Here is a 51,143-nt window from a genome sequence, read left to right on the forward strand (position 1 = left end):
CGCAGCACATCCCACACCGCGACACCGCGCGCACGCAGTGCGGCCGTGCGGGATTCGTAGGCGGCGGAGGCGTCGAACCCGAAGATCCCGCCGGTAATTCGCCAGAACGCGTTGCGTGGATTGGCGTAATACTGCTGCACGGAAAGCGACATCACGCTCGGCATGTTGCCGAGAATCAGCAGCCGGGCGCCGTCATCGATGATCGGTTGCAGCCCCTGCAACAGCGGTCTGGTCATCACCACAGGTATACGTTGAGGCGGTGGCCGATGACATCGATACTGGAGCTATCGAAGCCTCGGGACTGCTGGACGGTCTCGACGGGGTGGCACGGGCAGAGCGCGCCGAGCTGATCGACTGGCTGATCGGCGAGGGATTCACCGTCGAGCAGATCCGGGGCGAGTTCGCGCCGATGTTGTTGCCGGCGGGACGCGTCGTCGGAAACGATGGCGTATATGTGTCCGCACGACAGCTCTGCGAGGACACCGGCATCGATCTGGAGCTGCTGCAGGCCATGCAGCGGGCACTCGGGCTGCCCCGGGTCGACGACCCCGACGCACCGGTCCTGCTACGGGCCGACGCCGAGGCCGCTGCCCGCGCAAGGGTATTCGTCGACCTCGGTTTCACCCGCGAGCAGGTCATCGCGGTGTCGCGGGTACTGGGACAGGGCTTGGCCCAGACCGCCGAAGTGATGCGCCAGGTGGTGCTGGAGGCGGTGATCCAGCCCGGTGCCACTGAGCTGCAGATCGCCCAGGCCTACGGGGAAATGGTGCGAAAGGTGTCGCCGCTGCTCGGGCCGATGGCCGAGGACGTCCTCCTCCTGCAGCTCCGCCACACGCTGGAGACCGAGGCGGTCAGTGTCGCCGAGCGTGCCGCCGGCAGCCTGCCTGGCGCCCGCGAGGTAACCGTGTGTTTTGCCGACCTCGTCGGGTTCACCCGGCTGGGCGAGGCGGTGCCGCCCGAAGAATTGGAGGACCTCGCCAACCGGTTGTCCGGTCTGGCGCGAGACGTCGCGGTTCCACCCGTGCGCTTCATCAAGACAATCGGTGATGCGGTGATGTTCGTCAGCACCGACCCGGCGGCGTTGCTACGGGCCGCCCTCGAACTGGTGGCCGCCGCCGAGAAGGAGGACCTTCCACAGCTTCGCGTGGGGATTGCCGCCGGGAGTGCCGTCCGGCGAGCCGGCGACTGGTTCGGCAGCCCGGTGAACGTGGCCAGCCGGGTGACCGGGGTGGCCCGCCCGGGCTCGGTGTTGGTCGCCGAATCCGCGCACGACGCAATTGGCTCCGCCGAGGAGTTCAGCTGGTCATTTGCCGGTGCGCGGCACCTCAAGGGTGTCAAGGGTGAGGTCAAGCTGTTCCGGGCCCGCACGGCAGGCCCGGAATAGTACGTTGGCTGCTATGGCGGCGGACGTCGATTTTGAGGCGTTGGGGCTGCTCGACGGCCTGGAGGGCGACGCGCGAGAGGAACGCGCGGAGCTGATTGGCTGGCTGCTTGACCGAGGTTTCGACCTGGACCACATCCGCGCGTCGGTCGCGGCGCCGCTGATGCTGCCGGCTAATCGGGTATTCGGCGACGACGGCGACTATGTGTCGGCGCGCGAGGTATGCGAATCGACCGGCGTCGACCTGGAGCTGGTGCAACGGCTGCAGCGGGCGATCGGCCTGCCCGCGATCGAGGATCCCGACGCGGCGGTTCTGCTGCGGGCGGACGGCGAGGCCGCCGCGCACGCGAAGTCCTTTCTCGATCTGGGGTTCGATCCCGAGGACACGCTGGCCGTCATGCGGGTGGTGATGGAGAGCCTGGGTCACGCTGCGGCGATCATGCGTGAGGCCGCGCTCAAGGCGATGCTGAAACCCGGCGCGACCGAGATCGAGCTTGCCGAGGCATCGGAGGCGATGGCGCTGCGGGCCGCTCCCATGATCGGGCCGATGATGGAGGACTTGCTGCGCCTTGTGCTGCGGCATTCGTTTGAGACGGAGGCGGTGAATGCTGCCGAGCGTGCCGCCGGAACGCTTCCCGGCGCGCGTCAGGTCACCGTGTGTTTCGCCGACCTTGCCGGATTCACCCGGCTGGGTGAGGCACTTCCGGCCGAGGACCTCGAGCGGGTGGCCAACCGGCTCGCGGAACTCGCCCATGACGTGTCGCCAGCGCCGGTGCGGTTCGTCAAGTCGATCGGCGACGCGGTGATGCTGGTCTGCTTCGACCCGGCACCGTTGGTGGGCGCCGTGCTCGATCTGGTCGATGCGGCCGAGGCAAATGACTTGCCGCCGCTTCGGATTGGCGTGGCGTCCGGATGCGCCGTTACCCGTGCCGGCGACTGGTTCGGCAGCCCCGTCAATGTGGCAAGCAGGGTGACGGCCGCGGCTCGTCCCGGGACAGTGCTGATCGCGGAGTCCACCCGGGACGCGGTCGGCAACGGGGGCGGGTTCGAGTGGTCGTCGGCGGGAGCGCGACGTCTCAAGGGTGTCAGCGGTGAGGTGAAGCTTTTCCGCGCGCACCGCGCTTCTCTCTGACGCAGCAACTTGACGCTGCTACCGCGACGGTGTGAACCGTCGCAGCCGCAGGCTATTGCTGACCACGAACACGGAACTGAACGCCATGGCGGCGCCGGCAATGAGTGGATTCAGCAAGCCGACGGCGGCCAGCGGCAGCGCGGCGACGTTGTAGGCGAAGGCCCAGTACAGGTTGCCCTTGATGGTGCGCAATGTCGCACGGGACAACCGAATCGCGTCGGGCGCGGCCCGCAGATCGCCGCGCACCAGGGTCAGGTCGGAGGCGTCGATCGCGACGTCGGTGCCGGTGCCCATCGCCAGGCCGAGATCGGCCTGCGCGAGGGCGGCGGCGTCGTTCACCCCGTCCCCGACCATTGCGACCACCCTGCCCTGGCCCTGTAACCGTTTGATCTGGTCTACCTTTTCGGCGGGCAGGACTTCGGCGATCGCCTCGTCGATGTCGAGCTGACGAGCGACCGCCGACGTCGCGCCGCGGTTATCCCCGCTGAGCAGCACCGGGGTCAGCCCGAGCTCGCGGAGTTCGGCAATCGCCGCGCGTGACGTGTCTTTGATGGTGTCGGCGACGACGATGACCGCGCGGATCCGGCCATCGACGGCCAGCCACACCGGGGTGCTGCCGTCGGTTTCGGCCCGGTCCGCCGCCTCGCGAAGCTCGTCGGGAGCCGTCAACCCCAACTCGTCGCGCAGCCAGCCGTGGCGGCCGGCGGCGAGCGAGCGATTCTCGACCACGCCGGTAACGCCGCTGCCGCCGTGGTTCTCGAAGTCGGTTGCCGGTGGCAGCGGTCCGGCGTCGGCGGCACGGGCGGCAATCGCATGTGCGATGGGATGTTCCGATGCGTGTTCGAGAGCGCCTGCCAGCCGCAGCATTTCGGCATCGGATTCGCCATCGACGGCGTGCACCGACACCACCGACATCAGCCCCGTCGTCACCGTGCCCGTCTTTTCCAGCACGACGGTGTCGATGCGCCGCGTCGACTCCAGAATCTGCGGACCCTTGATCAGGATGCCCAATTGCGCGCCGCGGCCGGTTCCCACCAGCAGGGCGGTCGGAGTGGCCAGGCCCAGTGCGCACGGGCAGGCGATGATGAGTACCGCGACGGCGGCGGTGAAGGCCGCGCTTGCCGATCCGCCGATGAGCAGCCAGGTCGCCAGGGTCAACAACGACAGTCCGATGACGATCGGAACGAAGACCGCCGACACCCGATCCGCCAGCCGCTGCACCTCGGCCTTGCCGTTCTGGGCTTCGGTCACCAGCCGAGCCATCTGCGCGAGTTGCGTGTCGGCGCCGACCCGGGTGGCTCGTACGTGCAAGCGTCCACCGGCGTTGACGGTCGCGCCGACGACGCTGTCGCCGGGCCCCACTTCGACCGGCACCGGTTCGCCGGTCAGCATCGACGCGTCGACCGCCGATGTCCCTGACGTCACCACACCGTCTGTCGCGATCTTCTCACCGGGCCGCACCACGAGGACGTCACCGACCGCGAGTTGGCCTATGGGGATGCGTGTTTCGTTCGACCCGTCGCGCACAACAGAGACGTCCTTCGCCCCCATGTCGAGCAGGGCCTGCAGGGCCGCGCCGGACCGCCGCTTGGCGCGGGCCTCGAAATAGCGCCCGGCGAGGATGAATGTGGTGACGGCGGCGGCAACCTCGAGATAAAGGTGCGGCGCGCCGTCGCCCTTCGACAGCAGATCGAACGTCATCTTCATGCCCGGCATGCCGGCGTGGGTGAAGAACAGCGCCCAGACCGACCACAGGTAGGCCGCGAGCACGCCGACCGAGATCAGCGTGTCCATCGTGGCCGCACGGTGGCGCAGATTGGCCAGTGCTGCGCGGTGGAATGGCCAGGCGCCCCACGCCACGACGGGCGAGGCGAGTGCCAGCGCCAGCCATTGCCAGTTGTCGAACTGCAGCGCGGGAATCATCGACAGCCCTACCACCGGCACGCTCAGCGTCACCGAGACAAGAAGTCGTCGTCGCCACGACGCTGCCTCCTCGGGCTGCTCCGGCGCCTCGGACTCCTCGGCGCGGACGGGCAGCGTGGCGGTGTAGCCGGTATCTTCGACTGCGGCCACCAGCTCTGCCGGCGTGACGGCTTCGGGGAGATCGACCTGCGCCTGTTCGGTGGCGAAGTTGACGGTCGCAGTGACGCCGTCGATCCGGTTCAGCTTCTTCTCGATTCGAGCCGCACACGAAGCGCAGGTCATTCCACCTATTTCGAGGGTGATCGCGCTGCGGTCGTCGGTGTGGGCGGTGGACGTCATACTTGCACCTTATACCCGTAGGGGGTATAGGTAAAGGCGGTAGGATACGACGACGAAGGGATCACCAACGTGAAGTGGAAGCGATTAATTCTGATCAGTGCCGGCGCGGTCGCTGCCCTGGTCGTTGCGGCCGGCTGTGGCAACAACGACGCTGGTACCGAGCACCCGACGGGGCATACCGCATCGGCCACCGCGACGGACTCGCCGACGACGGCCGCGCCGAGCAGCCAGGACCACAACGACTCCGACGTCACGTTCGCCCGGCACATGATCCCGCATCACCAGCAGGCGATCGAGATGAGCGACATCGTGCTGGGCAAGCAGGCCATCGATGCCCGGGTGACCGATCTGGCCACCAAGATCAAGGCCGCTCAGGATCCCGAGATCAAGCAGATGCAGGATTGGCTGAACCAGTGGGGCAACCCACCCATGCCGCCGATGGCGCAGGAGAACATGCCGGGCCACGACATGCCGGGGATGTCCGACAGCTCGATGGGGATGATGTCCGAACAGCAGATCAACGCGCTGAGGAACGCCCAGGGTGTCGAGGCGAGCAGGCTGTTCCTGACCGACATGATCGCGCATCACGAGGGCGCAATTGCGATGGCGCAGACCGAAATCGAGGAAGGTCAGTTCCCGCCGGCGGTCGAACTGGCTCGGTCGATCGTGACGAGCCAGCAGCAGGAGATCGACACCATGAAGGACATCGTGGCGTCGCTGTAGCGTCAGGTCTTCCGTCCGGCGCCGACGAACACCATGCCCCCGAAATGATGCTCGATCCGGCCGGAGCCGTGTAGCCCGTGCCGAGCCAGTTCGGCGCCGAACTCCTCGGCGTCGAACCGGTTTTCGCGTGGATGCACCGTGAACGTGCGGAACGCCCAGGTGTCGAGCACGTGCCGCGGGATCTCTTCGAACAACACCAGTCCACCCGGCCGCAGCACCCGCGCGATCTCGGAGATCGCCTGCTGCCAGTCGGGGACGTGATGGATGATGCCGAAATCCACGACGGTGTCGACCGAGCCCGCCGGTTGTTCGATCGCGCAGACATCGCCGACCGACAACTCCACCCGACGCCCGTGCAGTCGTTTGCGCGCCAACTCGACCATCGACTCGTCCAGGTCGAACGCCGTCACCCGCGCAGCACCCAACCGGTCCAGGATGACCTCCGAGCCGACCCCGCGGCCGCAGCCGACTTCCAGCACATGCTGATCGGACAGCGTGCCGCCCGCCAACCGCCGGAACCACGCCGCCTCCCGACGGTGTTGGTGCGCGGCCCGCACCGGGTTGTTCATCGCCGCGCGTTCGATGGAGTTGAGCTTCATGGTCACTACGCTACCCCCGTAGGGTATATCCGGCTAGGGCTACGTATTAGCGTCGTCGCTATGCGCGTGCTGGTGCAACGGGTCTCGTCGGCATCGGTTTCGGTCGACGGCGAGGTGGTCGGGGCGATCCGGCCGGATGGTCAGGGGCTGGTCGCCCTCGTCGGTGTGACCCACGACGACGATGTCGACAAGGCGCGGCGGCTGGCCGAAAAGCTATGGCAGCTACGCATTCTCGACGATGAACAGTCCGCCGCCGACGTCGGTGCGCCGATCTTGGTGGTCAGTCAGTTCACGCTGTACGCCAATACCGCGAAGGGTCGGCGCCCAACATGGAACGCGGCCGCGGCCGGCGCGGTCGCCGAACCGCTGGTGACCGCGTTCGCCGACGCGCTGCGACACCTCGGCGCGCAGGTGGAGACCGGGGTCTTCGGTGAGCACATGCAGGTCGAGCTCGTCAACGACGGCCCGGTGACGGTGCTACTGGAGGTGTGAGCTACTGCGACGGCACCGGGGGGATGCCCTCCGAGGGCTGCACGATGACAAATCCCTGGCCGTAGAACGACACCTGGATCGCCTCGCCGGAACCGCGGCCGATCAGCGCTCCGGCCTTGAAGCTCGTCTTCAGCTGCGTCTGCAGGTTCGCCGACCACGCCACCACCGCGTTGGTGTCGGCGAAGGTCGGTGCCTCCGCAGCGTTGAGCACTACCGGCGGGCCGTCGGTAGTGAGCGCCACCCAGCCCGTGCCGCGCAACGTCGTGTTGAACAGGCCTCCGGTCGCGATGCCGCCGCCCTTCACCCGCTCGATGTTCCAGTCGAGGCTGGAGGAGAACGCGAGGACGTTCTTGCCGCTGATCGACAGGCCGGAGTTCGCCAGGTGCAGCAGGTGCACGTCGTAGCCCCGCTCGGCGAGGAACACGTCGCCCTGCCCTTGGCACCGCATCAACGGCAGTCCCTCGCCGGTCAGCGCCTTCTTGATGAACTTCGAGGCGCCGCCGCCCTCGAAGGCGAAGTCCACGTTGCCTTGATAGGCGACCATCGATCCCTGGCGGGCCATGAAGGGTTCGCCGAGGCGAACCCGCAGCAGCTTTGCGTTCTGGTTCGCAATCGGCTTCGCCTCTTTCTCGCTGAACCGCCCGTCGACCAGATCGCCGGTGATGCCGGCGAAACCGTCGCCGGGAGGCTGGCCGATCGCAGCCGCCTGCGCCGGACCGTCGCGCTGCTGCCCCTGCACCGGTGGCGCGCCGCCCATCGGAGCCCGGCCGACCTGCCCGCAATGAGAGATCTGATCGGTCCAGCGCCGCCCGTCCCACCACCGATACTCGTAGCGCCCTTCGGGATCCGGTTGCCAGCTGCCCGGTCCAGTTCCTGTCATGGCAACCAAACTAGGGCAACCGCTGGCATCCTGGTGGTATGGCTAAGGAAATCGACCGGGTGCGGGCGCAGAGCGCCCTCGCGGTCATCAAGGAGCACCCCGGAATGGTGCTGTTCGCCGCGTCGCCGGCGATCATCGCGCTGGTCGCGGTCGGGTGGTTGTTCGGTGCGGGCTGGGCCGTGCTGCTGTTGGTGGGAATGGTGGTCGGCGGTGGCGCCGCCCTGCTCATGAAGCGGAAGTAGGCGTTCACAAAACCGGACTGTTCGCTGCGGGTGAAAGCCGTCCCATCAGTCGTGTAACAGTGTAATCATGTAAGCATGAGGCACCATCACGCACATGGCCGACGGTCGGGCCGCCCCGGCGGCTGGCAACAGGCCCAACAGCCAGACGCCAGCGATGCCGCCGAGTGGTTCGCCGGACGCCTGCCGGAGGACTGGTTCGACGGCGACCCCACGGTCGTTGTCGACCGCGAAGAGATCACCGTCATCGGCCGGCTGCCCGAGCCGGAAGGTGAGCAGAGCGAGGCCCGTGCGTCGGGCCGCGTCTCCCGATTCCGGGAGGAGACCCGGCCGGAGCGCATGCGGATCGCCGACGAGGCGCAGGACACGTATGGCCGCAAGGTCTCCTGGGGCATAGAAATCGGGGCGGTCGGTGACGATAGCTTTGAGCGAATCCTGTTCACCCACATCGCCGTTCCGGTGATGACACGGCTGAAGCAACCGGAGCGTCAAGTCCTCGACACCCTGGTCGACGCTGGCGTGGCGCGGTCGCGTTCCGATGCGCTGGCCTGGTCGGTCAGGCTCGTTGGCGAGCACACCGAGGAGTGGCTGGCCAAACTGCGCGACGCGATGAGGAACGTCGACGATCTGCGCTCCGAGGGCCCACAGGTCTAAACGCGCGCGACGCCCACGTACGACGAGCTCAATGCCGCGGTCTGCGACAGCGGGTCGACGGGCCCGCCGTCGATGAGCAGATTGCGGTTGGCGCCGTAGGACTGCGGCTCCGAGCCGCCGCGCGGGTCGAAGATCCGTGAGCCCCAACCGTGGTCGATGATCACCACGCCGCGACGCGGTCGGTCACTGAGGGTCGCGTTGAGTTCGATTTGGCCGGTGGGGGAGAACACCCTTACCAAATCGCCATCACCGACACCGAGCGCTGCCGCGTCATCCGGATTGATCACCACTTCGTTCTTCTTGCCGGACGGATGCAGCCCGGGGAGTTCGTTCAGCCACGAGTTCATCGCGTGGCGGTTGCGCCGGTTAGCCAGCTGGAATGGGTAGCCCGCCGGTGCCTCCGGACGCGGCTCGGCGAGGAGTTCCCGTGTCCGCGCGACGAATTCGGGAGGCGCGGCGTGCACCCTCTTGTCGTCGGTTCTCAAAGCAGCCCTGAAGTGGCCGAACTCGCGCGGACCCAACACCCATCCGTGCGGGTGCGCCATGACGTCGCGCCATTTGATCCTGTGTCCGTTGAACTTTCGCGATGTGGCCACCAGCAGCCGGTCGATCCAGTGCGGCCCGAACTCCAGGCCCGGCCTCTGCGTGACGCGCGCGATTCGCCGAGTGGCCTTGATGAAAGCGTTGAGACCCTTGGCGCCGAACAACGGCTTGCGCATGGCGATCGCGAGGTCGACGAAGATCCGCCACTCCTGACGAGCCCCGGGCGGCGGCTCGACGGCCCTGACCCCGTACTGCACGTACGGCTCGTCGTGCATGTTGCTGGTGAACGCCAGCAGGTCGTCGCGCTCCAGCCAGTGCACGGCCGGCAACAGCCAGTGCGCATGCCGGTGGCTTTCCCGCTGCACGAAGTCGATGGCCACCAGCAGGTCCAGTTGTTCGAAGGCCTCGTCGAGCTTGCTTCCGTCGGGTCCGGATACCACCGGGTTGCCGCAATTGATCACCATCGCACGGATCTGACCCGGTCCCGGCGTGGTGATCTCGTCAGGCAGCTCGCTGAGCGCGTGTGCACCCGCGACCATGTCGCGCCCGAGGAGCCGGCTCTTGTGCGGGTTGGCCTTCGTCATTCCGGCGAGGCGCAGCGCATCGACATATCCGGGTTCGTACCTGCGGCCGCCGGGGCGGTCCATCCGTCCGGTGATCACGTTGAGCACGTGTCCGAGCCACTCGGCGACGGTGCCCGCGAGATGAAGGGAGACTCCGGTGCGAGTGACCGCCATTGCCCCACGGGCGCCGGCGAAATCGCGCGCGACGCGCTCGATCTGCGCGCGCGGGACATCGCATCGGGAAGCGAGATCGTCGAGATCGGCGTCGGCGACCAGCATGCGCAGTTCGGGTACGCCGGTGGCGAGTTCGGTGCAGTCCTGCTTGTGCTCGAGACCCTCATCGAGAATCACTTCTATCATGGCCAACAGCAGCGCCCAGTCTTGTCCAGGCCGAACCGCCAGATGCACATCGGCCTTCGCCACGGTTTCGGTCCGCAACGGGTCGACGACGACGATCGTCGCGCCACGCTTCTGTCGATCGAGTGCGCGCCGCCAACCGCCGGGGACGGTCTCCAGCCAATTCCACGCGCTGACAGCGGGATTGGTGCCGACGAGCAGGAAGTAGTCGCAATTGTCGATGTCGGACACCGGCGCCATCAACATCGAGCCGTACATCGCGTCGGCGACCACGTGCATCGCGTTCTGGTCGACCGAGCCGACGAAATACCGGTTGCGGGTGCCGACGGCGTCCAGCCAGCCGTTCATGAAGATGATGTTGGACGACGAGAAACCCGACGGGTTGCCGTAGTAGATGCCCACCGCATCGGGTCCGCCTTCGTCGATGAGCGCGTTCATCTTCGAAGCGATGTCGGCGATGGCTTCGTCCCAGGTGGCCTCCACGTAGGTGTCGCCCACCCGGCGCATCGGGTTCAGGATCCGGCGCGGATGCTCGACGAGCTGGTGGGCGGTCCGTCCCTTGGCGCAGAAGTCCTGCCAGGTGTGGGGGTTGTGCTTGTCGGCCGAGATCTTGGTGACGCGGTTGTCCTCGACCGTCACCTCGATGCCGCACGAGGCGAGGCAGTACCGGCAGAACGTGTGCACCGTCCTGGTGTCCACCGCGGCCATCTCTGGATCTTAAGCCTGGGCCATTGCCCAGTACTCGCCGCGGCGGGCCAGCAGCTCGGCGTGGCTGCCGCGCTCGACGATCCTGCCGGCCTCCATCACCAGGATCTGGTCGGCATCTCGGACCGTGGAAAGCCGGTGGGCGATGATGAAGCTGGTCCGGTCGCGGCGAAGCTCGACCATCGCGTGCTGGATCAGCAGCTCGGTACGGGTGTCCACCGAACTGGTCGCTTCGTCGAGGATCAGCAGCTGCGGCCGGGCCAGGAACGCCCGCGCGATGGTGATCAGCTGCTTCTCGCCCGCGCTGATGTTGCCGCCGTCATCGCTGACCCACGTCTGGTATCCGTCGGGCAGCGTGTGCACGAACCGATCCGCATAGGCGGCCTTGGCGGCCTCGATCACCTCGTCCTCGTCGGCGTCGGGCCTGCCGTAGGCGATGTTGTCGTAGACGGTGCCGCCGAACAGCCAGGTGTCCTGTAGCACCATCCCGATCCGCGACCGCAGCGACTCCCGGCTGACCGACGCGATGTCGACGCCGTCGACCAGGATTCGCCCCGAGTCCACGTCGTAAAACCGCATCAGCAGATTGACCAGCGTGGTTTTGCCCGCCCCGGTAGGCCCGACGATCGCGACCGTGCTGCCGGGCTCGGCCATCAGCGACAGGTCCTCGATGACCGGCGTGCCGGGTCGGTACGCGAAGTTGACCTGCTCGAACTCGACCCGGCCCCGTTGACCGTCCGGCGACGGCAGTCGCACCGGCTTGTCCGGCGGCTCTTCGTCCGCGTCGAGAAGATCGAAAACCCGCTCCGCGCTTGCCACGCCGGACTGCAGCGCGTTGTACATGCTGGCCACCTGGGACAGCGGCTGGTTGAACTGGCGCACGTACTGAATGAACGCCTGGATGCTGCCCAGCGTGATCTGACCGGTGGCCACCTGCAGGCCACCCACCACCGCGACCGCGACGTAGCTGAGGTTGCCGATGAAGGTGGTGGCTGGCCCCACCAACCCCGAAAAGAACTGCGCCCCGGAGCTGGCCTGGTAGACGTCGGCGTTGAACTCGCGGAACCGATCCTCCGCGTGCGCCCGGTGACCGAACGTCTTGACCAGCGTGAATCCGCTGTAGGTCTCCTCGATGTGGGCGTTGAGCCGCCCGGTGTTGGCCCACTGCGCCACGAACAGCCGCTGCGAACGCCGGGCGATCGCCTGGGTCACGAGCAACGACACCGGCACCGTCACCACCGTCAGCAAGGTGAGCAGCGGCGAGATCGTCAACATCATCACCAGCACCGCCACCACGGTCAGCACCGAGGTGAGCAGCTGACTGATGGTCATCGCCAGCGACGTGGAAACGTTGTCGATGTCGTTGGTGACCCGGCTCAACACCTCCCCGCGCTGCCGGGAGTCGAAATACGCCAGCGGCAGTCGGTGCACCTTGTCCTCGACGTCGGACCGCAGCGAGACCATGGTCCGCTGCACTATCACGTTGAGCAGCCGCCCCTGAAGCCAAATCAGCAGCGCGGCAACCAGATACAGTGCAAGCGCCAGCAACAGCGTCCGCCCGACGGCGCCGAAATCCACACCGCGACCGGGAACGACGTTCATGCCCGACAGCAGGTCGGCGAATGTGTTGTCGCCGCGGGCGCGCGCGGCCTCGATGGCCTGCTCCTTGGTGAGCCCGGCGGGCAGCTGCCGACCGATGACACCGTTGAACAGCAGGTCGGTGGCGTGCCCGAGTATCCGCGGACCGATCACGCCGATCGCGACGCCGCCGACGCCCAGCAGGATCACGGCGGCGGTGAACCGGCGCTGTGGCGTCAGCCGCTTGACCAGCCGGACGGCCGAGCCCTTGAAGTCGCGGGACCGTTCCGTCGGCGCTTGCACCATCCCGCGGATGGGACGCCCCATCGGCCCGGTCAATGCTGCCCCCCGACTCCGGCGCCGATCGCCTGCGAATCGGCGAACTCTGCGTAGGTCGGGCAGTCGGCAAACAGCGACTCGTGCGTCCCGGCGCCGACCAGCTTGCCGTCGTCGATGACGATGATCTGATCCGCGGCGGCCACCGTCGAAATGCGCTGGGCCACAATGACGACCGTGGAGTCGGCGGACACCTCGCGCAGCGCGGCGCGGACCCTGGCATCAGTGTGCACATCCAGCGCCGAGAACGCGTCGTCGAACAGGTAGATCGCGGGGCGGCGAATGACCGCCCGGGCGATTGCCAGCCGCTGCCGCTGACCGCCGGAGAAGTTGATGCCGCCCTGGGCGACCGGCATCTCCAGCCCGTCGGCGTGCACGCGGACGAAACCGTCCGCCGAAGCCAGCCGCAGCGCCTCCCACATCTCGTCATCGGTGGCGTCGGCCTTGCCGTAGCGCAGGTTGTCGGCCACCGTCCCGGAGAACAGATAGCCGCGCTGTGGCACCAGACCGATCGCCGACCACAGTTGCTCGATGTCGTAGTCACGAACGTCGACGTCGTCGACGCGCACGGACCCGCCCGTCACGTCGTACATCCGGCAGATCAGCGCCAGCAGTGTCGTCTTGCCCGACCCGGTGGAGCCGACGATCGCGGTCGTGGTGCCGGGCGACGCGGTCAGCGAGACATCCTGCAGCACAGGGCGATCGGCGCCCGGGTAGCAGAACATCGCCTCCTGCAGACTGATCACACCGTCGACACGAGGAGAGCGGACGGGATGTTGCGGGCTGGTGATCACCGGCTCGGTGGACAACACCTCGGTGATACGTTCGGCGCACACCGATGCCCGCGGCAACAGGACCAAGATGAACGTCGCCATCAGCACCGCCATCAGGATCTGCATGAAGTAGGACAGAAAGGCGATCAGCGAACCCACCTGCATCTGACCGTCGTCGATGCGCAGCCCGCCGAACCAGATCAGGGCAACGCTGGAGACGTTGATTATCAGTGTGGTCACCGGCAGCATCAGGACCTGCCAGCGACCCGCGGTCAGCGCGGTCTCCGACAGCGCCCGGTTTGCTTCCGCGAATCGATTGCGCTCGAAGGGTTCACGCGCGAACGCGCGGATGACCCGGATTCCGGACAGCTGGTCGCGCATCACCCGGTTGATGCCGTCGATGAGCCGCTGCATGTTGCGGAAGATCGGCAGCAGGTGTGACACCACCCAGTAGTTGGCGACCGCCAGCACCGGGACACTGACCAGCAGCAGCCACGACAGCCCGGCGTCCTGGTGCACCGCCATGAAGATTCCGCCGATGCACATGATCGGCGCGGTGATCAGCATGGTGCACGTCAACAGCACCAGCAGCTGGATCTGCTGGACATCGTTGGTGGTGCGAGTCAACAGCGACGGGGCGCCGAACCGCACGGTCTCCGCGGCCGAAAAGCCGGTCACGTGGTGAAAGATCGCCGACCGTAGGTCGCGGCCGAATCCCGTGCCGGCGCGCGACCCGAAGAAGACCGCCGCGATCGCACACAGCACCTGTAGAGCGGTGACGGCGAGCATCACCCCGCCGAGCTCGACGATGGTCTGGGTGTCCCCCTTCGCCACGCCGTCGTCGATGATCGCCGCGTTTACCGTCGGCAGGTACAGCGACGCCAGTGAGCTGATCACCTGAACCACCGCGACGATCGCCAGCAGCCCTCGATAAGGCCGCACGTACTGCCGCAGCAGTGCCAGGAGCATCCAGTTACTGTCGCATACCACCCGGTGCGATTGGTGTACGGCCGACACCGCCTCCCGCGCACGAAAAGCCCAGCTCAATCGGTGTCTCAGGCGTGCCTAAGGTGGCCGACGCTACAGTGCATGCCATGACCCCCAGCAACGCCAAGATGCTGGCCGTGGTGGCCGCGGTCATGATTCCGGTCATGGCGGCGTGCTCGAGCTCGGAGCCCGATTCGCCTGAGGTGCCGCAGACCACGACGGCCGCGCCGAACGTCGCGCACGGGCCCTTCTTCCCGCAATGCGGCGGTGTCAGCGACCAGACGATGGCCGAGCAGACCCGCGTTCCGGGACTGGTCAACACCGCGCGCACCTCGGTGGGATGCCAATGGCTGGCCGGCGGCGGCATCGTCGGCCCCCACTTCTCGTTCTCGTGGTACCGCGGCAGCCCGATCGGGCGCGAGCGCAAGACCGAAGAGCTGACCCGCGCTAGCGTGGAGGACATCAATATCGAGGGCCATGACGGATTCATCGCGCTGGGCGAGGACCCCACGATCGGCAACAACCTGTGCGAGATCGGAATCCAGTTCGAGGACGACTTCATCGAATGGTCCATCAGCTTCGCCGAAGAGCCGTTCCCCGATCCGTGTGACGTGGCCAAGGAGTTGACCCGTCAGTCGATTGTCAACGCGAAATGACCGGATCGCTGCACCGGGTCATCGCCGGAATCGTCGCCGTGCTGGCAGCGCTGACCATGCTGATGGGCTGCTCGCGCACGGTGGACGGCACGGCCGCCAAGGCCGGCGCCGGCGACGTGCCGCGCAACGAAGACTCGGAGAAGACCTATCCGAACCTGCTCAAGGAGTGCGATGTGCTCACCGAGGACATCCTCGCCGAGACCGTCGGCGCCGACCCGCTGGACATCCAGAGCACGTTCGTGGGCGCGATATGCCGTTGGCAGGCCGCCAATCCCGGCGGGTTGATCGACATCACCCGATTCTGGTTCGAGCAGGGCAGCCTGGAGAACGAGCGCAAGATTGCAGACGGGCTGGAGTACACGGTCGAGAGCCGGGCGGTGGCCGGCGTTCCGTCGATCGTCATGCGCACCAACGACGCGAACGGCTCATGCGGCGTGGCCAGCGACGCCAGCGGCGTGGTGGGCTGGTGGGTCAACCCGCAGACGCCGGGTATCGACGCCTGCGGGATGGCGATCAAGCTGATGGAACTGACGCTGGCCACCGCCTCCTAGCGGGGCGGGCATCCGTTCGCGCCCAGGCTGTAGTTAGCGCGGAAAAGTTCGAGTGGCGAACACGATAACAACAGTCTCGACGCCGTGAACTTAGCGGGGCACGTGAAATGTGACCAACGCGGCGCTACTGAGCGTCAGCTGGTCCCACGATTGTGCAGTGCGTAGCACGGCGATTGCCGACGTCGGGAACTTCGTCGAGATATGTTCGGCCGCAATCTTATTGCTGCCGTCGGCGGTGGCAAGCCCGAGCGCCACCTGTGACATGGCCGGCTCATGCCCGATCACCAGCAGGGTCTCCGCTTCCGGCTCGACACCGTTGATTTCATCGATCACCGCGCCGGGTGTCGCGTCGTACAACCGGTCGACGTAGGTCACCGGAGCCTCAATCTGAGTTCGCGCCAGCGTCTGCCGGGTGCGGGTCGCCGTGGAGCACAGCACCGCATTGACGGCGGGTACGTGGGCGCGCAGCCAATCGCCGGCCAGACCGGCCTCCCGAACCCCGCGCGGGGCCAGCGGCCGCTCATGGTCGGCCACTCCCGGCGGGTAGTCCGACTTGGCGTGCCGCAACAGGAGCAAGGTCCGGAATCGGTTGTCCACCGCACCCACGCTAGGGCATGCCGATGCACCTCCCAGGACTTGTCGGCGTCCGGTCCTACACTCGCCTTGCCTGTTCGAGCAAACGATCGAAATGCGCAGGAAGGAGGGGCCGAGATGCGATTCGTCCATACCGCCGACTGGCAGCTCGGCATGACCCGTCACTTCCTGAACGGCGAGGCGCAGCCGCGGTATTCGGCCGCCCGCCGCGACGTCGTCGCCGCCCTCGGACCGCTGGCCGCCGAGGCCGGAGCCGAGTTCGTGGTGGTGGCCGGCGATGTCTTCGAGCACAACCAGCTCGCGCCGCGCGACGTCAGCCAGTCTCTGGAGGCGGTGCGGGCCATCGGTATTCCGGTCTACTTGCTGCCGGGCAACCACGACCCGCTGGACGCGTCGGCGGTGTACACCAGCGCCCTCTTCACCACCGAATGCCCGGACAATGTAAGTGTCCTCGACCGCGCGGGCGTGCACGAGGTGCGGCCGGGGTTGGAGATCGTAGCGGCGCCGTGGACATCGAAGGCGCCGGCGACTGATCTGGTCGCCGACGTCATTGGCGATCTGCCAGCCGACGGTGTCACCCGCATCGTGGTCGGCCATGGCGCTGTGGACATCCTCGTTCCGGATAAGGACAGGCCGTCGCTGATCCGCCTCGCGGCGCTCGAGGCCGCCGTCGCCCGTGGCGCGGTGCACTATGTGGCGTTGGGCGACAAGCACTCTCGCATGCGGGTCGGCGGGTCCGACCGGATCTGGTACTCCGGGTCGCCCGAGGTCACCAATTACGACGACATCGAGCCCGACCCTGGTCACGTGTTGGTGGTCGACATCGACGAGAACGATCCCCAGCGAACGGTGCGCGTCGACGGGCGACGGGTGGGCCAGTGGCGGTTCGTGACGCTGCGCCGCTCGGTGGACGGCAGCCGCGACGTGGCCGACCTCGACATCAACCTGGACCTGATGCCGGACAAGGAACGCACCGTGGTCCGGCTGGCGCTCACCGGATCGCTGACGGTGACCGACAAGGCCGCCCTGGACACCTGCCTGGACAAGTACGCACGACTGTTCGCGGCAGTCGGGCAGTGGGAACCGCGGACCGAGATCACGGTGATCCCCGCCGACGGTGAGTTCGACGATCTCGGCATCGGCGGCTTCGCCGCCGCGGCGGTCGAGGAACTGGTCGTCACCGCGCGCTCCGACGGCGAGGACGCCGACGACGCCCGAGCGGCGCTGGCGCTGCTGTTGCGCCTCGTCGACAGGGGCGATGAGCCGCTTGCGCGAAGAGCAAAAGGCACCGTCGCATGAGGCTGCACCGGCTGGTCCTGACGAACTATCGCGGCATCACGCACCGCGAGATCGAGTTCCCGGACCACGGTGTGGTGGTGGTCAGCGGCGCCAACGAGATCGGCAAGTCGTCGATGATCGAGGCGCTGGACTTGCTGTTGGAGGCCAAGGACCGGTCCACCAAGAAGGAGGTCAAACAGGTCAAGCCGACGCACGCCGATGTGGGTGCCGAGATCACCGCCGAAATCAGCACGGGCCCTTACCGGTTCATCTATCACAAGCGATTCCACAAGCGCTGCGAAACTCAGCTGACGGTGCTGACCCCGCGTCGTGAACAGGTCACCGGTGACGAGGCGCACGACCGCGTCCGCGCGATCGTGAACGAGACCGTCGACCTGGATCTGTGGCAGGCGCAACGGGTGCTGCAGGCGGCGTCCACCGCGGCGGTCGACCTGTCGGGATGCGATGCGCTGTCGCGGGCGCTCGACGTCGCCGCCGGTGACGCGGTCCAGTTGTCCGGCGCCGAGCCGTTGCTCATCGACCGGATCGACGCTGAGTACCTGCGGTACTTCACGCCCACCGGCCGGCCGACCGGCGAGTGGGCCGCCGTGACGAATCGACTGCATGCCGCCGACGACGAGGTGGCACGATGCGCCGCCGCGGTCGCCGAGGTGGACGACGCGGTGCGCACGCACGCCACACTCAGTGACGAGCTCGACCGACTCGGCCGTGAGCGCGAGGAGGCGGCCGAGCTGTTGTCCACGGCGCGCGTCGCCGCCGAGGCCGTGGCCGCGCTCACCCAGCAGCTCAAGCAGGCGGAGGTGGTCGCGGCGGCCGCCGATGCGACGCACGCCGCCTCCGTCTCGGCGCTGACCGAGCGCCGGCGGCTGCGGGCCGACATCGATGAGCGGGTCGCGGCAGCCGCCGAATTGGAAGTCGCGGCGACCGACGCCCACGAGGCTGAGCTCACCGCCCAGGAGGTCCAGCAGGCGGCGGAGGCGGTGGCCGACGAAGCGCGTGCGGCGGTGCAGACGAGTCAAGAGCGGGTCGATGCCGCACGTCGCGCGGTGGAGCGGTGGTCCGACCGCGACGAGGCCGAGCGGTTGTCGGTCCGGCTGGACAAGATCGACGCCGCGCAACGCGAACTCGACCGGGTCCAACGCGAACTCGCGGAAATCGCGCTGACCGAAACGTCGGTGCGCGAGATCGAGGCTGCCGCCGCCGTGGTTGAGCGCGCCGCCGGTCAGGCGGAGTTGGCGTCGGCCCACATCGAGCTGGTCGCCAAGACCGACATCGAATTGCGGGTCGACGGCGAACCGGTCACGCTCCAAGCCGGCGGCACGTGGTCATCGAGCGCCACCACGCCGACCGATTTTGAGGTGCCGGGCGTGCTGAGTGCCCGGGTGGTTCCCGGCATGTCCGCTGCGGATACCCAGGCCAAACTCGATGCCGCGGAACAGGTTTTGGCCACCGCGCTTGCCGCGGCGCGCGTCGACGACCTCGCGGGCGCGCGTGCCCTCGATCAGCACCGCCGTGAACTGGCGATCGCCCGCGACAAGCTGACCGCTGCGGCCGATGCGCTGAAGGCCGACGACGATGTTGATGTGTTGCGCGCCCGGCTGACCGAGCTTCGCGAGCGGGAGCCCGCCGACGGCGGTCCGGCGGCGCCCGACACCGACGCAGCACGCGCCGAACTCGAAGCCGCCGTGACGGGACACCAGCGAGCGGTCGCAGACTGCGAGACGCATCGCAAGGTTGCCGAGGCGGCGGCAAAACAGCTGGGGGAGCGCGCAACCCGGGCCGGAGTGCTCCGGGAGAAGCTGATGTCCTCGCAATCCGAACTCAACGTTGCCCGTGACCGGTTGGCCGCCCAGCGCGCGACCGCAAACGACGACGAGCTTGCGGTGAAGTCCGAGGCCGACGGGGAGAAGGCGCGCCGTGCCACCGGGCTGGTGGCGGACCTGGGCGGCGAACTGGCCCGCAGCGCACCGGATACCGTCGCCGCCGCGTTGGACGACGCGGTACGTCGCGCCGACACGCTGGGCAGCCGTTACGGCGAGATCGACGAAGCGCTGCGCGAGGTCACCACCCGGCTGAAGGTGTACGGCACCGAAGGACGCAAGGGCCAACTCGACGCGGCCGAAACCGAACGCGAGCATGCCGAAGCCGAATACCTGCGGGTGCACCGGCGCGCCCGGGCGGCGCAGCTGTTGCGTTCCGTGATGGCACGGCACCGCGACGCCACCCGGCTGCGTTACGTCGACCCGTTCCGCAATCAGGTGGAGCGGCTGGGCCGCATCGTGTTCGGCGACACCTTCGAGGTCGAGATCGACAGTGAGCTGAGGATCGCTACCCGCACGCTGTCGGGCCGCACGGTGCCGTATGAGTCGCTGTCCGGGGGCGCCAAGGAGCAGCTGGGCATCGTGGCCAGGTTGGCGTCGGCTGCACTGGTCGCCAAGGACGACAGTGTCCCGGTTGTCATCGACGATGCGCTCGGCTTCACCGACGCCGACCGGCTGACCAGGATGGGCGCGGTGTTCGACGCCGTCGGCGGCGATGGCCAAGTCATCGTGTTGACCTGCAGCCCGCAGCGTTATGCCAGCGTCGGCGACGCGCACCACATCGAACTGACCGCCTAGCGCCGGCAAATCCGCAGTCATGGCCCGGGAACGGTGCCATAGTTGGGCAAGGAACCAAACCGTGGGGGCCAACGTGAGCGTGGGCGAAGTTCGTGGGGCTACCGGCAGGGCCGACATCTGGCTGCCGATAGCGCTGCTGATCCTCGCGGGCGTCGGATGGTGGTGGTCGGCCGTCAGCGCCGGTGACATGGGCGGCGGCGGCATGTCGATGGGCGGCATGTCGATGGAGCCGCAGCCCACGATGTCGTTCGTCGCGTTCCTGGTGGCGTGGGTGGCGATGATGGCCGCGATGATGTTCCCGGCGGTCCTGCCCGTCGTCCGGCTCTACGCCCGCGCGGCCGCCAACGGCCAGGCAGCACCGGTGGCGGTCTTCGTCGGCGGGTACATCGCACTGTGGAGCCTCGTGGGCGTCCCCGCATACCTTGCGTGGCGACGGCTGGAAGAGCCCCTCATGCACGGCGGCCCCTGGATCGGCCGCGTCGCCGGTGCCGTGGCGGTGGCCGCGGGCCTGTATCAACTCACGCCGCTGAAGTCGGTGTGCCTGCGGCACTGCCGCTCGCCGCTCTCGTTCTTCATGCGCCACGGCAAGCACCTCGACCGACCGACGGGAGCGCTCGTCGCCGGTGGGCGCCACGGGCTATTCTGTGTCGGCTGCTGCTGGATGCTGATGGCCGTGCTAATCGCTTTCGGCACAATGCAATTGGCGTGGATGCTGGTTTTCGCGGCGCTGATCTTGCTGGAGAAGGCCGCACCGTTCGGTGAACAGCTCGCGCGCGTGACGGGGGTGGGGCTGTTTGTTCTGGGTGTCGTGATGTTGGCGCACCCGGAGTTTGTTACTCGACTCGTCTAATCGAAAGGCACACCATGACAACGACCGAACAACGCACCCGGTGGCACCTCAAGGGTCGCGGGTATGAGTTCTGCAATTGTGCGCCCGGGTGTGGCTGCAATTTTCACGGGTTTCCAACTTCGCCGGACGGCAGCTGCAAGGCGATGGTTGGCAACCACATTCTCGACGGATCCTGCGGTGACGTCGACCTGTCTGGGGTGAAGGCGATCGCGGTGATCGACTGGCCCAAAGCGATTCACGACGGCGAGGGCAAGGCGGTGTTCATCGTCGCTCCTGAGACCACCGACGAGCAGATCCAATGCTTGTCGCAGATCTATACCGGCCAACTGGGCGGTGACCCCTGGGGGATTCTCGGCACAACGTACGAGGTGGTCGGGCTCGTGAAGGCACCCATCAGTTTCGAGGGCGCCGGCGTACAAGTCACGATGACGGCGGACGGTGTAGGGCGCGCCACGGGCGACACCTTCAAGAATCCGGTGACCGGCGAGCCGCACCAGGCCCATATCGTCCTGCCCGAGGGCTTCATCTGGAAGAAGGGCGAGTGCGGGATCGGGTCATTCCAGGTCGAGGCCGAGGGCGTTCGCCTCGACTTCACCGACACCAACTGGATCAATTACGAGTTCGACTGGTCGAACACCTGACTAAGCGGCCAGCAGCCCTGGGTCGGCCGATAGTCGGAACGCGGTTCGCATCGCGTCGACGGCGGCGCGGTCGCCGTCAAATCGCACCCGCTTGAGGGCGGCCTTGCGCTCGACGGCGGTCGCGCCGCGGCGTGCGGTGATGAGGTCGGCCGCTGCCGCGGTCACTGTGACGGTCGGGGAACCGTGCGCAGCGGTCAGGTTCCCTTCGCGCACGGCGAACTCGAAACGGCGGTCGTCGATGTCGAGCCGGTAGGACGCCTCCAGGTCGACGGCCAGTGTGGGTTCGAAGGCCAGCAGGATCCCGGCCAGAAATCCATTCAGCGGCGTCAGGGCGCTCTCTGTCGGCTCGACCATGTCAAGGCCGAACGTCGCGATGGCCTTCACCACCGGCGGCACCTTGCGCCAACCGGTCTCGCTGAGTGTGTACACCGTCCGCGCGACCGGCGGTGGAAGCTCGTCGCGATCGACCAGACCCACTTCCTCCAGCTCGCGAAGCCTGTCGGCCAGTAGGTTGGTGGCGATGCCGGGCAGCTCGGCCCGCAGGTCACCGTATCGGCGCGGACCGCCGATCAGCTCGCGCAGGATCAGCAACGTCCAGCGCTCGCCGAGGACGTCGAGGCCCTTGGCGATCGGGCAGTTCTGCTGGTAGCTCCGAGGCATGGAATAATTCTAGCACTCAGACAAGTATTAATTCTTATCACTTGAAAATCTTGTCTGAAAGGTTTACGGTCATGTCCATGGCTACCAACTCTCGTCTCCCGGTATTCCGCGATCGCCCGATCGCCGCGCTCGTCGTCATCTGTCTGAGCGTCTTCGTCATCAGCGTCGACGCCACCATCGTCAATGTCGCCCTGCCCACGTTCTCGCGCGAGCTCGACGCCGACACCGCGCAGCTGCAGTGGATCGTGGACGCGTACACCCTGGTCATGGCGGGCCTGCTGCTGTCGGCTGGCAGCCTGAGTGACCGCTACGGCCGACGGGGCTGGCTCAGCTCCGGCCTCGCCCTGTTCGCGATCACCTCCGCCATCGCTGCGCAGGTGAGCACGGCGGACGGGCTGATCGCGGCCCGCGCGGCGATGGGCGTCGGCGCGGCGGTGATCTTTCCGACCACCCTGTCGTTGATCACCAACATCTTCCCCGACCCCGTCAAGCGGGCGAAGGCCATCGGATTGTGGGCGGCCATGGTGGGCGTAGGTGTAGCCGCCGGTCCGATCACGGGTGGCTGGCTGCTCGAACACTTCTCCTGGGGCTCGGTATTCATGGTCAACGTGCCGATCGCCGCGGTGGCCATCATCGGCGGCGTTCTGTTCGTCCCGACGTCACGCGACCCGGCGGCACCACCCGTCGATGTCCCCGGCCTGATTCTGTCCTCGGTCGGCATCACCGCGCTGGTATTCACCGTCATCGAGGCACCGAATTGGGGCTGGGGCAGCGCTCACACCTCGGCGGGCTTCGCGGTGGCGGTTGTCGTCCTTGCGGCCTTCGCGTGGTGGGAGCGGCGCAGCTCGCACCCGATGCTCGATGTCTCGGTGTTCGGTAACCGCCGGTTCTCCGGCGGCAGCCTGGCGGTGACCGCAGGCTTTCTGACCTTGTTCGGGTTCATCTTCGTCATCACTCAGTACTTCCAATTCATCAAGGCCTACAGCGCGTTTGAAACCGGTGTGCGATTGCTGCCGGTCGCCATCTCGATCGCCGTCGCCAGCATCGTCGGGCCGCGCATTGTGGAACGAATCGGCACCACGGTGGTCGTTGTGGCGGGCCTGGCCATCTTCGCCGCGGGCTTGGGATGGGCTTCGACGATCGATGCGAGCACGTCCTACGCCGTGATCGCCACCCAGATGGCGCTGCTCGGCGGCGGCCTCGGCCTGACGACGTCGCCGGCCACCGAGTCGATCATGGGATCGCTGTCCGCCGACAAGGCGGGAGTCGGCTCGGCCATCAACGACACGACACGCGAGCTGGGTGGGACCCTCGGCGTCGCGATCGTCGGCAGTGTCTTCGCGTCTGTGTACACCGCCAGGCTGGCTGACAATGCGGCGATATCCGCTCTGCCGGAAGACATCCGCGCCACGATGGACAGCTCGATGGCGGCGGCGGGGGAGGTCATCGGTCAACTTCCGCAAAGTGTGATGCCCGATATTCGCGCAGCAGTCGACACGGCGTTCCTCGACGGAATGCAGGTCGGCTCCCTCGTTAGCGCCGCGATCGCCCTGGCCGGCGCGGTCATCGTCGCCTGGCTGCTGCCGGCCCGGGCGCGGCAATCTGGGCCTACCCCGACCGATCGCGAACAAAGGGAACCCGCGCCCGTGTGTCCGTGACAGACTCCGGCACGTGGACGCCGACTACATCGTCGTGGGAACGGGATCTGCCGGATCGGTGCTGGCCAACCGGCTCAGCGCCGATCCGACCGCCGCGGTGGTGGTGCTGGAGGCCGGTCCCCGGGACAAGAACAAGTTCATTCACATTCCCGCCGCCTTCTCCAAGTTGTTCCGCAGCGACATCGACTGGGACTACCGCACCGAGCCGCAGAAGCAGCTCGACGGCCGCGAGATCTACTGGCCTCGCGGCAAGACGCTGGGCGGCTCGTCGTCGATGAACGCAATGATGTGGGTGCGGGGCTTCGCCGCCGACTACGACGAATGGGGCAGCCTGGCCGGCGAAGACTGGGACTTCGCACACATCAAGAAGTACTTCGCGAGAATCGAGGATGGCCCGCTGGTCATCTCGCCCCAGCGCAGCCCGCGCAGCTCGACCGCGGCATTTCTGTCCGCCGTGCAGGAATGCGGTCACGGCGTCGAACCGCCCAATGTGGATGCGCCGGACGGTTTCTGCGAAACCCGCGTGACCCAACGCCGGGGTGCACGGTGGAGCACGGCGGATGCCTACCTCAAACCGGTTCTGCGCCGCAAGAACCTGACCCTTCTCACGGACGCCACCGCGACCCGAGTGGTCATCGACGGCAAACGCGCGATCGGCGTCGAGTTCATCCAGAACGGCCGGCGCAGTGTGGTGCACGCGCGTCGCGAGGTGGTGCTGGCCGCCGGCGCGGTGAACAGCCCGCAACTATTGATGCTGTCCGGCGTCGGTGATCGTGACCGGCTCTCCGCGCACGGCATCGATGCGGTGGCGCACGTGCCCGAGGTCGGCCAGAACCTGATGGACCATCTGGTGGTTCCGCTCGGCTTCGACGTTCCCAACGACACCTTGCTCACCGCCGAGAAGCCTTTGGAGCTCATCAATTACCTGGTTCGTCGGCGCGGCATGCTCACCTCGAATGTCGGCGAGGCGTACGGATTTGTCCGCAGCCGCCCGGACTTGGACCTGCCGGACCTGGAGCTGGTCTTCGCACCGGCGCCGTACTTCGACGAGGGCCTTGGCGACCCGTACGAAGGTCACGCGGTGGTGTTCGGACCGATCCTGCTGAAGCCGTACAGCCGCGGCAGCATCACGTTGCGGTCGTCTGACCCGATGGACAAGCCGATCATCGATCCGCAATACCTCAGTGACGATGCGGGGGCGGACCGGGCCGCGTTGCTGGAGGGTCTGCGGATATGCGCGCGGATCGCCCAATCACCGGCCCTGCGCGGCGTGATCGGCAAGATCGCCCGGCCGCTGGGGGCGACCAACCTCGACGACGAGACGTTGGCGACGGCACTCAACTCGTTGTCGCATACGCTCTACCACCCGGTCGCCACCTGCCGGATGGGCAGCGACGACGCCAGCGTGGTCGACCCGCAGCTGCGGGTTCGTGGCATCGACGGACTGCGGGTGGCCGACGCATCGGTGATGCCGGCGATCATCCGCGGGCACACCCACGCACCGAGCGTGCTCATCGGCGAGAAGGCCGCGGATCTGATTCGCGGCTGACGCGAGGCGGCGAATCTAGGAACCGGAATCCGGCTCCGGTCGGGCGGATTCGCGGGTAACGCGGCTGAGTACCTGTGGTCCGGTCGTCAGCGCCTTGCGCCACGGTGCAACACCGTCGACTTCGATCTCGATGGTGATGCTCAGCACCGTCCGAATGAGCACGATCACCCCGAGAACGGCCGCATCGGTCAGCGAGGGCGTCGACGTGACGGTCTTGACGATGTCCGCCGCAACGAGCAGTTCCAGGCCGAGCAGAATGGCCCCGCCCAGTGAACCCCTTAGCGTCTTGAACGCACGAGCGCCGTCACCGCTTCGCTTCCACGTGACCACGGAAAGAGCGAAGGCGTAGACGAATCCCACCACCATCGACGAAACGCCCAAGACTTCAAACGCTTGCGTCGACCGCTCAAAGAACACGTCCAAGTCCACATCGTCTCCGTCTTCGGCCCGTGCCGCGACTCTAGTACCCGAGAGGCAGAATGGTGGGCGATGACCATGAACGCCAAGCGTCGCCGCGCGCACGACAAGCTGGCCGCGCTGCCGGGTGTGCGTCCCGTACGTCGCCCGGTGTCCCCGGACAGCGACGAGGAGTTCGATCTCTATTACGTCCGCACCGGACGAAAGTCGGCGAACCCGCTGGTCGTCATTCCCGGCGGCCCGGGTGCCGCATCGATCGGGCTGTACCGGGGACTGCGTCGGCGCGCGGCCGCAAAGGGCCTGGACGTCATCATGATTGACCATCGTGGGGTCGGGATGTCGCGCCACGACGACCACGGCAACGATCTGCCGCCCGAAGCGCTGACCATCGACCAGGCCGTCAACGACGTCGCCGCCGTCCTCGACGACGCTCAGGTCGACAGGGCGGTCATCTATGGCACCTCCTACGGCACCTACCTGGCCGCCGGCGTCGGCGTGCGCCACCCTGATCGGGTGCACGCGATGATCCTCGATTCGCCGGTGCTGTCGGCTCACGACATCGACGCGGCGCGAGAGGCCACCCGCCGCGTGCTGTGGGACGGCGACGACGCCGAATCTGCGGAGTTGGCACCGAAGGTGCGAAAGCTGGTCGACGACGGTGTGCTGACCGCGGCGGCGGGGCAGCTGGCCGGGGCGGTGTACGGCTTCGCCGGGCCGGCCGTGCTGGGCCGTCAACTCGATCTGCTGCTGCAGGGCCGGCACGGGTTGTGGACGATGCTGGACCGAGGCTCCCGGCTTCTGTTCGAGCGCAAGACGCCCTATCGCCACGAGCCCGACCTGGTCGGACGGATCGGCTACCGCGAGCTCAACTACGGCGCCGTGCCCGACGGCAAGCCGCTGGATCCCGCTGTGGCATTTCGCGAGTTCGCCGTCGACACAACGGAGTTCGAGGCCGAACCGTACGACCTGGTGGCAGAGATGCCGAAGTTCAGCTGGCCGAGCGTTGTCATCTCCGGTGGACGCGATCTCATCACCCCGCCCGCGGTGGCCAACCAAATCGCGTCGCTGATCCCGGATGCGATGCTCGTCGATCTCGCAACCGCCGGCCACAGCGCGATCGACGTCCGCGAGCGCGCCGCGATGGACATCGTCGAAGCGGTGTATGCCGGCGAAGCCGGCCAGCTTCCGGCACGCGCCAAGGCGCTGAACGCCGAGCCGGCAGGGCCGGCTATCCGGGCGCTGGTGTGGACGATCGGTGCCGCCGCAGCGGTTGAATCCGCACTGCCGGCCGTGGTGCCGCGTGTCATGCAGCGGGCTACTTCATGAAGCCGATCGCGCTGTAGTTCAGGTCGCCGATGCCGGCCGGGCCGTAATTCGCCAGGGCGCTGCGCACCGCGACGTTGCCTGCCGACTGGAACAACGGCAGGCTGAATCCTTCGGCCCAGACCAGCTTGTCGAACTCGTTGGCCAGTACGCGCGCCTTCGCGGGGTCGAGTTCGTCGAAGGTTTGCTCGGCCTTCGCGTCGATCTCCGGACTGCTGATCTTGCCGAAGTTGCTCTCCGCGTTGGTCGTGTAGATCTGATTCAGGCAGCACAGCGAGAACGCGTCGCCCACCCAGGTGAACTGGGTGATGTCGAAGTCTCCGGGGATGATGTAATTCGTGAAGAAGCCGCCGCCCCCCTTCGCGTCGAGCTCGAGCTTCACACCGATCTGCGCGAGAGTGTTCTGCGCGATCTGGCCGATTTGTCGGGTCGTCTTCGAGTCGAAGAGCACGTCGCGGATCACCAACTGGCGGCCGTCCTTCTCCCGGAACTGGCCGTTGAGTCGCCAGCCGAGTGCGTCGAGTTCCTCTTTGGCCTTCTCGGGGTCGTAGGCCACCACGGCACTGTTGTCCTGGTAGCCCTCCTGGCCGGCGACGTAGATGTGATTGTTCAGCGGAACCGGGTTGTCGACCAGGCCGCGTTGGCTGACGTTGGCGATGGCCTGTCTGTCGATGCCCTTGGCAACCGCCAGCCGCAGCGCCTTATCGGCAAGGATCGAGCCCTCTGCCCCGTTGAACGTGAAGTGATACCAGCTAGGGCTGGGTGTGCGCCGGATCGAGATACCCGGGGTGTTTCGCGCGATTGTCAACTCTTCGATCGAGGCAACCCCGGTGGCGTCGATGGTGTTGTTCTGCAGGGCGGGAATGCGGGCGGCGTCATCGAGCACCAGATAGGTGATGCTGTCCAGCAGCGGGGGTGTGCCCCACCACTTCGGGTTGCGGGTCAGCGTGATGCGCTGCGCGGTTCGGTCCATCCCCGACACCATGAAGGGTCCGGCGGAGGGTCCGGGGCGGTCGAGTTGTCCCTTGTTGAACACCTCGGGATCCCCGGTCATGCTCTTTGGCAGCAGCATGGTGTTTCCGGCGAACATGCCTCGCCATTCCGAATAGGGCTCGGCGAACGTCATGACGGCCTGGCGGTCGTCCACGCCCCGGGTCACCGTTTCGACGCGGTCGCTTCCATTGGGACTGGCGATGGCGAAGGCCTTGTCCTTGCCGCTGGTTGCATAGATCTGAGCCGCGATGTCTTCCCAGGTGATGGGCGAGCCATCGCTCCAGACCGCTGTGGGGTTGATGGTGTAGGTGACGACCTGCGGGCTGGTGCCGGTGAGTTCGACGTCGGTGAAGTAGTCGGTGTTGACTGTCGTCGATCCGTCCGGTTCGACCCGAAACGCGCGCGGCATCGTCGCCCGCAGCATGGCGCTGGCGTCGGCCACGTTCCCGTCGATGTGCAGCGAGTTGAAGTTCTGTGGGAACGCGGTCAGCGCCAACCGCAGGTTGCCGCCCTGTCGGAGCGTGGCCGGATCCTGCCGATTGATGTCGCTCGTCCTTCCGACTTCCGCGCTGCCGGCCGACGGCGCTTCCTTGTCGCCGCTCGAGCATCCGGCAATCGTGAGTGCCGCCACCACTCCCATGGCGAGCAGACGCAAAAGTCCCGCGACACGCCGTGCGGGAGGGGCTTTTGCGTCTTCTCGCGCAAGATCAAGGCTCATAGAGACCGACTCTAGCTGCGGTCTGGGTTCGGTTGCGGCACTGCGGCCAGCAACCGCCGGGTGTATTCGTGGCGCGGGTTGGCGAACACCTGGTCGCCGTCGCCCTGCTCGACGATCGTGCCCTCGAACATCACCGCGACCCGGTGGGCCAGGTGCTTGACCACCGACAGGTCGTGGGAGACGAACAGATAGGACAGCCCGAACCGGTCCTGCAGGTCCAGCAGCAGGTTGATGATGCCGGCCTGGATCGAAACGTCGAGCGCCGACACCGGTTCGTCGAGGGCGAGGACCTTGGGCTGCAGCGCCAGGGCCCGGGCGATGCCGATGCGCTGCTTCTGCCCGCCGGAGAACTCGGCGGGGTAACGGCTGGCATCGGCGCGGCGCATCCCGACGATGTCCAACAGTTCGGCCACCCGATCGTCGATCCCCTGCTTGTCAAAACCGTTGGCGGCCAATGGCTCCGCGAGCACCTCGAACACCGGTAGCCGCGGGTCCAGCGAGGCGACGGGGTCCTGGAACACCACCTGCAGCTCGCCCCGCAAGCCCCGTCGTGCCCGCGCGTCGAGCGTCGCGACGTCGGCGCCGAGCACCTCGATCGACCCCGATTGCGGGGCGGTCAGCTCCAGGATCTGGTGCAGGGTCGTTGACTTCCCCGAACCGGACTCGCCGACGATGCCCAGCGTGCGGCCCTGCTGCAGCTCGAAGCTGACGCCGTCCACCGCGCGCACCTCGCCGATCGTGCGGCGCAGCACAACACCCTTGGTCAGCTTGTAGGTCTTGACCAGATCGCGGACCCGCAGCACCGCTGGGGTGTCGGCCGGCGTCTGGTCCACGGTTCTCGGCACGGTGGAGATGCCGTAGATGTCTGAGGCACTGCGCCCGGCGACGAGTTCCGTTCGGATGCAGGCGGCGTGATGGTTCGGGCCGACCGGGATCAACTCAGGCTCGGCGGCCCGGCAGTCGTCGATCGCCAACGGGCAGCGCGGTGCGAACGGGCATCCGGGCGGCAACGCGGCCAGCGACGGCGGCGCGCCGGGGATCGGCACCAGCCGTGCGCCCTGCGGAGCGTCGAGTCGGGGCACCGAACCGAGCAGCCCGGCGGTGTAGGGCATCCGGCGGTCGCGATAGAGCTCGCCGACCGCGGCCACTTCGACGGCGCGGCCGGCGTACATCACCAGCGCTCGGTCGGCGAACTCGGCGACCACCCCGAGGTCGTGGGTGATGATCAGCACGCCGGCGCCGGTGACGTCGCGGGCCGTCCTGAGCACCTCGAGGATCTGTGCCTGCACGGTGACGTCCAGCGCGGTGGTGGGTTCGTCGCAGATCAACAGGTCGGGGTCGTTGGCGATTGCGATCGCGATGACCACGCGTTGGCGTTCTCCGCCGGACAGCTCGTGCGGGAACGACCGAGCCCGCCGCTCCGGCTGGGCAATGCCGACCAGTTCGAGCAGTTCGACGGCCCGAGCCCGCGCCGCCCTCCGCGTGGATTCACGCTGGTGCACCTCGATGGCCTCGGCGATCTGGTCGCCGACGGTGTAGACGGGCGTGAGGGCCGACATCGGGTCCTGGAACACCGTGCCGATGCTCTTGCCGCGGATGCGGGACATCCGCTGGTCGGACAGCCCGAGCAGCTCGTCGCCGTGCAGCCGAACCGACCCGGTCACCTCGGCGTATTCGGGCAGCAGCCCGACGACGGCCATCGCACTGGCCGACTTGCCCGCGCCGGATTCACCGACCAGCCCGACGACCTCGCCCGGACGGACCTGGAAGTTCATGCCGCGCACCGCCGCAACCCGCTCGGTTTCGGTCGGGAAGACAACGGTGAGATCGCGTACCTCCAGGAGACTCACTTACGTCTCCCTCGCAACGGGCGGGCGCTCGGATCGAGCGCGTCACGCAGACCGTCGCCAACGAGATTGGCACACAAGACGATCAGCACGAGAACACCGGCCGGGAATAGGAACACCCAGGGGAACGTCGTGGCCGACGTTGTGCCGTTCGCGATCAGCGTACCCAGCGACACATCTGGCGGTTGGACGCCGAAACCCAAGAAACTCAAACCGGTTTCAGCCAGGATCGCGGTGCCGACGTTCAGCGTGGTATCGATGATGAGTAGAGAAGCGACGTTCGGCAGGATGTGCCGCACGATGATTCGCCAATTGCTTACGCCCATATACCGCGCCGCAACGACGAATTCGCGTTCCCGCAGACTCATTGTCATCCCGCGCACGATGCGCGAGCTGATCATCCAGCCGAATACGGAGAACAGCACGATCAACCAGAAGACGCGATCGGATGCGCCCAGGCGCGGAGTGACGATCGCGACCACGATGAAGCTCGGCACCACCAGTAGCAGGTCGACGATCCACATCAAGGTGCGGTCGCGCCCGCCGCCGAAGTATCCCGCGATCGACCCGACGGTGGCGGCGATGATGGTGGCGATGAACGCCACGCAGACACCGATCAGCATGGACTTCTGCATGCCGCGCAGCGTCTGCGCCAGCAGATCCTGGCCGATCGCGTTGGTGCCGAACCAGTGGTCGATGCTGGGCGGCTGTTGTAGCGCGTAGTAATCGAGATCGGTGTAGGAGTAGGGCAGCAGCGGCGGCAGCGCGTAGCAGCCGACGAACATCAGCAGTAGCAGTCCCAGCGCCACTACCGCGGGCTTGTTGCGTAAGAACCGGCGCAGCACCAAGTTTCGGCGCGAAGTGAACCGGGCGACATCGACACCGGACTTGGCCGTGGTCGCGGTTTCGGTGGTCACCGGCTCAGTCATGCGACGCGCACCCTCGGATCGAGCGCGGCGTAGATGACGTCGGAGAGCAGTCCCGCGAGCAGAACCGTCGCGCCGGAGAACACGGTGACGGCGGCGATGATGTTGGTGTCCTGCGTGGCGATGCCCTGCACCACCCACTCACCCATGCCGTGCCAACCGAAGATCTTCTCGGTGAAGACGGCGCCGGTGACCAAACCGCTCACGCCGTAGGCGAATAGCGTGGCCATCGGGATCAACGCGGTGCGCAGGCCGTGTTTGAACAGCGCCCGGCGCCGCGTCAAACCTTTTGCGCGCGCGGTGCGGATGAAGTCCTGACCGAGCACGTCCAACATCGCATTGCGTTGAAAGCGGCTGTATCCGGCGATGGCCATCAGCGCGAGGGTGAATGTGGGCAGGACCAGGTGCTGCAGCCGGTCGACGAACTGGTTCCATACCCCGCCGACGGCGGTCGGCGAGGTCTCGCCGATGTACTCGAACAATTGCACGCCCAGGATCGAATTGACCCGCAGCGCAGCAAGGATCAACAAGTTCGCGATGACGAACACCGGTGTGCTCAACAACAGCAGCGACAGCACGGTGATGACGCGATCGGACAGCCGGTACTGCCGAATTGCACCCCACGCGCCGACGACCACGCCGATCATGGTGCCCAGCAACGAACCGATGACCAGAAGCCGCAAGCTGACCCCGACGCGGCGGCCGAGTTCGTCGGAAATCGGTTGACCCGTGATCGTCGTGCCGAAGTCGCCGCGCACCGCCCCCGACGCCCAACGCACGTAGCGCACCGGGATCGGCCTGTCCAGGTTGAGCTCGACCTTCTTGGCGTCGATCGCGGCCTGCGGTGGCCGGGGATTTCGCTGCTCCAGGCTGTCCAGCGGCTTGAAGGAGAATGACGTCAGCGTGAAGGTCAAAAAGGACGCCAGTGCAAGCAGCACGACGTAGTTGAGCAGCCGACGCAACAGGAAGCGCGTCATCGGCGAGATCTGGCCGCAGGCATGCGCACAGGGTATGAGATGCCGGGCCGGACGGCGGCGAACTCGCAGGTCGGCGCGGCTAGCCAAGTCGTCCCGGCCGTCCAGGCTGGCGACAGGTTGCTCGGGTTCACTCGCCCCTATCTGCACATTCACGGTCCGCCGCGCCGAGGGGGCGAGCCGGCACACACCAGGACGGGGTGTTCAGCAGTGGATTCGCATATCCGGAACAACGTCAAACTGCTCGTCGCGGTGATTGGCGGCAGCGCCGTGGTGACCATGGGTGCGTTGACGATGGCCATCCATCAGCAACAGGTCGAACCCGGCGCGCTCTTCGCCAAGCCGTCGATGACCGTGGGGGCGACCAGTACCGTGACGAAGCCGCCAACCGTCGAACCGACGACCATGGCCGTACCGGCCATCAAGGGCCCCGCACCGCTGCCGCCCGAGCAGGAGGCGGCCGAGTAGGGCTGCGTTCACACAGCGTTCACTCCCGATGGACGTTTCACCTGCGACCTCTCTGGCTACCCAGTACTGCGGAGGGGTCATCGATGACCCCTTGAGCACTTGCCGCCGGAGACCGAAATGGGGTGGTCAGAGGTGAAATCGAATCAGGTCAAGCGGCTGTTGGCCGCTATCGGTGCAAGCGCCGTGGTCGCCATGGGTGCGTTCGCCGTGGCGCTGAGCGGCGACAACGGTACGCGCACCGTCGTTTCCGATCCCGAAGCCACGCTCGGTGAGACCAGCACAAGCTCCACCGCACCGGAAGAGCTCGAGATTTCCGTCGCGAGTCCTACGGTGACGGCCGAGCCGCCTGACGGCTTCGGCATCACGCCTCCGGGGTAATTCCGGGGCTAATGCGGCACCGGGTGGTTTCACAGCCCACGCATAGATGAGGCACAGCTTTCGCCCCATAATTGCGTCGATAATGGGCTCGTGGCCACCGCGAACGGCTCCGCCGTGAACGACAACGAGCCGGGGCGCGTCGTCATGCGCCGAGCCGACGGCAAGCCGATCAATGTGCTCGTCGTCGACGACGAGCCCGTCCTCGCCGAGCTGGTGTCGATGGCCCTGCGGTACGAGGGCTGGGAGATCGCGACCGCCGGCGACGGCACCACCGCGATTGCCCTGGCCCGCGACAAACCGCCCGATGTCGTGGTGCTGGACGTGATGCTGCCGGACATGAGCGGTCTCGACGTCCTGCACAAGCTGCGCGAGCAGATTCCCCGGCTGCCGCTGCTGCTGCTCACGGCGAAAGACTCGGTCGAGGACCGGATCGCCGGGCTGACCGCCGGCGGCGACGACTACGTGACCAAGCCGTTCAGTCTGGAAGAAGTGGTGCTGCGGCTGCGCGCCCTGCTGCGGCGCACGGGCGTAACGAGTGAGACCGGTGGCGCCAAGATCATCGTCGGTGACCTGGTGCTCGACGAGGACAGCCACGAAGTCACCCGGGGCGGCGACGTCATCTCTTTGACCGCAACGGAATTCGAGCTGCTGCGATTCATGATGCGGAACTCGAAGCGGGTGCTCAGCAAGGCGCAGATCCTCGACCGAGTGTGGAGCTACGACTTCGGTGGGCGGTCCAACATCGTCGAACTGTACGTGTCGTACCTTCGCAAGAAGATCGACAGCGGGCGGGAGCCGATGATCCACACCCTGCGCGGAGCCGGGTATGTCCTCAAGCCCGCGCGTTGAGCCACCCGGCGTGCTGACCCGAATCCGCTCACCGCGGACATGGTCGCTGCGCGCGCGACTGCTCGCCACGCAGGTCGCATTGCTTGCCCTGGTTTGCGGGGCCATCGGTATCGGGACCGAGCTTGCCCTGCAACGCTTCTTGTCCAACCAGCTTGACGATCAATTGGCCGAGGCCGGTCGCCGGTCGGCGGCGATATACGATTTCGGGCCGCCACATCCACCTGGACCCCCACCCATGCCGGGGTTTCCCCGGCGGGTCATCATCCGCCACGAATTCGGGCCCGGCCCCGCCTTCCTCGACGCTCCCGGGCAGGCCGCCCGCACGGTGGGAGCGGTCGTCAGGCACGGCCAACCCGTCGATGCGGGCGTCATCAACGCCGACGGGTCACGTGCGGCGGTCAGCCCCGCCGCGGCTGAACGGCTGGCGAGCATTCCGCCGACCGACAGCCCGGTCACGGTGACCCTGGACGGTCTCGGTCGGTACCGGGTGACAGCCCTGCATACCCGCGGCGGGCAGACCATCGTGACCGGGTTGCCGACCTCTGCGGTCGACGACACCATGCTGTGGGTCTTGGTGATGTTTTGTGTTGTCAGTGCCATCGCTCTGATCGCGGCGACGACGGCGGGCATCGTGGTCATTCGCCGTCAATTGGCCCCGCTGTCAAGGGTTTCCGCCGCAGCCAGGGAGGTCGCTGATCTAGAGCTGGACCGCGGTGAGGTGCGGTTACCGACGCCGATCGTGAAGGTGGACCCGGCCAGTGCCCACACCGAGGTCGGCCAGCTCGGCGCCGCGCTGAACCGGATGCTGGACCGCATTGCCGGTGCGCTGTCGGCCCGGCAGGCAAGCGAAACCCGGGTCCGTCAGTTCGTCGCCGACGCCAGCCATGAGCTCCGCACGCCGCTGGCCGCGATCCAGGGCTACACCGAACTCGCTCAGCGCAAGCGCGAAGACCTGCCCGACGACGTCGCCCACGCGATGGGCCGGGTCGAATCCGAGACGGCGCGGATGACACAACTCGTCGAAGACATGCTGCTGTTGGCGCGGCTGGATACCGGACGACCCCTGGTGCGCGAGACCGTCGATCTGTCCCGGCTCGTCGTCGATGCGGTCAGCGACGCGCACATCGCGGGCCCCGACCATCAATGGTCGCTGGACCTGCCCGACGAGCCGGTGTTGGTCGAGGGAGACGAGGCCCGGCTGCACCAAGTGGTGGGCAACCTGCTGGCCAACTCCCGCACCCACACGCCGGCCGGAACATCGGTGACCACGGCGTTGAACGTCGACGACGGCGCGGCGGTGCTGACCGTCATCGACGACGGTCCGGGGATTCCGCGCTGGCTGCGGCCGGAGATCTTCGAGCGGTTCGCGCGCGGTGACACGTCGCGCTCCCGGCGTGGCGGCAGCACCGGCCTCGGTCTGTCCATCGTCGCCGCGGTGGTGAAGGCTCATGGCGGCACGATCGACGTACACAGCGTTCCGGGCAGAACGGAGTTCACGGTGCGGCTTCCTCGATAGGGTCGGCGGGAACCGTTGTGTGCAGCAATCGAGGGGGTCCGAATGTCCGCGACCGACCAGTACCTGAAGAACAACGAGGAGTATGCAAGGAACTTCAGCGGTCCGCTGCCGCTGCCGCCTGCTAAGCACGTCGCGGTGGTCGCATGCATGGATGCCCGGCTCGACGTGTACCGAATCCTCGGCCTGGCCGATGGCGAGGCCCATGTCATCCGCAACGCCGGGGGAGTCGTCACCGACGACGAGATCCGCTCGCTGGCGATCAGTCAGCGACTGCTCGGCACCAAAGAGATCATCCTGATTCACCACACCGACTGCGGCATGCTGACTTTCACCGACGACGACTTCAAGCGGTCCATCCAGGAAGACACCGGCATCAAACCGGAATGGGCGGCCGAGGCGTTCCCCGATCTGGAAGAGGACGTCCGCCAGTCGATCCGCCGCATCGAGGCGAGTCCGTTTGTCACCAAACATGAGTCGTTGCGCGGCTTCGTGTTCGACGTCGCCACCGGCAAGCTCAACGAAGTAAAGCTTTAGCCCACCTTGTAGGTCGCGATTGCCTTTGCGACCGGCTCGCCGTCCGGCGTGACCACGTCGACGTCGCAGTTGACCAGGGTCTTGCCCCGCCGCAATACCCGGCCGACACCGATGAGATCGGTCGACCGCGCCGGCGCCAGAAACTGCATCGCCATCGACGTGGTGACACCGCGCAGCGAATCGGGTACCTCGGCGCCCGCCCATGCGGCGGCCATCACCGTCACGTCGGCCAGCGCGGCGATCGCGCCGCCGTGCCGAGTTTGGCGGCGAACGGTGACGTCGGGATGAACTGCGCCATCACGTCGGCGCCGGTCTGCGGTCGGGCAGGAGTGGACATGCCTCCAGTATCGAGGGCAGATCAATTACCTCCGGGGTCATCCCTCTCCCCTCGCCTTTCCCCGCGAGCGTGCGCGTCTGCGGCCGACACGCCGCGCTGCAACAGCATTTTGCGCACGCTCGCGGGGCGCTCAGCGTTTGACATCGCAGGCCGCGGCTGGTTTCATATCGGGTTAAGACTATAAATTAGGTCAAAACTACCAAATTAACGAGGAATCGATGACCGCGCCAGAGCTCGATCGAACATCCGGCCATTACGAGCTGAGCCATCTCCGCTCGTTGGAGGCCGAGGCGATCCACATCATCCGCGAGGTGGCTGCGGAGTTCGAACGGCCCGTGCTGCTGTTCTCCGGCGGCAAGGACTCCATCGTCATGCTGCACCTGGCGCTCAAGGCGTTCCGGCCGGGCCGGCTGCCCTTCCCGGTCATGCATGTCGACACCGGGCACAACTTCGACGAGGTCATCGAGACTCGCGATCAACTCGTCGAGGAGGCCGGGGTCCGGTTGATCGAAGCCAAGGTGCAGGACGATATCGACGCCGGCCGCGTGGTGGAGACCATCCCGTCGCGCAATCCGCTGCAGACCGTGACACTGCTGCGGGCGATCCGGGAGAACAAGTTCGACGCGGCATTCGGCGGTGCGCGGCGCGACGAAGAGAAGGCGCGTGCGAAGGAGCGGGTGTACAGCTTCCGCGACGAATTCGGGCAGTGGGACCCCAAAGCCCAGCGGCCCGAGCTGTGGAACCTCTACAACGGGCGCCATCACAAGGGCGAGCACATCCGGGTGTTCCCGCTGTCCAACTGGACCGAATTCGACATCTGGTCCTACATCGGCGCCGAGAAGATCACGCTGCCATCGATCTACTACGCGCACCGCCGCAACGTGTTTGAGCGCGACGGGATGCTGCTGGCCGTGCACAGGTACCTGCAGCCGCGCAAGGACGAGGAGGTAGTCGAGAAGACCGTCCGGTTCCGCACCGTCGGCGACGTCACCTGCACCGGTTGCGTCGAATCACTCGCGGGGACCGTGTCCGAGGTCATCGCCGAGACCGCGGTGTCCCGGCTCACCGAACGCGGCGCCACCCGTGCCGATGACCGGATCTCCGAGGCCGGCATGGAGGACCGCAAGCGGGAGGGCTACTTCTGATGACCACCCTGCTACGGCTGGCTACCGCCGGATCCGTCGATGACGGCAAGTCCACGCTGATCGGGCGGCTGCTGTACGACTCCAAGGCCGTCATGGAAGACCAGCTGGCCTCGGTCGAACGCACCTCCAAGGAACGCGGACACGACTACACCGACCTGGCCTTGGTGACCGATGGGCTGCGTGCCGAGCGCGAGCAGGGCATCACCATCGACGTCGCATACCGCTACTTCGCAACTCCCAAGCGGAAATTCATCATCGCCGACACCCCCGGCCACATTCAGTACACCCGCAACATGGTGACCGGGACCTCGACCGCGCAACTGGCGATCGTGCTCGTCGACGCCCGCTACGGGCTGCTCGAACAGTCGCGTAGGCACGCGTTCCTGGCGTCGCTGCTGGGCATTCGGCACATCGTGCTCGCGGTGAACAAGATGGACCTGATCGGCTGGGACCGGGAACAGTTCGAGAAGATCCGCGACGACTTCCATGCGTTCGCGGCGCGGCTGGACGTCCACGACGTGACGACGATTCCGCTGTCGGCGCTGCACGGCGACAACGTGGTGACCAAGTCCGACCAGACGCCGTGGTACGACGGGCCCGCGCTGCTGTCGCATCTGGAAGAGGTGTACATCGCCGGCGACCGGAACCTGGTCGACGTCCGGTTCCCGGTCCAGTACGTGATCCGACCGCAGACCCACGAGCATCAGGACCACCGCAGTTACGCAGGCACCGTGGCCAGTGGCGTCATGCGCGTCGGCGACGAAGTCGTGGTGTTGCCGACCGGAAAGTCCAGCCGGATCGCCAGCATCGAGGGGCCCAGCGGACCGGTGGATGAGGCGTTCCCGCCGATGGCGGTGTCGGTCAGCCTCGCAGACGACCTCGATATCTCGCGCGGCGACATGATCGCCCGGCCCAACAACCAGCCACGGGTGTCGCAGGATTTTGACGCGACGGTGTGCTGGATGGCGGATGAATCCGCCCTGGAGCCGGGCCGCGACTACATCATCAAGCAGACCAGCCGCAGCACCCGCGTGAGGGTGACCGCGCTGGATTACCGCCTCGACGTCAACACGCTGCATCGCGACAAGACGGCCACCGCGCTGAAACTCAATGAGCTGGGCCGCATCTCACTGCGCACCCAGGTGCCGCTGCTGCTCGACGAGTACAGCCGAAACTCGGCGACGGGATCGTTCATTCTGATCGACCCGAACACCAACGTCACCGTCGCCGCGGGGATGGTGCTGCCGTACGTGACGGCGCGCACATCGAGTCCCAACGCTGTCCGCCACGAGTCGCTGTGCACCGCCGAGGACCGGTTGTCGCGGGGCAGGACGGTGTGGTTTACCGGGCTGTCCGGTTCCGGCAAGTCGTCGGTGGCAATGCTGGTGGAACAGAAGCTCCTCGAAAAGGGAACCCCCGCTTACGTTCTCGACGGTGACAACCTGCGGCACGGGCTCAACGCGGATTTGGGATTTTCCATGGCCGATCGGGCCGAGAACCTGCGCCGGCTGGCGCATGTGGCGACACTGCTCGCCGATTCCGGTCAGGTCGTGCTGGTCCCCGCCATCAGCCCGTTGGAGGAGCACCGGGAGCTGGCGCGGCGGGTGGCCACCGAGGCGGGCCTGGATTTCTTCGAGGTGTTCTGCGATACCCCGCTCGAGGACTGCGAACGGCGAGATCCCAAGGGGCTGTATGCCAAAGCGCGGGCCGGTGAGATCACACATTTCACCGGTATCGACAGCCCATATCAGCGGCCGAAGAACCCCGACCTGCGGCTGACGCCGGACCAGACCACCGACGAGCTGGCGGGCATGGTCATCGAGCTGCTGGAAAGCCGACGGTGACCGACCACAGCGACCATGACGTGGCCGCGCGGCTCGCGACGCAGGCCGGCGAGTTGCTGCTGGCTGTGCGTGCCGAGCTCGCCCACGCTAGCGGAGCCGAGCGAAAGGCAGTGGGGGACAAGCGATCCCACGACTTTCTGATGGAGGCACTCGCCGCAGAGCGGCCGGACGACGCCGTGTTGTCCGAAGAGGGCGCCGACAACCCCGCCCGGCTCACCGCCGAACGGGTATGGATCGTCGACCCGCTGGACGGCACCCGGGAATTCTCCGAGCTCGGTCGCAACGACTGGGCCGTGCACGTCGCGCTGTGGCAGTCGGGAGTGGGGGCACCTCCCGCGCGAAGCGCAGGGGGACTCATCGCCGGCGCCGTCGCCCTTCCGGCGCAGGGCGTCACGCTCGCCATCCCGATAGTCGCCCCGCCGCCACCCGCGCCGGCCACACCGCGGATCGTGGTGTCACGCACCCGCCCGCCGGCCGTCGCACTCGCGGTCCGCGACGTCCTGCAGGGCACGCTGGTCGAGATGGGATCTGCGGGCGCCAAGGTCGCCGCCGTCGTTCAGGGCCGTGCCGACATCTACGTGCACGCCGGTGGTCAGTACGAATGGGATTCCGCGGCGCCCGTCGCGGTGGCGCGCGCGGCCGGTCTGCACACGTCGCGCATCGACGGTTCGCCGTTGGCCTACAACCAGCCCGACCCGCTGCTGCCCGACCTGGTGGTGTGCCGGCCGGAGTTCGCAGACGCGGTGCTCGCGGTCACCGGGTGACGAACGAGTCGATGGGAGAATTCGCAGCATGCGGATGTCGGCCAAGGCGGAGTACGCCGTCCGGGCCATGGTTCAGCTGGCCGCCGCCGCCGACGGCGTGGTGGTCAAGACCGACGCCCTGGCCAAGGCGCAGGGCATCCCGCCCCAGTTTCTCGTCGATATCCTCTCCGACCTGCGCACCGATCGGCTGGTCCGCAGTCACCGCGGCCGCGAGGGCGGCTACCAACTCGCCCGGCCGGCCGCCGAGATCAGCATTGCCGACGTGCTGCGATGCATCGACGGCCCGCTGGCCAGCGTGCGCGATATCGGGCTGGGTGACCTGCCGTATTCCGGTCCGACCACCGCATTGACCGATGTCTGGCGCGCGCTGCGGGCCAGCATGCGCTCGGTGCTGGAGGAGACCAGCCTGGCCGATGTGGCCGCCGGGTCGCTGCCATCCCACGTCGCCAAGCTCGCCGACGACTACCGCAAGCAGGAGCGGCAGAGAGGCCACCGAACCGTCGGCTAGCGGGGTCGCCGAGCCGGCCTCGAGAGTCAGCCTCCGGAACCGTATGGCCTAGTGAGGATTTCCAGGTAGTGGCCCGCCGGATCCTGGAAGTAGACACCGCGGCCACCGTCGTTGCGGTTGATCTCGCCTGGCCGGGCGCCGGCGGGATCGGCCCAATGGTCCAGGCCCCGGTCGCGGATGCGGCCGTAGATGGCGTCGAACTCATCCTCGGACACCAGGAATGCATAGTGCTGCGGGCGGATCTCCTCGCCTGCGGGCACGTCGGCGTAGTCGAGGGAGACGCCGTTGGCGACGTCCACCATCATGAAATGGGCCCATGCCGTCGGACTCGGCAGGTCGAACAGCTCGGTGAGAAAGCTCGCCGACTGCTTCTTGTCCTTGGCGGCGACGATGGTGTGGTTGAACGTGATGGTCATCAAAGACCCCCAATGTGCTTCGGCGCCTCCATGCCTGACGCTGCCCGCCACCGGCACGCGACGCTATTTCCAGTCAACCAGTTTCACAAAACTCGCGACAACGATGCAGGATGAGGGCATGGCCGACGTCGAGATCCTGACCGGAACGCGGGTCACGCTGCGCGCGCCGCGGCTCGACGACGCCGAGGCACTCTTCGATGCGATCGCCTCCGATCCCGAAGTGACGCGCTACCTGTCCTGGAAACCGCACCCGGATGTCGATGAGACCCGGCGGGTGATCACGGAGTTTTTCAACGTCGGCGACGAGCGGACCTGGCTGATCGAGCTGCAGGAGACCGGCCAAGTGATCGGCTTGTGCGGCTTTCGCCGCCCGCAGCCGCACACGGCCGAGCTCGGCTACTGTCTGGCCCGCCCATTCTGGAACCGCAAGATCATGTCCGAGGTGTTGCCGTTACTGCTCGACGTGCTGCAGCGTGACCCCGCCGTGTATCGGGTGTGGGCGGGATGCCATGTGCACAACCTCCCGTCGGCGCGGCTGTTGCAACGCTGCGGCCTGTCGCCGGAGGGCCGGTTGGCCCGGTATGGCATCTTTCCGAATATCAGCCTCGAGCCCGAGGACGTTCTGCTGTTCGCCAAGGCGCTCAGATGACAGCGAAAAGGAGCCGACGTGCCGACCGGCTTTGACCTGCGGGACCTAGCGGTTCCGATGATCGTCGCGCCGATGGCCGGCGGGCCGTCCACGCCCGAGTTAGCAGCCGCGGCAACGAATGCCGGCGGGCTGGGGTTCGTACCGGCCGGCTATCTGACTGCCGATGCGCTCGCTGAGCGCGTCGTCGCCGCGCGCAAGCTTTGCTCCGGTCCGCTTGGCGTCAACCTCTTCGTCCCGCAGGCCAGCGCGGCAACTCCCGACGCGATCGAAAAATACGCCGATGCGCTGGCCCCGGCAGCCGAGCGCTACGGCGCCAAGCTCGGCGACCCGGTCTACAACGACGACGCGTGGGCGGCGAAGCTTGATGTGGTTCTGGATCTGCGGCCGGACGTGGTGTCGTTCACGTTCGGGGTTCCGAGCACTGACGAGTGCAGTCGGCTGGGCGCCGCCGGGATCACCACCGTCGGCACGGTAACAACCGTCGGTGAAGCCGAAACCGCAGTGGCCCATGGCGTCGAAGCCCTTGTCGTGCAGGGCGCATCGGCGGGTGGACATCGCGGCACGTTCGACCCCGTCGCGCAGCCCAACGCACAGCCGCTACCCGAGCTGCTCGCCGATGTCCGCGCCCGCGTCGGCATTCCGGTCATCGCCGCCGGCGGCCTGATGACCGCGGCGGACGTCAACCGTGTCATCCGGGCCGGGGCGGTCGCGGCGCAACTGGGCACGGCGTTCCTGCTGGCCGATGAAGCCGGCAGCAATCCCGTCCACCGGGCGGCGCTACAGGACCCGCAATTCACCGAAACCGCTGTGACCAAGTCTTTTTCCGGGCGCTACGCCCGTGGATTGCGCAACCGCTTCTTCGACGATCACGAGGGCGAGGCGCCGTTCGGTTATCCCGAGATCCACTATCTCACCGGCCCGTTGCGAGCCGCGGCGGTGCGCACGGGTGACCCGCACGGCACCAGCCTGTGGGCAGGCACCGGTTTCAGGGCGGCCAAGGCCGCGCCGACGGCCGACATCATGCGGGACCTGGTTTAGCGATTTCGGCGCGCTCACCGGCGCTGAGAGCGCTTGGGAGCGCGCCGAAATCGCAATCTCGCTAGCGCAGGTCGTCGATCACCACGTCGCCGGATTCCGACCGTGCGGTGATCACCGCGGCCGCGCTGTTGCGGTTCGTCGTCTGCGGGACCCGGACCACCGTGGCCCCGCTCTGCTCTCCGGTGTTCGCGTTGACGACGTACGGGCCGCGCGGCGGCAGCCCGAGGCTGATGTCGCCGTCGCGGGTGGTCGCATCCAGCCTGCGCGGCGCGGCGTCGGAGAAGTCCGCCTTGATGTTCCCCTCGACGGTGGTGGCGCCGAAGGACTCGGTCACCGAGATCGCGGTGCGGGTTATCACGTCGCCGTGCTCACTGTGCACCTCGACGCGTCGTGCCGCCCCGCTGAGCAAGATTGGGCCGTTGGTCGTGCGCGCGATCAGTTGGTCGAGGTCGGCCTGGGCCATCAGCACACCGGTGTCCTGCTGGGTGGTGACCGTCAGCCGGCGGGCCAGTTCCGGTGGCAGCACAACGGTGATCTCACCGGCGCGTCCCCACTGCAGGTACGGCGACGGTTCGCCGCTGATCGCGACGCGGGTTCCGGTGGGCTCGTTGGTGACCGTCAGCGGGTGCGAACCGGCCCGCGTCGAGTTGATCATGCGCATGTCCGCACGCGGCTCGGTGGCCGCGCGGTCGGCGGTGATGCGGACGGCCACCGGCAGCTCCCCGGTGTCGACCATCAACGAGCGCATCGCCGACGGCAATGGCTTGGTGTCGGTGATGACGCGGAAGGTGGTCAGGCCCCACGCCGCCGTGCCGAGGGTGCCGATACTTCCCAGCACCAGCACCGCGGCCGCGGCGATGAGGAACACCCGGATTGCGGTGCGCCCGCCGGGTGACAGCGGCGGCGGTGTGGCCGGTGCGGCGGGTGGAGGGGCGATGGTGGTCACGGTGCACGCCTTTCGGTTGATTACGACTCGAGGTAGCGCAGCACCGCCAGCACGCGGCGGTTCTCGCTCTCGTCGGGAGCCAGGTCCAGCTTGGTGAAGATCGATGCGATGTGCTTCTCGGCGGAGCCGGTGGAGATGTGCAGGGCCGCGGCGATCGCGGAGTTCGTCTTGCCTTCCGCCATCAGCTGCAGAACCTCGTGTTCGCGCTGCGTCAGTGCGTCCAGCACAGCCCGTCGGTGCGAGCGCACCAGGATCTGCGACACCACTTCGGGATCGAGCACGGTGCCACCGCCGCCGACGACTTCGACGGCGTCAACAAAGGCGGGCACATCGGCTACCCGGTCCTTCAGCAGGTAGCCGAATCCCTTTGTGTCCGAAGCGATCAGGTCTGCGGCGTAACGCTCCTCGACGTAGTGGGACAGCACCAGCACCGGCGACTCGGGATTCTGGCTGCGCAACAGCGCCGCGGCCCGGATGCCTTCGTCGGTGAACGTCGGCGGCATCCGCACGTCGACGATCGCCAAGTCGGGCCGGGTGTCGTTGACCAGTCGCAGCAGGTTGGTCGCATCGGGGACACCCGCGACCACCTGGTGGCCGGCGTCGGTGAGGATGCGCTCGATGCCCGCGCGCAGCAGCGCGGAGTCCTCGGCGATCACGACGCGCATGGCAACACCGCCGTGACGATGGTGGGACCGGTCGCCGGGCTGGACACGGTGAAGGTTCCGCGGGCCGCCCGCACCCGCTCTTCGAGGCCACGCAGACCGGTGGCGTCGTCGGTGCTGGTGATGCCCGCGCCGCCACGACCGTCGTCGAACACCGAGACGTTCAGCAGGTTGGCCGACTCGTCGAGCCGCACGGTGACGATCGCCTGCGTTGCCTGTGCGTGCTTGGCGACGTTGGTCAGCGCCTCGGCGACGACGAAGTAGGCGACCGACTCCGCTTCGTCGGGCAGCCGGCGCGGCAGGTGGAGGTCCAGCGTGGTCGGCACCCCGAGGTTTTCGGTGCGTTGCACCACCGCGGACAGCGCGGCGTCGAGGCCGCGGTCGGCGAGGATGGTCGGCGCGATGCCCCGCACCACGTTGCGCAGCTCGACGAGGGCGCTCTTGGCGTCGTCGTGTGCCTCGCCAATCAGCTTCTTGGCCGTCGGCAGGTCGGTATCAAGCTTGGTTTGTGCCAAGCCGATGGTCATGGCGAGCGACACCAGCCGCGGTTGAACGCTGTCGTGCAGGTCCCGCTCGATGCGGTGCCGCTCGGTTTGCGCTGAGGACACCGCGCCCTGACGGGCTTCGGTGAGCGCGCTGACCTGGCTTTGCAGTGCGGCGGTCGACGATGGCCGCAGTAGCCAGTTGTCGATGGCCGCATCCAGCGCAGGCGCCACGACGAGGATCGCGATCGCCGCAATCACCGCCACGGCGGCCAGTAGCCAGGCGAGCGGCGGGGACAGGAACGACAGGCCCGCGTCGTCGTCGCTCTGCCGTATGGCAATCGCGGCGGCCGGGCCCAGAAACGCGAAGACCAGCAAGGCGAACGCGATACCCGTCGCCGCCATGTCGTAGATCATTCGCAGGTAGTGGTGCGCGGCACCCTTCCAGAACCGGGCGCTGCTGATGTCCAACCACAGTTGGTGCAGCCATTTCTGAAAGCCGGTGTAGCGGGAGATGGCGCGTTGCGGGACGGGGATGCCCATGCCGAACACGGCCTCGCTGCGGATCCGTTCCAACCACTCGACGCCGCGCATCAGGTAGATGAACACCACGCCGGCCAGCACGAACCCGATGCCGGACGGGATCGATGAAACGCCAATGATCAAGATGGTCAGAGGAATCCAGAACCACACCGTTGCCACCGCGGCGCCGGTGATCATCGACGCCGTCGGCACCACGCCGAGGTGCCGGTCGGGCGTGGTTGCGCTGTCGGTGGCGCCAGTCATGTCGACAGCGATTGCCGGTGTTTGATTGGAGGTGACTGCGACCATGTCTTCAACCTATGGATGTCTGCGCTCGGGCAACATGGCGTTTTCCCGAGACCCTCGCGGGGGAAAACCCCCATTTCCGGGTGATTTCGGCGTGATTCCTGGCGCTGAGCGCAGGAAATCACGCCGAAATCGCTTACTTGGGTGCGGTGAGTTCCAATGCGATGTTGTCCGGGTCGCGGAACTCCAGGATGTACATCACTCCGATGTCCTTTATCGGCTCATGGGCAATGCCGAGCCCGTCGAGATGCTTTGCCGCGTCGTCCAGTTCGGCCTTGCTGCCGACCCGGAATGCGAGGTGGTCGAGGCCGGTGCGATCCTCGTCGAACCTGTCGTTGGCCACGGGGCGCAGGGCGACCCGAGAGTCGCCGACGTTGTAGATGACGCCGCCGAACAGGAATGCGAGCCGTTCACGCATGGCGTCGTCGGCGTCCTCGGGCATCTCGAGGTTAATCGGCCAGCCGAAGACGCTCTCGTAGAACTCCCGCGATCGGGTGATGTCGGTGACGGTGAGCCGGATGTGCGCGACGGAGGTGTTGTTGATCGCCATGGGTTCATGCTGCCAGCTGGATCAACCCAGCGGCATGCCAGAATCGCCGTCGTGCGGGTAGGGATGACCATGCCGGTGATGGAGCCGGACCTGGATGCGGCCACGCTCCAAGCCTGGGCCGGGGCCATCGACGACGGACCGTTCTCGTCGCTGTGCTGGGGCGAACGGATTGCGTTCGACAACCCCGACGCCATCACGCTGCTCGGTGCGCTGGCGGCGTGGACCGATCGGGTGCGATTGGTGACGACGGTGCTGGTGCCGCAGCTGCACGATTCGGTGATGCTGGCCAAGGCGCTGGCCACCGGCGACATGCTCAGCGGCGGCCGGCTGACCGTCGGGCTCGGGGTCGGCGGGCGAGACGAGGACTACCGGGCGGTCGGCGCCGACCCCGCGACCCAGACCATGCGTGGCATGGCCGAGCGGGTGGCGGTGATGAAGCGAATTTGGTCCGGCGAGAAGGTGGCCGAGTCCGTCGTCCCGGTCGGTCCCTCGCCGCAGCCGGGTGGACCCGAACTGCTGGTCGGCACGATGGGGCCCAAGACGGTGCGCAGCGCCGCGGCGTGGGCCGACGGTCTGGCGGGCACGACGCTGGACCTCGACGTCGCCAAGCAGAACGAGCTGTTCGACGTCGCGCGCACGGCGTGGGCGGAGGCCGGCAAGCCCGAACCCCACCTGGCCACGTCGTTCTGGTTCGCCCTGGGCGACATCGACCACGCGCGAGCACAGATCCACCGCCACCTGCGCCGCTACATGAACTGGATCCCCGCTAAGTACGTCGACGCCATGGCACCCGGCACCGGCTGGGCGGGCAGCGAGGACGAATTGCTCCACCTGCTACGGAAATTCGAAGACATCGGCACCGACGAGATCCATCTGATCCCGACCAGTTCGGACGTCGGTCAGCTCCGCCGGGTCGCCGACGTGGTCAAGAATTTCGGCTGAGCGGGCGCGCTGGTGGCAAGCTGCGACTATGACCACAATCGCCACACCGATGCCGCCCATCGTGTCGCGTCCCGAATGGGAGAAGGCGCGCGTGGACCTGCTGGTCCGGGAGAAAGAGTTGACCCGGTTGAAGGATTCGGTCAGCGCCGCGCGGCGACGCCTACCGATGGTGGAAGTCAGCGAGTCCTACACATTCGACACCGAGAATGGCCCGGCATCGCTGCCCGACCTGTTCGACGGCCGCAAACAGCTCATCGTCCAGCACTTCATGTTCGGACCCGACTGGGATGAGGGTTGTTCGGGGTGCCCGATGATGGCCGACCACATCGGGCCACTGTCGCATCTACACGCGAAAGACACGTCGCTGGTGCTGGTTTCACGCGCACCGCTGGCCAAGCTGCTGCAATTTCGCGATCGGATGGGCTGGACGTTGCCCTGGGTGTCGTCGGAATCGAGCACGTTCAATCAGGACTTCCGTGCGACGGTTGACGGCGAGGAGCGCCACGCGATCAGTGTGTTCCTCCGCGACGGTGACCGCATATTTCACACCTGGTCGACCTACAACCGTGGTGAGGAGCCCTTCATGGTGGTGTGGGACCTTCTCGACCTGACGCCGTACGGCCGCCAGGAGTCCTGGGAGGACTCCCCGGACGGCTGGCCGCAGCAGCCGCCGTACGAGTGGATCCGGCTGCACGACGCCTACTGAGGCAAAGTTTGCTCATGGCGGTCGCCACGGGTGCATGCTTAATCGGTGGCCCGAGCCTATTTGCTGAGCCGCCGCAGCGTCGTACGCGAGTATCTGCACGGCGCGTACTGGGTGTTGCCGACACTCGGCATCGCGATCGGCCTTGGGGCCGGGGCCCTGCTGTCGATGATTCCGGTCGAACCGGGCTCGCTGATCGACAAGCTGATGTTTCAGGGCACCGCGGGCGACGCCCGAGGGGTGCTGATTGTCGTGTCCGCGACGATGATCACCACGACCGGCATCGTCTTCTCGCTGACAGTCCTGTCGCTACAAATCGCCTCAAGCCAGTTCTCGGTGCGGCTGCTGCGAACGTTCCTGCGCGATGTGCCCAACCAGGTGGTGCTCGCAATCTTCGTATGTACCTTCGCCTACAGCACCGGTGGTCTGCTCACCGTCGGGGAGCGTTCGGGCGGCGGCGAGTTCGTTCCCAAGGTCGCGGTCACCGGTTCCCTGGTGCTGGCGTTTGTCAGCATCGGCGCACTGATCTATTTCCTGCACCACCTCGTGCACTCGATTCAGATCGACACGATCGTGGAGGGCGTTCAGCAACGCACGCTGGTGCTGGTCGATGAGCTCTTCCCAGATCCGGACACGCCCGAAGCGGAGCCCTTTGCCTGGCCGGAACCACCGGCCGGGGCTGTTCCGTTGCTGGCTCCGAAATCCGGATACGTGCAGACGGTGGACGTCGACGACCTCGCTGATCTCGCCGTCGCCACAGCGCATTCCGTGCAGCTCGTCACCTTCGTTGGCGACTACGTCACCGCTGGCGGACTTCTTGGTTCGTGCTGGCGCAGGACGGCCGACGGGTCAGCGCCGGATCCGGACGTGATGCAGCGCTGCCTGCGGCACGTGCACATCGGATTCGAGCGCACACTCCAGCAGGACATCAGATTCGGACTGCGACAGATGGTGGACATCGCGCTGAGGGCGTTGTCAGCTGCTATCAACGACCCATACACGGCAATCCAAGTGGTGCACCATGTTTCGGCGGTCGAGGCAGTCCTGGCGTCGCGCGTAATCCAGGATGACGTTCGGCGCAATGGCACGGGGAATTTTCTGGTGTGGCTGCCCTATCCCGGGTTCCCCACCTACCTGCACTTGGGTTGTTCCCAGATTCGCCGCTACGGCACCCGTGAACCGCTGGTCCTGGCCGCGCTACTCCAGATGCTCAGCGCCGTGGCGCAGAACTGCGTGGACCCATCGCGCCGGGCAGCTGTGCGGGCGCAGATTGATCTCGTGGTGCGGGTGGCAGAGCGCGAACTCGTCGAGGAGTCCGACCGCGCGATGGTGCTCGGTGCTGCCGCCTGCGCGATTGAGGTGGTCGACCGGCCGGGGATGCTGGCGCCGCCAGCGTCCGCGTTCGGCCAGGTGGCCGCGGCAGCAGCTGCCTGCGGAACCGACGAAGTTCGCGGATCTGCGACGGATCGATGACGACGCGGAGAAGGGCACCATAGATCGTTGGTGATCACGCCTATGTGGGGTTGCTTCTCGGCTGGGAATGCTCGCTGAGCAAAGAGAACGCACTTCTCGAGCGCACTGCGGTACGCCGCATTCCACGTCCGTCAAAGGACACTCGTTCGGCGGTGCAATCCGCCATTTCTTGGACAACGGATGTGGCACCTGAACCCAAGCACTCTTGGATACGGGGCGGTGCCGGGCTTCGCCTAGTACGTTTGTCTTCCGAAAGAACCTCGGGGACCACGGCCGCGACGTACCGAACGCGTTGCCGCGCAGCGTGTCAAATGGTTGTTCGGGCGCACCGCGAAGATCGTCCGGATGCTCCAGCCGCCGGTTAGGACTCGTTGACTGCCAAACCCGTGCCAGGCGTCGGCTCGATGTCGAATTCCTCGTCTGTCTCGAAATCGTCGTCTTCGTCGAAATCCTCCTCGATCTCGTCGACGTATGGGGTGTTCAGCCCTGGCAAGTGGTCGGGCGCCGCGATGACCTGGTCCCACTTCGCGGGAGGGTGGAACTCGGACCACTTCGTATCGTCGTCGAAGTGGAGGGCGAGCACACCACCCTCCAGGAACTCGAATCCGTCGTCGTCGCCGTAGTCTTCGGGCTGGCCGCGGCCGCTGAAACGCACCTTGAACGCCATGCCGGCAAGTCTTGCACGACAAGAAATATGGCTTCTTGGCGTGGGTCAGATTGGCGCTAGCTCTCCAGCGCCTTCGCGCACCCAGCGAGGACCGCGGCGAAGCTTGAGCGGATCAGCGGAGAGCTGATCGCCTCCGTTACCTTGCCGCCAGCGCGAGCCGGATGGGTGTAGGTGGACACCCAGTCGACATGCGTGCCGTCGCCTGACGGAGTGAACGTCAACGTACCGCCCTCGTGGTCGACCGGTGGGAACGAGCGAACGATGCGGTAGGAGTAGCTCCGCGGCGCATCGTAGGCCGTGATCTCTTCGCGAAACCAGGTGCCAACCCCGGTCACCTTCCGCAGCGCGCCCACGACGGGACCCGAGGAGCCCTTCGCCCAACCCGCCTTGAGAACAAAAGGAGCGGCGGTCAGGTTGGCCGGGTCGGCCAGCCAGTCGAAGACCCGTTCCGGCGATGCTGCGATCGTCCGCTCGACGTGAAGCCGGACCATGAGATCTCCCGCCTTGCAGTGGCCTGTTTCCGGGAAATGCTAATCGTCAACCGGCACACCCACTGACCTGGCGCATAAATGGCAAGATTGGCTCCGACGATGCGGCATCCGATCGAAGGTGCAATCCGGCTTCAAGTCTCGCTCCCGCGTGCCTGCGAAGCCTAAAAGAGATCCGGCGTCGCCGGCGGCGCATCATCGAGAAACGCACTCACCATCGGCACCAGCACCGTTGACTCCCCAGAGATGCCAATGTGCGACGTCGCCGGCAGAATCACCAAGCGCGCGGCCGGAACCTTCTGCAGCATCCCTGACGCTGCCGCTTCCTCATCGCCGCCACCGCGCAGCTTGAACATCGACAGCGCATGCTCCGGCTTCACGCCATCCGCATCACCGACGATGACCATTGTCTTCGCGGAAATCGAACGCATCTGCGCGTCGCTGATGTTCTGGTCATCGATGTTTAAGACCTTCATCT

50 protein-coding genes and 2 pseudogenes are annotated in these 51,143 nt (G+C 66.8%); 29 read left to right on the forward strand and 23 right to left on the reverse strand.

Features of this window, described 5'->3' with window-relative positions; translation table 11 throughout:
- The coding region (locus tag ACRDU5_RS09720) for a DNA-deoxyinosine glycosylase (protein WP_526614274.1) at positions 1-236 on the reverse strand (236 nt) is incomplete at its 3' end.
- Between the two features lie 23 nt (positions 237-259).
- On the opposite strand from ACRDU5_RS09720, the gene ACRDU5_RS09725 reads away from it, so the two are divergent.
- Together ACRDU5_RS09725 and ACRDU5_RS09730 are read left to right on the forward strand one after the other, a co-directional pair.
- The gene (locus tag ACRDU5_RS09725; RefSeq protein WP_526614275.1) at positions 260-1,384 is read left to right on the forward strand and encodes an adenylate/guanylate cyclase domain-containing protein; all 1,125 of its coding nucleotides are present in this window, start codon (positions 260-262) and stop codon (positions 1,382-1,384) included.
- 13 nt (positions 1,385-1,397) lie between these two features.
- The gene (locus ACRDU5_RS09730; RefSeq protein ID WP_526614276.1) at positions 1,398-2,513 is read left to right on the forward strand and encodes an adenylate/guanylate cyclase domain-containing protein; all 1,116 of its coding nucleotides are present in this window, start codon (positions 1,398-1,400) and stop codon (positions 2,511-2,513) included.
- Positions 2,514-2,531: 18 nt separating this feature from the next.
- Here the strand turns inward: ACRDU5_RS09730 and ACRDU5_RS09735 are convergent, their stop codons facing one another.
- Positions 2,532-4,775, reverse strand: a complete 2,244-nt coding sequence (locus ACRDU5_RS09735; RefSeq protein WP_526614277.1) for a heavy metal translocating P-type ATPase — start codon at positions 4,773-4,775, stop codon at positions 2,532-2,534.
- Positions 4,776-4,844: 69 nt separating this feature from the next.
- Here ACRDU5_RS09735 and ACRDU5_RS09740 point away from each other — a divergent pair, with 69 nt between their 5' ends.
- Positions 4,845-5,498: a DUF305 domain-containing protein gene (locus ACRDU5_RS09740; protein WP_526614278.1), complete on the forward strand. Its 654-nt coding sequence runs from the start codon at positions 4,845-4,847 to the stop codon at positions 5,496-5,498.
- 2 nt (positions 5,499-5,500) lie between these two features.
- Here the strand turns inward: ACRDU5_RS09740 and ACRDU5_RS09745 are convergent, their stop codons facing one another.
- Positions 5,501-6,097 carry a class I SAM-dependent methyltransferase gene (locus ACRDU5_RS09745; RefSeq protein ID WP_526614279.1) on the reverse strand — a complete coding sequence of 199 codons (597 nt, stop codon included), beginning with the start codon at positions 6,095-6,097 and terminating at the stop codon, positions 5,501-5,503.
- Between the two features lie 60 nt (positions 6,098-6,157).
- On the opposite strand from ACRDU5_RS09745, the gene dtd reads away from it, so the two are divergent.
- On the forward strand, positions 6,158-6,589 hold the full coding sequence (gene dtd / locus ACRDU5_RS09750) for a D-aminoacyl-tRNA deacylase (RefSeq protein ID WP_526614280.1): 432 nt from the start codon (positions 6,158-6,160) through the stop codon (positions 6,587-6,589).
- A 1-nt stretch (position 6,590) separates the two neighbouring features.
- Here dtd and ACRDU5_RS09755 read toward each other — a convergent pair whose 3' ends face one another.
- Positions 6,591-7,469 (reverse strand): AIM24 family protein, encoded by an 879-nt coding sequence (locus ACRDU5_RS09755; RefSeq protein WP_526614281.1) that lies wholly within the window; start codon positions 7,467-7,469, stop codon positions 6,591-6,593.
- A 38-nt stretch (positions 7,470-7,507) separates the two neighbouring features.
- Between ACRDU5_RS09755 and ACRDU5_RS09760 the strand changes: the two genes are divergently transcribed.
- Positions 7,508-7,711 (forward strand): hypothetical protein, encoded by a 204-nt coding sequence (locus ACRDU5_RS09760; protein WP_526614282.1) that lies wholly within the window; start codon positions 7,508-7,510, stop codon positions 7,709-7,711.
- 75 nt (positions 7,712-7,786) lie between these two features.
- A complete protein-coding gene (gene abmR / locus ACRDU5_RS09765) occupies positions 7,787-8,362 on the forward strand; it encodes an ATP-binding transcription factor AbmR (protein ID WP_526614283.1) in 576 nt (191 codons plus the stop codon).
- Here abmR and ACRDU5_RS09770 read toward each other — a convergent pair.
- The 3 genes from ACRDU5_RS09770 to ACRDU5_RS09780 are packed head-to-tail and all read right to left on the reverse strand — an operon-like array spanning position 8,359 to position 14,186.
- On the reverse strand, positions 8,359-10,533 hold the full coding sequence (locus ACRDU5_RS09770; protein ID WP_526614284.1) for a molybdopterin-containing oxidoreductase family protein: 2,175 nt from the start codon (positions 10,531-10,533) through the stop codon (positions 8,359-8,361). The genes abmR and ACRDU5_RS09770 overlap by 4 nt on opposite strands.
- A 9-nt stretch (positions 10,534-10,542) precedes the next feature.
- Positions 10,543-12,435, reverse strand: coding sequence for an ABC transporter ATP-binding protein (locus ACRDU5_RS09775; protein WP_526614285.1), 1,893 nt, complete (start codon positions 12,433-12,435; stop codon positions 10,543-10,545).
- 8 nt (positions 12,436-12,443) lie between these two features.
- Positions 12,444-14,186, reverse strand: coding sequence for an ABC transporter ATP-binding protein (locus tag ACRDU5_RS09780; protein ID WP_526614286.1), 1,743 nt, complete (start codon positions 14,184-14,186; stop codon positions 12,444-12,446).
- 125 nt (positions 14,187-14,311) lie between these two features.
- On the opposite strand from ACRDU5_RS09780, the gene ACRDU5_RS09785 reads away from it, so the two are divergent.
- Positions 14,312-14,860: a DUF3558 family protein gene (locus ACRDU5_RS09785; protein ID WP_526614287.1), complete on the forward strand. Its 549-nt coding sequence runs from the start codon at positions 14,312-14,314 to the stop codon at positions 14,858-14,860.
- 8 nt (positions 14,861-14,868) lie between these two features.
- Positions 14,869-15,411 carry a DUF3558 family protein gene (locus ACRDU5_RS09790; RefSeq protein WP_526614319.1) on the forward strand — a complete coding sequence of 181 codons (543 nt, stop codon included), beginning with the start codon at positions 14,869-14,871 and terminating at the stop codon, positions 15,409-15,411.
- Between the two features lie 90 nt (positions 15,412-15,501).
- On the opposite strand, the gene ACRDU5_RS09795 is transcribed toward ACRDU5_RS09790, so the two are convergent.
- The gene (locus ACRDU5_RS09795) at positions 15,502-16,008 is read right to left on the reverse strand and encodes a SixA phosphatase family protein (protein WP_526614288.1); all 507 of its coding nucleotides are present in this window, start codon (positions 16,006-16,008) and stop codon (positions 15,502-15,504) included.
- A 114-nt stretch (positions 16,009-16,122) separates the two neighbouring features.
- Between ACRDU5_RS09795 and ACRDU5_RS09800 the strand changes: the two genes are divergently transcribed.
- The 4 genes from ACRDU5_RS09800 to ACRDU5_RS09815 all read left to right on the forward strand — a co-directional run bounded on the left by ACRDU5_RS09800 (position 16,123) and on the right by ACRDU5_RS09815 (position 21,413).
- On the forward strand, positions 16,123-17,304 hold the full coding sequence (locus tag ACRDU5_RS09800) for a metallophosphoesterase family protein (protein WP_526614289.1): 1,182 nt from the start codon (positions 16,123-16,125) through the stop codon (positions 17,302-17,304).
- Positions 17,301-19,922, forward strand: a complete 2,622-nt coding sequence (locus ACRDU5_RS09805) for an AAA family ATPase (RefSeq protein WP_526614290.1) — start codon at positions 17,301-17,303, stop codon at positions 19,920-19,922. Before ACRDU5_RS09800 ends, ACRDU5_RS09805 begins: the two co-directional genes overlap by 4 nt.
- 61 nt (positions 19,923-19,983) lie before the next feature.
- Positions 19,984-20,772 (forward strand): DUF2182 domain-containing protein, encoded by a 789-nt coding sequence (locus ACRDU5_RS09810; protein WP_526614291.1) that lies wholly within the window; start codon positions 19,984-19,986, stop codon positions 20,770-20,772.
- 14 nt (positions 20,773-20,786) lie between these two features.
- Positions 20,787-21,413: a DUF1326 domain-containing protein gene (locus ACRDU5_RS09815; protein ID WP_526614292.1), complete on the forward strand. Its 627-nt coding sequence runs from the start codon at positions 20,787-20,789 to the stop codon at positions 21,411-21,413.
- Here the strand turns inward: ACRDU5_RS09815 and ACRDU5_RS09820 are convergent, their stop codons facing one another.
- Positions 21,414-22,073 carry a winged helix-turn-helix transcriptional regulator gene (locus ACRDU5_RS09820; protein ID WP_526614293.1) on the reverse strand — a complete coding sequence of 220 codons (660 nt, stop codon included), beginning with the start codon at positions 22,071-22,073 and terminating at the stop codon, positions 21,414-21,416.
- Between the two features lie 77 nt (positions 22,074-22,150).
- Here ACRDU5_RS09820 and ACRDU5_RS09825 point away from each other — a divergent pair, with 77 nt between their 5' ends.
- Together ACRDU5_RS09825 and ACRDU5_RS09830 are read left to right on the forward strand one after the other, a co-directional pair.
- Complete coding sequence (locus tag ACRDU5_RS09825) at positions 22,151-23,731, forward strand: MFS transporter (protein ID WP_526614294.1); 1,581 nt, start codon at positions 22,151-22,153, stop codon at positions 23,729-23,731.
- 13 nt (positions 23,732-23,744) lie between these two features.
- Complete coding sequence (locus tag ACRDU5_RS09830; RefSeq protein ID WP_526614295.1) at positions 23,745-25,280, forward strand: GMC family oxidoreductase; 1,536 nt, start codon at positions 23,745-23,747, stop codon at positions 25,278-25,280.
- A gap of 15 nt (positions 25,281-25,295) precedes the next feature.
- Here the strand turns inward: ACRDU5_RS09830 and ACRDU5_RS09835 are convergent, their stop codons facing one another.
- The gene (locus tag ACRDU5_RS09835; protein ID WP_526614321.1) at positions 25,296-25,709 is read right to left on the reverse strand and encodes a DUF1622 domain-containing protein; all 414 of its coding nucleotides are present in this window, start codon (positions 25,707-25,709) and stop codon (positions 25,296-25,298) included.
- 60 nt (positions 25,710-25,769) lie between these two features.
- Between ACRDU5_RS09835 and ACRDU5_RS09840 the strand changes: the two genes are divergently transcribed.
- The gene (locus tag ACRDU5_RS09840) at positions 25,770-27,023 is read left to right on the forward strand and encodes an alpha/beta hydrolase (protein ID WP_526614296.1); all 1,254 of its coding nucleotides are present in this window, start codon (positions 25,770-25,772) and stop codon (positions 27,021-27,023) included.
- Here ACRDU5_RS09840 and oppA read toward each other — a convergent pair.
- The 4 genes from oppA to oppB all read right to left on the reverse strand — a co-directional run bounded on the left by oppA (position 27,013) and on the right by oppB (position 32,481).
- Entirely contained in the window at positions 27,013-28,653 is a 1,641-nt protein-coding gene (gene oppA / locus ACRDU5_RS09845; protein ID WP_526614322.1) for an oligopeptide ABC transporter substrate-binding protein OppA, read from the reverse strand. The two genes, ACRDU5_RS09840 and oppA, sit on opposite strands and share 11 nt — an antisense overlap.
- Positions 28,654-28,742: 89 nt before the next feature.
- Positions 28,743-30,581 carry an oligopeptide ABC transporter ATP-binding protein OppD gene (gene oppD / locus ACRDU5_RS09850; RefSeq protein WP_526614297.1) on the reverse strand — a complete coding sequence of 613 codons (1,839 nt, stop codon included), beginning with the start codon at positions 30,579-30,581 and terminating at the stop codon, positions 28,743-28,745.
- Positions 30,578-31,507 carry an oligopeptide ABC transporter permease OppC gene (oppC, locus tag ACRDU5_RS09855; protein ID WP_526614298.1) on the reverse strand — a complete coding sequence of 310 codons (930 nt, stop codon included), beginning with the start codon at positions 31,505-31,507 and terminating at the stop codon, positions 30,578-30,580. The genes oppD and oppC overlap by 4 nt, the downstream gene beginning before the upstream one ends.
- Positions 31,504-32,481, reverse strand: coding sequence for an oligopeptide ABC transporter permease OppB (gene oppB, locus ACRDU5_RS09860; protein WP_526614299.1), 978 nt, complete (start codon positions 32,479-32,481; stop codon positions 31,504-31,506). The genes oppC and oppB overlap by 4 nt, the downstream gene beginning before the upstream one ends.
- A 207-nt stretch (positions 32,482-32,688) precedes the next feature.
- Between oppB and ACRDU5_RS09865 the strand changes: the two genes are divergently transcribed.
- The 5 genes from ACRDU5_RS09865 to ACRDU5_RS09885 all read left to right on the forward strand — a co-directional run bounded on the left by ACRDU5_RS09865 (position 32,689) and on the right by ACRDU5_RS09885 (position 36,223).
- The gene (locus ACRDU5_RS09865; RefSeq protein ID WP_526614300.1) at positions 32,689-32,946 is read left to right on the forward strand and encodes a hypothetical protein; all 258 of its coding nucleotides are present in this window, start codon (positions 32,689-32,691) and stop codon (positions 32,944-32,946) included.
- A gap of 132 nt (positions 32,947-33,078) precedes the next feature.
- Positions 33,079-33,324, forward strand: coding sequence for a hypothetical protein (locus ACRDU5_RS09870; RefSeq protein WP_526614301.1), 246 nt, complete (start codon positions 33,079-33,081; stop codon positions 33,322-33,324).
- Between the two features lie 144 nt (positions 33,325-33,468).
- Positions 33,469-34,173 (forward strand): response regulator transcription factor, encoded by a 705-nt coding sequence (locus tag ACRDU5_RS09875; protein ID WP_526614323.1) that lies wholly within the window; start codon positions 33,469-33,471, stop codon positions 34,171-34,173.
- Positions 34,151-35,689, forward strand: a complete 1,539-nt coding sequence (locus tag ACRDU5_RS09880) for a sensor histidine kinase (protein WP_526614302.1) — start codon at positions 34,151-34,153, stop codon at positions 35,687-35,689. The genes ACRDU5_RS09875 and ACRDU5_RS09880 overlap by 23 nt, the downstream gene beginning before the upstream one ends.
- 42 nt (positions 35,690-35,731) lie before the next feature.
- Entirely contained in the window at positions 35,732-36,223 is a 492-nt protein-coding gene (locus tag ACRDU5_RS09885) for a beta-class carbonic anhydrase (protein ID WP_526614303.1), read from the forward strand.
- Here ACRDU5_RS09885 and ACRDU5_RS09890 read toward each other — a convergent pair.
- Positions 36,220-36,521, reverse strand: a pseudogene (locus ACRDU5_RS09890) (PaaI family thioesterase). The gene ACRDU5_RS09885 and the pseudogene ACRDU5_RS09890 overlap by 4 nt on opposite strands.
- A gap of 257 nt (positions 36,522-36,778) precedes the next feature.
- Between ACRDU5_RS09890 and cysD the strand changes: the two are divergent.
- The 4 genes from cysD to ACRDU5_RS09910 are packed head-to-tail and all read left to right on the forward strand — an operon-like array spanning position 36,779 to position 40,821.
- Complete coding sequence (gene cysD / locus ACRDU5_RS09895; protein ID WP_526614304.1) at positions 36,779-37,705, forward strand: sulfate adenylyltransferase subunit CysD; 927 nt, start codon at positions 36,779-36,781, stop codon at positions 37,703-37,705.
- Positions 37,705-39,549 (forward strand): sulfate adenylyltransferase subunit CysN, encoded by a 1,845-nt coding sequence (cysN, locus tag ACRDU5_RS09900; protein ID WP_526614305.1) that lies wholly within the window; start codon positions 37,705-37,707, stop codon positions 39,547-39,549. Before cysD ends, cysN begins: the two co-directional genes overlap by 1 nt.
- Positions 39,546-40,313 (forward strand): 3'(2'),5'-bisphosphate nucleotidase CysQ, encoded by a 768-nt coding sequence (locus ACRDU5_RS09905; RefSeq protein WP_526614306.1) that lies wholly within the window; start codon positions 39,546-39,548, stop codon positions 40,311-40,313. Before cysN ends, ACRDU5_RS09905 begins: the two co-directional genes overlap by 4 nt.
- 28 nt (positions 40,314-40,341) lie before the next feature.
- Positions 40,342-40,821 (forward strand): Rrf2 family transcriptional regulator, encoded by a 480-nt coding sequence (locus ACRDU5_RS09910; protein ID WP_526614307.1) that lies wholly within the window; start codon positions 40,342-40,344, stop codon positions 40,819-40,821.
- Positions 40,822-40,847: 26 nt separating this feature from the next.
- On the opposite strand, the gene ACRDU5_RS09915 is transcribed toward ACRDU5_RS09910, so the two are convergent.
- A complete protein-coding gene (locus ACRDU5_RS09915) occupies positions 40,848-41,237 on the reverse strand; it encodes a VOC family protein (RefSeq protein ID WP_526614308.1) in 390 nt (129 codons plus the stop codon).
- A gap of 118 nt (positions 41,238-41,355) precedes the next feature.
- On the opposite strand from ACRDU5_RS09915, the gene ACRDU5_RS09920 reads away from it, so the two are divergent.
- Complete coding sequence (locus ACRDU5_RS09920; RefSeq protein ID WP_526614309.1) at positions 41,356-41,886, forward strand: GNAT family N-acetyltransferase; 531 nt, start codon at positions 41,356-41,358, stop codon at positions 41,884-41,886.
- A 57-nt stretch (positions 41,887-41,943) separates the two neighbouring features.
- On the forward strand, positions 41,944-42,924 hold the full coding sequence (locus tag ACRDU5_RS09925) for a nitronate monooxygenase (protein WP_526614324.1): 981 nt from the start codon (positions 41,944-41,946) through the stop codon (positions 42,922-42,924).
- Between the two features lie 61 nt (positions 42,925-42,985).
- Here the strand turns inward: ACRDU5_RS09925 and ACRDU5_RS09930 are convergent, their stop codons facing one another.
- From ACRDU5_RS09930 to ACRDU5_RS09945, 4 genes are all read right to left on the reverse strand, one after another.
- Positions 42,986-43,870 carry a DUF4097 family beta strand repeat-containing protein gene (locus ACRDU5_RS09930; protein ID WP_526614310.1) on the reverse strand — a complete coding sequence of 295 codons (885 nt, stop codon included), beginning with the start codon at positions 43,868-43,870 and terminating at the stop codon, positions 42,986-42,988.
- 20 nt (positions 43,871-43,890) lie between these two features.
- The gene (locus ACRDU5_RS09935; RefSeq protein ID WP_526614311.1) at positions 43,891-44,535 is read right to left on the reverse strand and encodes a response regulator transcription factor; all 645 of its coding nucleotides are present in this window, start codon (positions 44,533-44,535) and stop codon (positions 43,891-43,893) included.
- Positions 44,523-45,845 carry a sensor histidine kinase gene (locus ACRDU5_RS09940; RefSeq protein ID WP_526614312.1) on the reverse strand — a complete coding sequence of 441 codons (1,323 nt, stop codon included), beginning with the start codon at positions 45,843-45,845 and terminating at the stop codon, positions 44,523-44,525. The genes ACRDU5_RS09935 and ACRDU5_RS09940 overlap by 13 nt, the downstream gene beginning before the upstream one ends.
- Before the next feature lie 133 nt (positions 45,846-45,978).
- A complete protein-coding gene (locus ACRDU5_RS09945; RefSeq protein WP_526614314.1) occupies positions 45,979-46,392 on the reverse strand; it encodes a VOC family protein in 414 nt (137 codons plus the stop codon).
- Between the two features lie 63 nt (positions 46,393-46,455).
- Between ACRDU5_RS09945 and ACRDU5_RS09950 the strand changes: the two genes are divergently transcribed.
- From ACRDU5_RS09950 to ACRDU5_RS09960, 3 genes are read left to right on the forward strand one after another with little or no spacing between them, the layout of a single operon-like run.
- On the forward strand, positions 46,456-47,334 hold the full coding sequence (locus ACRDU5_RS09950; RefSeq protein ID WP_526614325.1) for an LLM class flavin-dependent oxidoreductase: 879 nt from the start codon (positions 46,456-46,458) through the stop codon (positions 47,332-47,334).
- A 28-nt stretch (positions 47,335-47,362) separates the two neighbouring features.
- Positions 47,363-48,040 (forward strand): DUF899 domain-containing protein, encoded by a 678-nt coding sequence (locus tag ACRDU5_RS09955; protein WP_526614315.1) that lies wholly within the window; start codon positions 47,363-47,365, stop codon positions 48,038-48,040.
- 45 nt (positions 48,041-48,085) lie between these two features.
- Positions 48,086-49,510, forward strand: coding sequence for a DUF2254 family protein (locus ACRDU5_RS09960; RefSeq protein ID WP_526614316.1), 1,425 nt, complete (start codon positions 48,086-48,088; stop codon positions 49,508-49,510).
- Positions 49,511-49,871: 361 nt separating this feature from the next.
- Here ACRDU5_RS09960 and ACRDU5_RS09965 read toward each other — a convergent pair whose 3' ends face one another.
- The 3 genes and pseudogenes from ACRDU5_RS09965 to ACRDU5_RS09975 form a co-directional block, all read right to left on the reverse strand.
- Positions 49,872-50,177: a hypothetical protein gene (locus ACRDU5_RS09965; protein ID WP_526614317.1), complete on the reverse strand. Its 306-nt coding sequence runs from the start codon at positions 50,175-50,177 to the stop codon at positions 49,872-49,874.
- Between the two features lie 56 nt (positions 50,178-50,233).
- A complete protein-coding gene (locus ACRDU5_RS09970) occupies positions 50,234-50,668 on the reverse strand; it encodes an SRPBCC family protein (RefSeq protein WP_526614318.1) in 435 nt (144 codons plus the stop codon).
- A 161-nt stretch (positions 50,669-50,829) separates the two neighbouring features.
- Positions 50,830-51,143: pseudogene (locus ACRDU5_RS09975) on the reverse strand (alpha/beta fold hydrolase); the annotation flags it as partial.

The sequence above is a fragment of the Mycobacterium sp. genome (genome assembly GCF_050701515.1).
In the GTDB taxonomy this organism is placed as follows: Bacteria; Actinomycetota; Actinomycetes; order Mycobacteriales; family Mycobacteriaceae; genus Mycobacterium.

What these genes read in the sequence shown, in the direction of transcription:
- ACRDU5_RS09825 (WP_526614294.1), top strand. Translation starts at nt 22,151, where the DNA reads ATGGCTACCAACTCTCGTCTCCCGGTATTCCGCGATCGCCCGATCGCC.
- ACRDU5_RS09955 (WP_526614315.1), top strand. Translation starts at nt 47,363, where the DNA reads ATGACCACAATCGCCACACCGATGCCGCCCATCGTGTCGCGTCCCGAA.
- ACRDU5_RS09805 (WP_526614290.1), top strand. Translation starts at nt 17,301, where the DNA reads ATGAGGCTGCACCGGCTGGTCCTGACGAACTATCGCGGCATCACGCAC.
- ACRDU5_RS09920 (WP_526614309.1), top strand. Translation starts at nt 41,356, where the DNA reads ATGGCCGACGTCGAGATCCTGACCGGAACGCGGGTCACGCTGCGCGCG.
- ACRDU5_RS09935 (WP_526614311.1), bottom strand. Translation starts at nt 44,535, where the DNA reads ATGCGCGTCGTGATCGCCGAGGACTCCGCGCTGCTGCGCGCGGGCATC.
- abmR (WP_526614283.1), top strand. Translation starts at nt 7,787, where the DNA reads ATGAGGCACCATCACGCACATGGCCGACGGTCGGGCCGCCCCGGCGGC.
- oppC (WP_526614298.1), bottom strand. Translation starts at nt 31,507, where the DNA reads ATGACTGAGCCGGTGACCACCGAAACCGCGACCACGGCCAAGTCCGGT.
- dtd (WP_526614280.1), top strand. Translation starts at nt 6,158, where the DNA reads ATGCGCGTGCTGGTGCAACGGGTCTCGTCGGCATCGGTTTCGGTCGAC.
- oppA (WP_526614322.1), bottom strand. Translation starts at nt 28,653, where the DNA reads ATGGGAGTGGTGGCGGCACTCACGATTGCCGGATGCTCGAGCGGCGAC.
- ACRDU5_RS09760 (WP_526614282.1), top strand. Translation starts at nt 7,508, where the DNA reads ATGGCTAAGGAAATCGACCGGGTGCGGGCGCAGAGCGCCCTCGCGGTC.
- ACRDU5_RS09755 (WP_526614281.1), bottom strand. Translation starts at nt 7,469, where the DNA reads ATGACAGGAACTGGACCGGGCAGCTGGCAACCGGATCCCGAAGGGCGC.
- ACRDU5_RS09775 (WP_526614285.1), bottom strand. Translation starts at nt 12,435, where the DNA reads ATGGGGCGTCCCATCCGCGGGATGGTGCAAGCGCCGACGGAACGGTCC.
- ACRDU5_RS09910 (WP_526614307.1), top strand. Translation starts at nt 40,342, where the DNA reads ATGCGGATGTCGGCCAAGGCGGAGTACGCCGTCCGGGCCATGGTTCAG.
- ACRDU5_RS09970 (WP_526614318.1), bottom strand. Translation starts at nt 50,668, where the DNA reads ATGGTCCGGCTTCACGTCGAGCGGACGATCGCAGCATCGCCGGAACGG.
- ACRDU5_RS09815 (WP_526614292.1), top strand. Translation starts at nt 20,787, where the DNA reads ATGACAACGACCGAACAACGCACCCGGTGGCACCTCAAGGGTCGCGGG.
- ACRDU5_RS09745 (WP_526614279.1), bottom strand. Translation starts at nt 6,097, where the DNA reads ATGAAGCTCAACTCCATCGAACGCGCGGCGATGAACAACCCGGTGCGG.
- ACRDU5_RS09875 (WP_526614323.1), top strand. Translation starts at nt 33,469, where the DNA reads ATGCGCCGAGCCGACGGCAAGCCGATCAATGTGCTCGTCGTCGACGAC.
- ACRDU5_RS09885 (WP_526614303.1), top strand. Translation starts at nt 35,732, where the DNA reads ATGTCCGCGACCGACCAGTACCTGAAGAACAACGAGGAGTATGCAAGG.
- ACRDU5_RS09950 (WP_526614325.1), top strand. Translation starts at nt 46,456, where the DNA reads ATGACCATGCCGGTGATGGAGCCGGACCTGGATGCGGCCACGCTCCAA.
- ACRDU5_RS09800 (WP_526614289.1), top strand. Translation starts at nt 16,123, where the DNA reads ATGCGATTCGTCCATACCGCCGACTGGCAGCTCGGCATGACCCGTCAC.
- ACRDU5_RS09785 (WP_526614287.1), top strand. Translation starts at nt 14,312, where the DNA reads ATGACCCCCAGCAACGCCAAGATGCTGGCCGTGGTGGCCGCGGTCATG.
- ACRDU5_RS09880 (WP_526614302.1), top strand. Translation starts at nt 34,151, where the DNA reads ATGTCCTCAAGCCCGCGCGTTGAGCCACCCGGCGTGCTGACCCGAATC.
- ACRDU5_RS09965 (WP_526614317.1), bottom strand. Translation starts at nt 50,177, where the DNA reads ATGGCGTTCAAGGTGCGTTTCAGCGGCCGCGGCCAGCCCGAAGACTAC.
- ACRDU5_RS09940 (WP_526614312.1), bottom strand. Translation starts at nt 45,845, where the DNA reads ATGGTCGCAGTCACCTCCAATCAAACACCGGCAATCGCTGTCGACATG.
- ACRDU5_RS09840 (WP_526614296.1), top strand. Translation starts at nt 25,770, where the DNA reads ATGACCATGAACGCCAAGCGTCGCCGCGCGCACGACAAGCTGGCCGCG.
- ACRDU5_RS09780 (WP_526614286.1), bottom strand. Translation starts at nt 14,186, where the DNA reads ATGCTCCTGGCACTGCTGCGGCAGTACGTGCGGCCTTATCGAGGGCTG.
- ACRDU5_RS09945 (WP_526614314.1), bottom strand. Translation starts at nt 46,392, where the DNA reads ATGGCGATCAACAACACCTCCGTCGCGCACATCCGGCTCACCGTCACC.
- cysN (WP_526614305.1), top strand. Translation starts at nt 37,705, where the DNA reads ATGACCACCCTGCTACGGCTGGCTACCGCCGGATCCGTCGATGACGGC.
- ACRDU5_RS09925 (WP_526614324.1), top strand. Translation starts at nt 41,944, where the DNA reads ATGATCGTCGCGCCGATGGCCGGCGGGCCGTCCACGCCCGAGTTAGCA.
- oppB (WP_526614299.1), bottom strand. Translation starts at nt 32,481, where the DNA reads ATGACGCGCTTCCTGTTGCGTCGGCTGCTCAACTACGTCGTGCTGCTT.
- ACRDU5_RS09730 (WP_526614276.1), top strand. Translation starts at nt 1,398, where the DNA reads ATGGCGGCGGACGTCGATTTTGAGGCGTTGGGGCTGCTCGACGGCCTG.
- cysD (WP_526614304.1), top strand. Translation starts at nt 36,779, where the DNA reads ATGACCGCGCCAGAGCTCGATCGAACATCCGGCCATTACGAGCTGAGC.
- ACRDU5_RS09915 (WP_526614308.1), bottom strand. Translation starts at nt 41,237, where the DNA reads ATGACCATCACGTTCAACCACACCATCGTCGCCGCCAAGGACAAGAAG.
- ACRDU5_RS09735 (WP_526614277.1), bottom strand. Translation starts at nt 4,775, where the DNA reads ATGACGTCCACCGCCCACACCGACGACCGCAGCGCGATCACCCTCGAA.
- ACRDU5_RS09820 (WP_526614293.1), bottom strand. Translation starts at nt 22,073, where the DNA reads ATGCCTCGGAGCTACCAGCAGAACTGCCCGATCGCCAAGGGCCTCGAC.
- ACRDU5_RS09770 (WP_526614284.1), bottom strand. Translation starts at nt 10,533, where the DNA reads ATGGCCGCGGTGGACACCAGGACGGTGCACACGTTCTGCCGGTACTGC.